We start from the raw sequence: 57164 nt of genomic DNA, 5'->3' as shown, positions 1-57164 counted from the left end.
CGGGCGAGGAAGCCTTCGCAGTCGAGCACCGTGCCGAGCGGCGTGCGCTCGAGGTGCTGGCCGACCGGACCGACGCCCATCGCGGCGATCGCGAACTCGATCTGCCGCGGCGTCTGCGCTTCGACCACCTCGCCGCCGTATTGCAGAAGGCAATTGACGACGGGGATGCCGGCCGGTGTATAGCGCAACGCGTCGCGCTCGACGAGGGTGGCGTGCAGCCTCAGCTGGTTCATCGCGCCACCGCCCCTCGCATGCCGCTCCGGTCATGCCGGAGCGAACCGCCCACAGCAGACCGCACTCAGGCGGCCTGGCCTTCGCTGGTTTGCGCCGATGCCTTGCGGGCTTCTTCGCGCTGCACTTCCTTCATCATCGGCGACGGGCCGGTCTCGGCCTTCTTGGTCTGGACGATCAGGTGGCGCAGCACGGCGTCGTTGAACTTGAACGCGTGTTCGAGCTCAGCCAGCGTGTCCTTGCCGCACTCGATGTTCAGGCAAACGTAGTGAGCCTTGGCCAGCTTCTGGATCATGTAGGCCAGTTGACGACGGCCCCAGTCTTCCACGCGATGCACCTGGCCGTTCTGCGACGTGACCAGCGTCTTGTAACGCTCGATCATGGCCGGCACTTGCTCGCTCTGGTCCGGATGGACGATGAATACGATTTCGTAATGACGCATTGACGCTCCTTTTGGGATAAGCCGCCCGGGCGCCAAGTCCGGTGCAGCAAGGGTTAAATAGCCCGCGAGTATAGCCCGGAACGGCCAGGACGGCAAGCTGCATGGGCTCGCAGCCGGATTGGCGCCGCCCGGCGCACGCCGCAGGCCTCAAATCTGCGCGAAGAACCGCTGCAATCGCACCGGATCGCCCGCCAGGCCGGGATCGGCGCCAAGCGCCACGAGCAGCGCCACCCGCGCCTTGTACGGATTCAGATCGCCGGCCGATACGAAGGCGCCCGCCGCCGGATTCGGCTGCGACGGGGCAATCACATTGCCGGCGCCTGTGCGGGTGCTGCGCACCACCGCGACACCGGCGCGTGCCGCGTCGGCGAGTGCCGCCGCCAGCGTCTCGTGAATCGAACCATTGCCCGCCGCCGCAACCACCAGACCGCGCACTCCGCTTGCCACAAGCGCATCGACGACCACGCGCCCCGGCTCCGTATAGCTGGCGACGATTTCGACCGGGGGCCAGTTCCCCGGCAGCGGCAACGCCTGCTGGGGCAGCCGCAGCGGTGCGCGGGTAAAGCGCACCAACGCGTCCTGCACCAGTCCGATCGGCCCGGTGCCGGGAGACGCGAAGGCATCGACCGCGGAGGTATGCGCCTTGACCGCGTCGCGTCCCGCGTGGATTTCCTGATTGATCACCACCAGCACGCCCTTGCCCGCCGCATCCGCATGCGCCGCCACCCGCACGGCATCGAGCAGGTTCAACGGCCCGTCGGCCGACAGCGAGGTCGCCGGCCGCATCGCAGCGGTCAGCACCACCGGCACGCTGGCCACGCCCACCAGATGCAGCAGCATCGCGGTTTCTTCGAGCGAATCGGTGCCATGCGTGATCACGATGCCGGCCACGTCGTCCTGCGTGGACCAGTGGTGAACCCGCGCCGCCAGCCGCGTCCACAGGCCGAACGACATGTCCTTGCTGTCGACCTGCGCGACCTGCTCGGCCTCGACCCGGGCCACGTCCTTCAGCGCCGGCACCGCTTCGAGCAGCGTCGACACCGGCACCGTGGCCGCCTGATAACGCGCACTGCTGGCGGCGCTGGACGCGGAACCGGCGATGGTGCCGCCGGTGGCAAGGACGATGACGCGAGGCAGAGTCATGGGTACGAGGTATTCATAGGCAGGCGCAGATTGTACCCGCCACGCCACCCCTTTCCCGTACGGTCTTGCCCTGCCTCGCCGGCCTGGGCCGTCAGTTGGCGACCGCCTCGATGATCGGCACGTAGGTACCCGTATCGATGATCCGATTCAGTCGCAAATCGGCGCCGGCCAGCAGCTCCCGATACTCCTCCTCCGTACGCTCGGAGCCACCGCCTTCGTGACAGGCGGCCATGACGACCATGTCTACCAGCTTGCTGGTATGCCAGGCGTTGCCTGCCGGAATCATCGGGTCCATCACGAGCACCTTCGCCCCCGGCGCCATCGCCTTTCTGCAGCAGCGCAGAATTTGCGTGGCACGTTCGTTGTCCCAGTCGTGCAGCACAAACTTCAGCAGATAGAAGTCCGCCCGCGGACACGATTCGAAGAAGTTGCCGGACGCCAGTTCCCAGCGGCTTTCGTCGCCCAGTTCGGCGAGGCGGTGTTTCGCCAGGACGTGCTGCTGGTCGAACAGAATGCCACGCAGGCCCGGATTCTCCTTCAGGACATGCAGCAGCAGGATGCCAAAGCCGCCGCCGATGTCCGCGACCGTCGCGTTTTCCGGGAAATCGTAGCTGCGCGCCAGGATTGAACTTTCCAGCGCCGAATACGAACACATTCCCTCGTCAAAATCCCCCGACGACACATTGGCCTTTGCCCAATATTCGAAATAGGGCATTCCATAGATATGCGCGAAAGCCGAATCGCCACGCACGCTCTCGACAATATTTCCGATCGGGCGCAACATTGGCTCGTCAGTCAGCCAAAGTACTGCCGCCCGCAGCGAGTAAGGAAAATCGGACCGCAGATATTGCGCGGGCGGCGTCAATTCATATTGGCCTTCGCCGTTCTGACGGAAAATACCGCGAGTGGTGAGCAATCGCAGCACGCGGTGCAGTCGATTTGCGTTGGCGCCTACAGCCAATGCGAGCTCGTCCGCCGTTTTCGGGCCATCCACCAGGTGGTCCGCCACGCGCAGGACTGCCGCAGCGCGCAGTGCTCCCTGATAGGCGTAACCCATCGTCTGGTCCAACAAGAACAGCGCGGCTTCTTCGTTCGGGGAGAGCGTTGCAGCGTTGTTGCGCTTGAGCATATCCATTTCGGTCCTGCCTCCTGGTAAAGGAACATCCGGGTCCATGCGATCAACCTCTGATCGGCGCGCGCACCCGATACGCGACGCTGGCTGCCTTCGATCGCGAACGCCTTCGCGGCTGAATATCGCGATCGATTTGACACCATTGAATTCGGCCATGACGTGCTGACATCAGCAAACGATCACGATGAGCCGGCAGAAATAGATGGCCGAGCCGCTCATGCTGGCGGCGCCTTGTATTTCAATAATATGAATTCACCAAAAATCTGGCGGAGAAGAATATCTGCCGATCATTAGAATCGACCGCAATTTTCCTGGCAAGTCGAAATTTTTAAATGCTGATCTCGAATTGACTAGATAAAGAATTGCCGAAGAACTGATCTCAACATCACTAATTGAATCTTCGGAGCAGCCGACTTGAGGCAGCTGGGTCAGGCGACAACGCGACATCGGCCAGCTGCGGCCGACCTGTCCGCGATGAGACGATTGATGCGTGCAGCTTGTGGTCGTCGACGGTCCGATGGCCGGGTGGACGCCGCCGGTCCATGGCGGAACCGTGGGAGGACATCGGCGGCGATGACGGGAGAAGCATTGAACGGTCGCGCCGCGGCGGTTACCCGGGATATCGCAGAGGAAGCGCAACGTGTACCGCGACGGCCTGGCGGACCGTTGCGTCGCTCAAAGTGGACGACGATGCAAATTTCTCTTGCACTTCAATCGATACTGTATAAAATCACAGCACACTGTTCAAACGTACAGTGCTGTATATGGCGGCCACCGATGCTTCGCTCGCTTTTCAGCTTGCACCACCGGCCGGGCCGCCACCGGATACAACAACACGGACAAGCCATGGCGACTCTGACACCCCGGCAGCAGCAGATCTTCGACCTGATCCGCAATACCATCCGGCAGACCGGCATTCCGCCGACCCGCGCCGAGATCGCTGCGGAATTCGGCTTCTCGTCGCCGAATTCGGCCGAAGAACATCTGCGCGCGCTCGCTCGCAAGGGCGTGATCGAGCTGACGCCCGGCGCGTCGCGCGGCATCCGACTCAAGGTTAGCCGCAGCGACTCCGAATTGCCTGACCAGTTCTCGCTGCCGATGGCCGGCGTGATGCAGCTGACGCTGCCGCTGGTCGGCCGTGTCGCTGCCGGCAGCCCGATCCTGGCGGCAGAACATATTGACCGGCAATACCAGGTCGATGCCTCGGTCTTCGACGAGCGCCCCGACTACCTGCTGCGCGTGCGCGGCATGAGCATGCGCGACGCGGGCATCTTCGATGGCGACCTGCTGGCGGTCAAACGCGCGCAGGACGCCGCCAATGGCAAGATCGTGGTGGCCCGCATCGGCGAAGACGTGACCGTCAAACGGCTCAAGCACCGCGGCGACGCGATCGAACTGATCGCCGAGAACCCGGACTTCGCCAACATCATCGTCAAGCCCGGACGCGAGGAGTTCTCGCTCGAAGGCATCGCGGTCGGACTGATCCGCCAGTCCGGCTTCTAGCCCCAACCCAGCATTCCGGCAGGCGCCGCCGCCTTGGCGCCAACCTCAGTCATGCAGCTGCACGAGCCGCAGGGCCCCGTGTTGCCGCAAGACATCCGCTGACGCCTTACCGAAGAGGACCACCATGCTGCAAGCCGACCGCTCCCTGACCCGCTACCCCGTCAAGCCGACGCCGTTCCGCCAGTCCAAAGGTGTCCGCATCTATCAGGGCGCGCAGCGCCGCACGATGGTCGGCAGCATGGCCGCGATCTGCCGAATGCTTGAACTCGATCAGCCGGGCGTGAAGCTGAACGGCTGAACGGCTGAACACGCGGGCAAGCGGCGTTCGTTTGAACGCTGCGACAACATCCACTGCGTTTCGACCTTGCGCGCCCGCCTGCAGGAGACGTCAGAGATGGCTGTCCGATTGCAAGCGACGACTCTGACCCATCGCAACAAACCTTTACAACTCGGACCGTGAATTCGTAGAGGCATGGCCTAGCCTGTTCCCATGCTTTTCGAAGGAGACGGCCATGCCTTCGTCAGACGACACCATCAAGCTGCTTCGTCCCGGTCGCCGCACCATGAACTGGCACGACGTCGCACTGATCGCAGCGGGTTGGATCGCGTTGTGTGTGGGTGTCGGGTGGACGATCACAAAGGCTGCGGCGCGTTTGGTCTGAGGACCACAAGCGCCCTCACCCGCCTGCCTGTTTGATCTCGGCACAAAGCAAAACAGCCGCTCGATGAGCGGCTGTTTGCATGGAATCTTGGGGTGGCTGATGGGACTCGAACCCACGACGACAGGAATCACAATCCTGGACTCTACCAACTGAGCTACAGCCACCGTAGCACCGCCGTCAGTACTGCTCGACGGAAACCAAGATTATACAAACTTCGTTCGGCGATGGCTAGTAGTACGCACAAAAATTTTCAGGTGCGGCCAAGCGGAGTTTCGGAAACCTCACGACCAGCGGGCTTCGAGCCGGATCGCCTCGTGGATCGCGTCAAGCGTTTCCTGCTCCGTCTGATAGGTACCCGGCAATCGTCGGCTCCTGCCGTTCAGCACATCGGTCTGCAGAGCGGCCGCGGCCGCGGCATCGGTACCCCGGTGCCAGCAGTAGCGAGCGGTCCAGGTACCGTTCTGCAACCGCTCGACGACCCAGACGACGCGGAAACCTTCGAACGCGACACCAAACAAGCCCTCATTTTCCATTCCACCCTCCGAGGCCAGATCTTCTTGTCGTTTTTGGGCTCCATCTTGCCATCACCCGGTTGGGGGGTCACCCCTTTGCAGAGGTAAACAAGGATTGTCGGCGGGGACGTTGCTCGGCGGCATCAGGCCGGCGCAGGGGGGCGGAGCGGAATGGAGAAGGGACGGCGGATGGCGGCTGGCTGCGGGGGACGACTGCGGGACGACTGCGGAAGGACTGCGGGAGGACTGCGGGAGAGCTGCAGGAGCGAAGACCCGGGCAAAAAAAAGTCCGCACATGGCGGACTCTTAAACTCTTGCGATCTCAATGCCCTGAAGGCAATTGCAATGTAACTGTCATCGACGCCAAGCACCATTCGGGTAAACGAAAGGACCGGCGGCCGACCGGGCTCCAGACAAAAAAAGCCCGCACAAGGCGGGCTCCAAAATCAGTTGAAGAAAGCCCTGTATTCGAGGGCACGGACAGTTTAAGAAAATCGGAATCGGCTTGGCTATCTAGGGGAATCCCTTTCCTGGTGCCTGCCATCGCCCGCGCTGGCGCGGAAAGTGGCTCCAAGACGGCGGCACGGGCCGTGCGCGACCAAACCGGATTCGAAATTAGAGTCTGCCCTCCAATCGGCGGCTCTTGCACGGCCACGGCGAGGATCACGCATTCCGGCGCAGCCGCCGGTCAGAGCTCACGCCGCCTGCAGCGGCCGCTCCGCATGCAGATGGCTACGCGCCTCCTCGAACAGCGCATCGACACCGTCCCGGGTGCGTATCGCGTTCATTCGACGGGCGTCGGAAAGCACGCGCCGCCACCCCCGTCCGCCCGGCACGCCGCGATACAACCCGAGCATATGCCGCGTCGCCGCGCCCATATAACCGCCCCGCTCCACCAGATCGCCGATATAGCGCTGCATCGCCAGTTCGGCGTCGAGCCGCGAAGGCGACGGCGCGGTATCGCCGTAGTAGCGGCGATCGACCTCCGCCAGCAGGAACGGCTGGTGGTAGGCCTCCCGACCGATCATCACGCCATCGACGTGGCCCAGGTGTTCGTCGATCTCGTCGTAGCGCGTGATGCCGCCATTGATCAGGATTTCGAGCTGCGGGAATTCCCGCTTCAGCTGGTAGGCCACCTCGTAGCGCAGCGGCGGAATCTCGCGGTTTTCCTTCGGGCTCAGCCCCTTGAGGATCGCGTTGCGCGCATGGACGATAAAAGTCTCGCAGCCGGCCTCGGCAATGGTGCCGACAAAATCGCGGACGAAGTCGTAGTGCTCGATGGTGTCGATGCCGATCCGGTGCTTGACGGTAACCGGCACCAACACGGCGTCGCGCATCGCCCGCACGCAGTCCGCCACCAGCTGCGGCTCCGCCATCAGGCAGGCGCCGAACGCCCCGCGCTGGACCCGCTCGGATGGGCAGCCGCAATTCAGATTGATCTCGGCGTAACCCCAACGCTCGCCAAGCCTGGCCGATGCAGCAAGATCGGCCGGCTCGCTGCCGCCCAGTTGCAGGGCCACCGGCTGCTCGGCCGGATCGAAGTCCAGGTGCCGCGCGACATCGCCATGCAGCAGCGCGCCGGTTGTCACCATCTCGGTGTACAGCCAGGTGTGGCGGCTCAGGTGGCGATGAAAGGTCCGGCAATGGCGGTCCGTCCAGTCCATCATGGGCGCCACCGAAATGCGCCGAGGATTGACCTTCTGGGGATCGGCAGGAGCCGGCGCCGCGGTTGCGGCTAGCGATTCGGACATGACTTGGGTCGGCTATCCCGTCCGTCGACGGGAACGAGGAAAACCGGAAAGTTTACCACCCGGCGCGGCATCGCACCGCCCACCGTTTTGCCGGTCGATGGCCAGCTGCGGGCCGGCCGGCCCCGCCCAGGCCCAGGCCCCCTCTGCGCGGCGGCTCAGTCGTTCAGCCGCTGCTCCCGCGGCTGCAGCTCCAGCCCCAACTTGACGAACAGGTCGAAGGCATCGGCCAGCAGGTGCTGCTGGCGCGGCAGCAGGCTCGCGTACGGCATGTCGTAGATCGACTGGTGCGCCCCGCGGTTGCCCTTGAGCCCGCGGTCGCGGGCGATGTCGGACAGCAGCGCCGCGAAGCCGGACAGGTCTTCGGCGTCGATGGCGTTGTTCAGCACGGTGGCCAGCAATTGCGGCGAGGCCGTGGCCCAGCACCCGACCAGTTCGGCGTTGGCCGCACTGTCCGGGAAGTCGGAGGAATTGTCGCTTGCATCCATATCAGCATTGTCGGCGCCAGCTTCGCATTCTTTACCCCTACCGTAGGGGGGCAAGGCGGCGCAGGCGCCGTCACAGTCAGCTTGCGGCGTTGCGCTCCACCCAGGCCGCAAAGGTCGTCAGAAATTTGCCCAGAAAGGCACGCGTCGATTCGTTGCCGATATTGCCCTGTTCATCGAACAGCTTGTCGACGCCGCCGATATAGGCTTCCGGCATCTGGAGCACCGGCACATTGAGGAATACCAGCGACTGGCGCAGATGGTGATTGGCACCAAACCCGCCGATTGCGCCCGGCGAGGCACTGATCACAGCCCCCGGCTTGCGGTCCCAGGCGCTCTGCCCGTACGGGCGCGAACCCACATCGATGGCGTTCTTCAGCGGCGCCGGCACCGAGCGGTTGTACTCCGGCGTGACGAACAGCACCGCATCGGCGCGGCGGATCCGGTCGCGGAACGCGGTCCATGGTGCAGGCGGGTTGTCGTCCTCGTCCTGGTTGTACAGCGACAGCTGACCGATCTCGACGATCTCGAGCTTGAGCTCGGGCGGAGCCAGTTTCGCCAGCGCCAGCGCCAGCTTGCGATTGAAGGAATCCTTGCGGAGACTGCCCACCAGTACTGCGACATCGCGTGGAGTGCTCATCGTGCTTCCTTTTCTGAGAGAGACGGGAAAGGAAAGGCCGCCGAAAGACGGCCGGACCGGCCACCTCTAGCCGGCGCCCAGACCACACTCTAACCCGATGTCGCTTCGGCCGTGCGCGCCTCTGCCCATGGCGCCGAGGCGCGCAGCAGCTTACGCTTGCTGTCCGGCCTGCAATCCAGCCAGCGGATGCTCCTGCGCACGCCACGGGCTGTCGAAGAACGCGAGGACCTTGTTGCGCTCGACCTCGTCGAGCCGGGCCGGCTGCCACTTCGGCGCGTGGTCCTTGTCGATGGCCAGCGCGCGAATGCCTTCGACGCCGTCGCCGTAGCGGAACACGTCGTGCATCATGTCGAGCTCCATGCGCAGCTCGTCCTCCAGCGCCATCGTCCGTGCGCGGCGGATCTGCTCCAGCGTCACGCACAGCATCAGCGGCGAGCGTGTCCGCAAGGCGGCGGCGGTCTGCGCCGACCGCTCGTCGCCCGCATCGCTGACGATGGCGACGATCTCCGGGACCGTGGCGGCGCCGAAGGCCACGTCGATCGCATCGCGCTGGCGCGCCAGCATGCTCGCTGCCGGATCGCACGCGCCACTATGCCGGGCAGTGACCGCATCGATCGCGGCCAGCACGTCGTCGCCGCTGGCGAAGGTACCGGCGCGCAGCGACGCCGCCAGCTCGGCCAGCGCGTTGCTCGGCACGAAGGCATCGGCCAGGCCCGCGTACAGCGCGTCGGCGGCGTGAATCACGTTGCCCGTCAGGCCCAGATACTCGCCCAGGCGTCCGGGCGTGCGCGCCAGGAACCAGCCGCCGCCCACGTCGGGAAACAGGCCGATATTGGTCTCGGGCATTGCCATCTTGGTGCGCTCGGTGACGAGCCGGCGCTGCGCGCCTTGCGAGATGCCCATGCCCCCGCCCATCACCACGCCATCCATCAGCGCGATATACGGCTTCGGATAGCGGTGGATCTTGTGATTGAGCGCGTATTCCTCGACGAAGAACCGGTCCAGCATCGGATCGCCGGCCAGCGCGGCCTGATGGAAGAAACGGATGTCGCCGCCTGCGCAGAAGGCCTTGCCGCCGGCACCGGCGACCACCACGGCCACGACGCCGGGATCGGCGGCCCACTGGTCCAGCGCCTGCGTCAAGGCACGCACCATGTCGAGCGACAGGGCGTTCAGGGCCTGGGGCCGGGTCAGCGTCAGATAGCCGACACCGCCGACGACTTCGGTTGCAACAAACTCGGTCATGTCTCCTGTTCCTGTGGTGACGAAATGCAGGCCGTCACTGTACACCAGCCATGCCGGGCCGAAGTCCGTGCCGCCGGCCGGATGCCGGGGATTCAGGCGAGACGGAAGCGCGCCATCAGGCCGGTCAGCCGCTGCGCCTGGTCCTCCAGCGAAGTCGCCGCAGCGGCGGCCTCCTCGACCAGCGCCGCATTCTGCTGAGTCATGCCATCCATCTGCGTGACCGCCTGATTCACCTGTTCGATGCCCTGCGACTGCTCCATCGAGGCGGCGCTGATGCCGCCGACGATCACGCTGACGCGGCGCACCGCGCCGACGATGTCCTCCATTGCCCGGCCGGCATCGGCAACGATCTCGCTGCCGGCGCGGACGTTGCGCACCGATTCGTCGATCAGACCGCGGATCTCCTTCGACGCGGTCGCGCAACGCTGCGCCAGGTCGCGCACGTCGCCCGCCACCACGGCGAAGCCGCGGCCATGCTCGCCGGCACGTGCGGCCTCGACCGCGGCGTTCAGCGCCAGGATATTGGTCTGGAATGCGATCTTCTCGATCACGTCGATGATGTCGACGATCCTGTTGGCGCTGGCGTCGATCGCCTGCATGGTGTCGACCACGCGCGTCACCGCTTCGCCGCCCCGCTCCGCCAGACCGCTGGCGTCGCCGGCCAGCGCATCGGCTTCGCGCGCATTGTCGGCAGTCTGCCGCACGGTGCCGGTCAACTGTTCCATGCTCGACGCGGTCTGCTCGAGCGAGGCCGCCTGTTCCTCGGTGCGCTGGGACAGATCGGCATTGCCCAGCGCGATCTGCCGGCTCGCCGCGGCGATCGCATCGGCACCGGTCCGCACCTCGCCGACCATGCCGGCGAGACTCGCTTCCATGCGCGCCAGCATGTCGAGCATGCGGCTGGTCTCGTTGCGGCTGGCCTCACCCGCCACGCCGCCACCATTGTCTCCGACACGACGATCTTGCTGCCGCGGCGTATCGAGAGCCCGCGCCGCACTCAGGTCGCCGCGCGCGATCCGCTCGAAACGCGCCATCGCGCAATCGAGCGGACCGACGATCGAGCCGCGCAGCCGCCACGCAAAGACGGTGCTGAACGCCACGCCCAGCACCAACAGCACCAACAGCACCAGCGACCCCATGCGCAACTTCGCATAGCGCTGCTGCGAATCCTGATAGACGGCTTGCGCGGCGGCGGTCTGCAGCTTGTTCAACTCCGCATTGGCGGACGTGAAGGCGATATCGAGCTTTGGAATGGTATCGAGCACCAGCGCCATCACGCGGTCGCGATCGCCTGCCTTCAGCGCGGCGATCATCGGCTCGACCCCTTGCTTGTGCAGCGCCTCGCGACGCGCCGACACCAGCGCCGCAGCACGGTCTTCGTCTTCACCGCGTGGCATTGCCAGATAGGCCTTCCAGGCAGTCTCCGACGCCCGCGCGAATCCGGCCGCGGTCTCGGCACGTGCGAGCGCATCGGCCGGATCGGTGGCGAACGTCGCCTGATCCAGCAGCACGCGCACCAGCAACTGGTTGGCACGCGCCTCGGACAGATGCATCGCCGCGGCCAGCTGATGCTGGTAGATCTGTCGCGTGGCATCGTTGCTGCGCGACATGCCGAGCCATCCGAAGGCGCCGACGATCAGCAGGATCAAATTGGTAACGACAATCAGGCCCCACAATCTGGCCCCAATGGTGGTGTCTCGAAACATTCCAGCTCCCCGTTCTCGTTGTGCAATCGCGGCATGTTTTGCCGCTCCGCTATCAACGGCGCGCTGGCGCGTTCCTTGACGGCACCGGAATGAAAGTCTGTGTATCCGCAGGATCTGCGAATCGATGCGCGCTTATCCGATCAGGACGTCGGCTTTAGAATGGCCCGTGCTTACCAGGGAGCCGGCACCATGACTGTCAAACGCATCGTCGCCAACATCGCGACCCCGAACATCGACAAAGCCCAGGCCTTCTATGGCGACATGCTCGGCATGGATGTCGTGATGGATCACGGCTGGATCCGGACGTTCGCCACTGGGCAAACCGCCACGGCACAGGTCAGCTTTGCGACCGAGGGAGGCTCCGGCACACCGGTGCCTGATCTGTCGATCGAAGTGGACAACCTGGACGAGGTTCATGCCCGGGCCGTGCAGGCAGGTTTCCCGATCGAATACGGCATCGCCGTGGAGCCTTGGGGTGTGCGCCGCTTCTTCGTGCGCGATCCGTTCGGCAGGCTGGTGAACATCCTCTGCCATCTCTGACGACGGGGACCTCTCGCCGCGCTGCGCCGAACCAGACCGGCATCCCAAAACGACAAGGGCCGAGCCCCGTTACCACAGGACTCGGCCCTCGACCTTCCGGTCAGCGTATCGCTTATCGCTTCTCGCGTGTCGCTGGTCGCTTATACGCCTTCGCGGGAGGCGCGCTTGCGCTCGTGTTCCTTCAGGAAGCGCTTGCGCAGGCGGATGCTCTTCGGCGTGATCTCGACCAGTTCGTCGTCGGCGATGAATTCCACCGCGTATTCGAGCGTCATCTGGATCGGCGGCACCAGACGCACCGCTTCGTCAGTACCCGAGGCACGCACGTTGGTCAGCTGCTTGCCCTTGATCGGGTTGACGACCAGGTCGTTGTCGCGGCTATGGATGCCGATGATCATGCCTTCGTACAGCGGGTCGCCCGGCTTGACGAACATGCGGCCGCGATCCTGCAGCTTCCACAGCGCGTAGGCCACGGCCTCGCCGTCGTCCTGCGAGATCAGCACGCCGTTGTGGCGCTCGCCCAGACCGCCTTCGCGCACCGGCGCGTAGTCGTCGAAGATGTGCGAGATCAGGCCGGTACCGCGCGTCAGCGTCAGGAATTCGCCCTGGAAGCCGATCAGGCCGCGCGCCGGAATACGGTATTCGAGGCGGGTGCGGCCCTTGCCGTCCGACGCCATGTCGAGCAGTTCGCCCTTGCGGCGGCCCAGTTCTTCCATCACGGCGCCCTGGTGGCCGTCCTCGACGTCGACCGTCAGCAGCTCGTACGGCTCGTGCTTGACACCGTCGATCTCCTTGAACACCACGCGCGGACGCGACACGGCCAGCTCGTAGCCTTCGCGGCGCATGTTTTCCAGCAGGATGGTCAGGTGCAGTTCGCCGCGGCCCGACACTTCGAACACCGTGTCGTCGCCGGTCTCGGCCACGCGCAGCGCCACGTTGGACTTCAGTTCGCGGTCCAGACGTTCGCGCAGCTGGCGGCTGGTGACGAACTTGCCTTCACGGCCGGCCAGCGGCGAAGTGTTGACGCAGAAGTTCATCGTCAGCGTCGGCTCGTCGACCTTCAGCATCGGCAGCGCGTCCTGCGCTTCCGGCGCGCATACGGTGCAACCGATGCCGAGTTCTTCGATGCCGTTGATCAGCACGATATCGCCGGCCTCGGCCTCGGGCACGATCTCGCGCTCCAGGCCACGGAACTTCAGCACCTGGTTGATGCGGCCCTTGATCGGGTTGCCTTCGGGGCCGAACTTGACCACCACATCCTGCAGCGGACGGGCACGGCCGCGCGAGATGCGGCCGACGCCGATCTTGCCGACGTAGCTCGAGTAATCCAGCGAGATGATCTGCAGCTGCAGCGGACCGTCCGGGTCGTCGTTACGGACCGGCACCTTGTCGAGCACGGTCTCGAACAGCGGCTTCATGTCGCCGTCGCGCACGTCCTCGGTCAGGCCGGCGTAGCCGTTCAGGCCCGAGGCGTAGATCACCGGGAAGTCGAGCTGCTCGTCGGTCGCGCCCAGCTTGTCGAACAGGTCGAAGGTCTGGTTGATGACCCAGTCCGGACGGGCGCCCGGACGGTCGATCTTGTTGATCACGACGATCGGCTTCAGGCCCAGCGCCAGCGCCTTGCGCGTGACGAAGCGGGTCTGCGGCATCGGGCCTTCGACAGCGTCGACCAGCAGCAGCACGCCGTCGACCATCGACAGCACGCGCTCGACCTCGCCACCGAAGTCGGCGTGGCCCGGGGTGTCGACGATATTGATATGGGTGCCGTTGTACTCGACCGCACAGTTCTTCGCCAGGATCGTGATCCCGCGTTCTTTTTCCAGGTCGTTCGAGTCCATCACCCGCTCCGCAACCTGCTGGTTCTCACGGAAGGTGCCTGCCTGGCGCAGGAGTTGGTCCACCAGGGTGGTTTTGCCATGATCGACGTGGGCGATGATGGCGATATTGCGGATTGCGCGGGTCATTGCGGCTCTCGCTTGCAGCTGGGCATCAAAAATTCAACCCGCCATTCTAGCATGTTGCGACGCAAAACTGCGGGCGACCGGTCCGACTGTCTTTCGTGTTGCTGCAAGGGCTTGCAGCGCACTATTTCGGAAACCGCAATGACGAATTGACGTTCTTGCTGTTCGCTCAATCCCTGCATATATTTGCCACGACAAAGATTGCATAGGCAAATGATGAACGGCCCGCTCACCGACGACTCCTACCCCTTCGATCCCGCCTCGTATCGGATCTGCGACAGCGTCGGCTATCTGATGGCGCGCGCCAAGGGCGAGCTGTCGCGCGACGTCGAGCAGGAGGTCGGCGCGCTGGATATCACGCACGCCCAGGCCTCCTGCCTGGTGATGCTGGCCCACGACCGCGCCCGGACGGTGACGGATCTCGGCCGCGAACTGAACACCGATATGGGTTCGGTCACCCGCCTGATCAGCCGCATGGAAAAACGGGGCCTGGTCGAGCGGCGCCGCAGCGACGCCGACCGGCGCATTGTGGATTTGTGCGTCACGCCGGCCGGACGGGCGCTGGTCGACCAATTGCCCGCGATCTTCTGCCGGGTGTTGAACCGGCGCTTCCGCGGCTTCTCCGAGGCCGAAATCGCCCAGTTCCGCGACATGCTGAAACGGGTGATCGCCAACAACACCGGGTAGCGGCGCCCGCGCCGTCCCGGTCATCGATCCCGGTCATCCCGATTCGTCCTTGCGGCCCGTGCTCCCGGCACCGGACCGCGGCATCCGCATTTCGTCGTCCAACATGAACCAACAATTTTCGACTTCCCGCCGCGCTCCGGCGCGGCAACCCGTCCGCCGCCTCGGCGCCTTCGCGCTGAGCGCGCTGGCCGCCGCCGCGCTGGCCGGCTGCGCCGCCTTCGGCAATTCGCACACCACCCAGGTCATGACCGAGCCCGCGCAGATGGCGACCGCGCAGACGCTGCCCGGCGAACACGGCCAATGGCCGTCGCAGGACTGGGTCGACCAGTTCGGCGATCCGCAGCTGCGCGCGCTGGTCGACGAAGCCGTGCAGAACAGCCCCAACCTGCAGGCAGCGCTGGCACGCGTGCAGGCCTCGCGAGCGATGGCCGATGCGACCCGCAGCGCGCTGTATCCGCATATCGACTTCGACGCCTCGCTGACGCGCCAGCGTTTCTCCGAGACCGATCTGTACGAGGGCACGCCCCGTGCCGGCTCGTGGCAGAACCTGTCGCGGATGCAGGTGGGCCTGTCCTACGACCTCGACTTCTGGGGCCGGAACCGCGCAGCGCTGGAAGCCGCGCTGTCGGACGACCGCGCGGCCGAAGCCGAAAGCCAGGCCTCGCGGCTGCTGCTGACTACCGCGGTGGCGCGCAACTACGCCCGCCTGGCCGCGCTGTTCGCGCAGCGCGATGTCGCCGAACGCGCGATCGCGCAGCGTGGCGATCTGACCGAGTTGTCGCGTCAGCGCCTGTCCGCCGGGCTCGATACGCAAGTGGAAACCACGCAGGCACGCGGCACCGTCGCGTCGGCCCGCACCGATCTGCAACGCATCGAAGAAGAGATCGCGCTGGCGCGCAACCAGATCGCCGCGCTGCTCGGCAAGGGGCCGGACCGTGGGCTGGCGATTCAGCGGCCGACGCTGCTGGCACAGGCGACGCCGACACTGCCGGACAATCTGGCGATCGACCTGCTCGGTCGCCGGCCCGACCTGGTGGCGGCGCGCTGGCGCGTCGAGGCGTCGTCGAAGGACATTGACGTCGCCCGCGCGGAGTTCCTGCCCAATATCACGCTGAGCGCGTTCGCTGGCCTGGCCTCGCTCGACCCGTCCAATCTGCTGCTCGGCATCAGCCGCCAGTTCGGCTTCGGCCCCGCGGTCCGCCTGCCGATCTTCGAAGGCGGCCGGCTGCGCGCGAACCTGAAGGGCAAGCACGCGCAATACGACCTGGCGGTGGCCAACTACAAGCAGACGCTGGTCGATGCGCTGCGCGAGACCGCGGATACGGTGACCAGCATCCGCAGCGTCGATCAGCAGATCCAGACGCAGCGCGAGGCGCTGGAGCTGGCCGAGCACGCCTATGCACTGGCGACCACGCGCTACAAGGCCGGCCTCGGCACGCAGCTGACCGTGCTCAATGCCGAGAGCAACGTGCTGCAGCAGCGGCGCCTGGCCACCGATCTGCAGGCGCGCCGTCTGGATCTGCAGATGGCGCTGGTCAAGGCGCTGGGTGGCGGTTATCAGCAATCCGGCCAGCAGCCGGGCCAGCAACCGGGCCAGCAACCCGGCGAGCCGACCGATGGCCAACCGGCACAGGCCGCCAGCCCAGCCGCGGCCACGCCCGCGCCCTCCTCCGCCACTGCAGCGGCGCACGGCTGAGACCTCCGCCGACCCGCAACCCGACCTCGAAGAACAACGACAACGTCCGAATCGTTTTATCGACCGACATCATGAGCGACCAACAACAGAACGCGGCCACCCGCACGCAACCCTCCGACAACAACAACGGCAAGCGCAAGCGCCTGCTGCTCTCGCTGACCGCCGCCGTGGTGGTCGCGGGCCTGGCCTACGGCGGCTACTGGGCCCTGTATGCGCGCCATTTCGAAAGCACCGACGACGCCTACGTGGCCGGCAACGTGGTGCAGGTCACTCCGCTGGTGCCCGGCACCGTGGTGGCCATCGGCGCCGACGACACGCAGCTGGTCACCGCCGGCCAGCCGCTGATCCAGCTGGACCGCGCCGACAGCGAGGTCGCGCTGGCCCAGGCCGAAGCCCAGCTGGCGCAGGCGGTGCGCGAGGTGCGCACGCTGTACGTCAACAACGGTTCGCTGGCGGCCAACGTGGCGCTGCGCCAGGCCGATGTCGCGCGGGCCCGTGAAGATCTGAAGCGCCGCCAGGCCATCGCCGGCTCCGGCGCCGTCTCGTCCGAAGAACTCGCCCATGCGCGCACTACGCTGCAGGCCGCCGAATCGGCGCTGCAGGCCGCGCGCGAACAGCTCGCGTCGAACAAGGCGCTGACCGACCAGACCACCGTCGAGAAGCACCCGAACGTGCAGCGCGCCGCCGCCAACGTGCGTGCCGCGTACCTGAACTACGCGCGCTCGCAGCTGCCGGCGCCGGTGACAGGCTATGTCGCCAAGCGGTCGGTACAGGTCGGCCAGCGCGTGGCCGCCGGCTCCCCCCTGATGGCGGTGGTGCCGCTCGATCAGGTCTGGGTCGACGCCAACTTCAAGGAGGTCCAGATCACGCATATGCGGATCGGCCAGCCCGTCACGCTGCATGCGGACGTCTACGGCTCCGACGTCGAATATCACGGCAAGGTGGCCGGCTTCTCGGCGGGCACGGGCTCGGCCTTCTCGCTGCTGCCGGCGCAGAACGCCACCGGCAACTGGATCAAGGTGGTGCAGCGCCTGCCGGTGCGCATCGCGCTCGATCCACAGCAACTGAAGGACCATCCGCTGCGCATCGGCCTGTCGATGAACGTCACGGTCGACGTGCGCAAGACCGAAGGGGCGGCGATGACGACGACCACCGCCAGCAAGCCGCTGCAGACGGATGTCTATGACAAGGTCGGGCACGATGCCGATGCGCTGATCGCACGCATCATCGCGAACAACAGCGGCCGCCAGGGCGCCGAGCCCGCGGCTCCGGCATCGGCATCGGCGGCACGCGCCTCGACCGCCAAGTCCGCCGCCAACGCGAAAGCCGCCTCGCACGCCTGATCATGGCCGATACCCTGACCGCCCGCGAGGGCGTCGAACCCACGCCCGGATCGGCCTCTGCGGCCCCTGCGGCTCCGGCGCGCCCCGCGCACCAGCAGCCGCTGTCGGGCGGCAAGCTGATCGTCGGCACGATCGCCCTGTCGCTGGCCACGTTCATGAACGTGCTCGACTCGTCGATCGCCAACGTATCGATCCCCGCCATCTCCGGCGACCTCGGCGTGTCGCCGAACCAGGGCACCTGGGTCATCACGTCGTTCGCGGTCGCCAACGCAATCTCGGTGCCGCTGACCGGCTGGCTGACCACGCGCTTCGGCGCGGTGCGGCTGTTCGTCACGTCGATCCTGCTGTTCGTGCTGTCGTCGTGGCTGTGCGGCGTGGCGCCGAACCTGGAGGTGCTGCTGGCCGCGCGGATCCTGCAGGGCGCGGTGGCCGGGCCGATGATTCCGCTGTCGCAATCGCTGCTGCTGTCGAGCTATCCGCCGCACAAGAGCACGATGGCGCTGGCGCTATGGGGCATGACCACGCTGGTCGCGCCGATCATGGGCCCGCTGCTCGGCGGCTGGATCTCGGACAACATGACGTGGCCGTGGATCTTCTACATCAACATCCCGGTCGGCATCCTGGCCGCCTACGCGACCTGGGTCATCTATCGCGACCGCGAGACGCCGAAGCGCGTGCTGCCGATCGATACGATCGGGCTGGCGCTGCTGGTGATCTGGGTCGGGTCGATGCAGCTGATGCTCGACAAGGGCAAGGAGCTCGACTGGTTCCATTCGACCGAGATCGTCACGCTGACGGTGGTCGCGGTGGTCGGCTTCCTGTTCTTCCTGGCATGGGAGCGCTACGAGAAGCATCCGATCGTCGATATCAGCCTGTTCAACGGCCGCAACTTCAGCGCGGGCGTGGTGGCGATCTCGGTCGCCTACGGACTGTTTTTCGGCAACCTGGTGATCCTGCCGCTGTGGCTGCAGACCATCGTCGGCTATACCGCGACCGACGCCGGCATCGTGATGGCGCCGGTAGGCATCTTCGCGATCCTGCTGTCCCCGGTGATCGGCCGCAATCTGCCGAAGATGGATCCGCGCTGGGTGGCCACCGCGGCCTTCATCACCTTCGGCATCGTCAGCCTGATGCGCTCGCGGTTCACGATCGACGTGGACACCACCACGCTGATGATTCCGACGCTGATCCAGGGCGCGGCGATGGCGATGTTCTTCATCCCGCTGACGTCGATCATCCTGTCGGGGCAGCCGCCCGACAAGATTCCGGCGGCCTCGGGCCTGTCGAACTTCGTACGCATTACCTTCGGCGCGATCGGGGCCTCGGTCTCGACCACGGTGTGGGAGAACCGCTCGGCCATGCACCACGCGCATCTGGTCGAGCAGGTCAATCCGTACAACCCGATCTACAACGCCCAGGTCGAGCATCTGATGCAGCAGGGCATGAGCCATCTGCAGGCGGTCGGCGTGATCGAGCGGACCATCTCCCAGCAGGCGTCGATGCTGGGGGCCAACGATATCTTCTGGATCTCGGGGGTGATGTTCTTCGCGCTGATCGTGTTTGTCTGGCTGACCAGGCCGAAGGGTAGCGGGGGTGGGTCGGCGGATGCGATGGGGGCGCATTGAGGGCGTTGGGATCGCATTGACGGCGGCGTGGCTCGCCGGAATAGCGACCGCCGTTTGCCCTCTCCCCGCCCGTCTCCCGCATGCGGGAGACGGGCGAAAGACAGCGCTGCGCTTGTCCTGCCCATCCCCGCTGTGTTCTCCTCCCCTGCTACGTTCTCCCTCTCCCGCTTGCGGGAGAGGGTTGGGGCGAGGGAAATCCCCGTCGGTCGTCAGTCGGCAGGAGTCAGCCGCACCAACCGCTCCGGCCGCAGCGCGCCTTCGCGCCATCGGGCCACGCCGAGCAGCCGCGGCGGCTCGCCGCCATAGACGCGCGCCAGCGCGTCTTCCCGCGATCCCATGCTGTGGAATGCCTGCGCGGGCAAATCCCGCCCGGCGATGCGCTGTCCCTGCAGGAAGCGCTGCGTCGCGGAAGCATCGAGCGTTACCGGCACGCAGCGCTGCAGCAGCGCATCCACCGGTGCCAGCAAGGCCGGACGCGCGCCGTCGTCATGCTCGGCGAGCTGCTCCAGCGTGACCGCGCCGTCCAGCGTCAGATCGCCGACCGCAGTGCGTCGCAGCGCGGTCAGATGCGCGCCGCAGCCCAGCGCCTCGCCGATGTCCTCGGCCAGCGTCCGGATATAGGTCCCCTTGCTGCACGTCACGCGCATCGCGAACAGCGGCGCGTCGGGCAGTTCGCAGCTCAGCAGGCCAATCTCGTGGATCGTTACGCTGCGCGCCGCGCGCTCGACGGTCTGCCCCGCGCGCGCGTATTCGTACAGCGGCCGGCCATCCTTCTTCAGCGCCGAATGCATCGGCGGCACCTGCTCGATCGCGCCGACGAAACGCGCCAGCGCCTCGCTCAACGCCGCGGCATCGCAGCGCACCGGACGCTCGGCGATTACCTCGCCTTCCGCATCGCCGGTCGACGTGCGCTGCCCCAGCCGTACCGTCGCCTCGTAGGTCTTGTCGGCGTCGAGCAGGTCCTGTGAGAACTTGGTCGCCTCGCCGAAGCACAGCGGCAGCAGCCCGGTCGCCAGCGGATCCAGCGTGCCGGTATGGCCCGCCTTGTTGGCGCGCAGCAGCCGCTTGGCGCGGATCAGCGCATCGTTCGACGACAGCCCGAGCGGCTTGTCGAGCAGCAGCACGCCATGCACGTCGCGGCGCGGCAGCCGGGGCGGACGTGGAGCGTTGGATTCGGTCATGGGGAATGAAACGAGGGGAGCGTCGGCAGCGGTGGCGGCAGTAGTTGCCATGTCGGCATGCCACCCGGCCGCGTGGCTCGGGGAAGGCGACGGCGCAGGAAGCGCCGGCGCCGCTGACTTACTCGTCCTTGGCGCGCGTGGCGTTGGCCTGGTCGATCAACTTGGACATCTCGATCGCATGTTCGACCGAGGTATCGTGCACGAAGCGCAGCGTCGGCACGGTATGAATATGCAGCCGCTTGAACAGCAGCGAATGCAGGTAGCCGGCCTTCTCGTTGAGGATCGCCTCGGCGTCGGCCGGTTCGGCGCCCAGCACCGTGAAGTGAACCTTGGCATGCGCGTAGTCGGGCGTCAGCGCGACCGACTGCAGCGTCACCAGGCCGAGCCGCGGGTCGCGCAGTTCGCGCTGGATCATCTCGGCCAGATCCTTCTGGATCTGATCGGACAGGCGCAGGTTACGGGAGGAGATATTGCCTTTTTTGGCCATGCGATACGACTTTGCCAGCGGGGTCGCCAGCGAAGGCGATGGTTCCGACGGCGTGGATGGGCCGGCGGCGGCGGACCGGTGAAGGTCCGCCGCCGCGGCGCGCCGCCTTACAGCGTGCGCGCGACCTCGGTGATTTCATACACTTCGAGCTGGTCGCCTTCCTGAACGTCGTTGAAGTTCTTGATCGACAGACCGCACTCGAAGCCCTGCTTGACTTCCTTGACATCGTCCTTGAAGCGCTTGAGCGAATCGAGTTCGCCCGAGAACACCACGACGTTGTTGCGCAGCACGCGCACGAAGGCGCCACGCTTGACCAAACCGTCGGTGACCATACAGCCGGCCACCGCGCCGATCTTCGGCACGCGGAACACCTGGCGCACCTCGACCTGGCCGATCGTCACTTCGCGCTTCTCCGGCGCCAGCATGCCCGACATGGCCGCCTTGATCTCGTCTACCGCATCGTAAATGATGTTGTAGTAGCGGATGTCGATGCCGTTGTTCTCGGCCAGCTTGCGCGCACCGGCGTCGGCACGCACGTTGAAGCCGATGATGACCGCCTTCGATGCCGTGGCCAGGTTGACGTCGGACTCGGTGATGCCGCCCACCGCGCCGTGCACGATCTGCACGCGCACTTCGTCGGTCGACAGCTTCTGCAGCGACTGCACCAGCGCTTCCTGCGAACCCTGCACGTCGGCCTTGACGATCAACGGCAGCGTCTGCACTTCGCCTTCAGCCATCTGCTCCAGCATGGTCTCGAGCTTGGCCGCCTGCTGCTTGGCCAGCTTGACGTCGCGGAACTTGCCCTGACGGAACAGCGCGATTTCGCGCGCCTTGCGCTCGTCGGGCAGCACCAGCACTTCCTCGCCGGCAGCCGGCACTTCGGACAGGCCCTGGATCTCGACCGGAATCGACGGACCTGCTTCCTTGGTCGGCTTGCCGTTCTCGTCCAGCATCGCACGGACGCGGCCGTAGGCGCTGCCCGCCAGCACGACATCGCCCCGCTTGAGCGTGCCGCTGCTGACCAGCACCGTCGCCACCGGGCCCTTGCCCTTGTCCAGCTGCGCTTCGACGACCAGGCCCTTGGCCGGCGCGTCGACCGGTGCCTTCAGCTCCAGGATTTCGGCCTGCAGCGACACCTGTTCCAGCAGCTCTTCGACGCCTGCGCCGGTCTTGGCCGACACCGGCACGAACGGCGAATCGCCGCCGTACTCTTCCGGCAGGACCTGCTCGGCCACCAGTTCCTGCTTGACGCGGTCCGGATTGGCCTCGGGCTTGTCCATCTTGTTGATCGCCACCACGATCGGCACACCGGCCGCCTTGGCGTGGGCGATCGCCTCCTTGGTCTGCGGCATCACGCCGTCATCGGCGGCCACCACCAGGATCACGATATCGGTCGCCTTGGCACCGCGCGCACGCATCGCCGTGAAGGCCTCGTGGCCCGGCGTATCGAGGAAGGTGATCACGCCGCGATCGGTTTCCACATGGTAGGCACCGATATGCTGCGTAATGCCGCCCGCTTCGCCCGCCGCGACCTTGGTGCGGCGGATGTAGTCCAGCAGCGAGGTCTTGCCGTGGTCGACGTGACCCATCACGGTGACCACCGGCGGACGCGGCAGCTGCTCGGCGTCCGACTGCTCCTCGCCGCCTTCGATCAGCAGCGCTTCCGGATCGTCCAGCTTGGCCGCCAGCGCCTTGTGGCCCATTTCCTCGACCACGATCATCGCGGTCTCCTGGTCCAGCACCTGGTTGATGGTCACCATCTGGCCGAGCTTCATCATCTGCTTGATGACCTCGGAAGCCTTGACGGCCATCTTGTGAGCCAGGTCCGCGACCGAGATGGTCTCGGGCACATGGACCTCGCGCACCACCGGCTCCATCGGGGCCTGGAAGCCGCTGCGGTCGTCCTGCTGATGCTTGCCGCCACGGCCGCGCGGGCCACCGCGCCAGCCGCCGACACCGCCCGACGAATCGCCGCGGGTCTTCAGGCCACCGCCCTTCTTGCGCGCACCCTCGTCCTGCCAGGTCGACGAGCCCTTGACCACCTTGCCGGTCTTCTTGTCGACCGTCGTGGTAGCCACCGCGGGCTTCTTCTCGTCCTTCTTGGCCTCGACCGTGCCGGCCGGCTTGACCGGCTTGTGCAGCGTGCCGCTCTGCTCGGCCTTCTTTTCCTCGGCCTTGCGCTCGGACGGTGCCTTCAGCACGCGCGCCGGCGCATTGAGCATCTGCTGGATCGCGCGGGCCTCGGCCTCGGCGGCCTCGCGGCGCTTGCGGGCCGCGTCCTGCTCGGCGCGCACCTTGTCGGCGGCGGCCTTGGCATCGTCGGCGGCCTTCTGCGCGGCAGCACGCTCGGCCGCCAGACGCGTCTTGTCGTCTTCGGCCTTCTTGCGATCCGAATCCTCGTTGGCCTCGCTCGCGGCACGCGTCGCCGCGGCCTCTTCCTCGGCCTTCCGGGCGGCCAGCTCGGCCTGGCGGCGCTCTTCCGCCTCCAGCGCTTCCTGGCGTGCGCGGCGCTCGGCTTCCTCGCGTTCGGCCGCTTCCTGGCGGGCCTTCAGCTCGGCTTCCTGGCGCGCCAGCAATTCGGCCTGGCGGCGCTCCTCTTCGGCGCGGCGTGCCAGCTCGGCCTGGTCGACCACCGGCTCGGACACTTCCTGGCCGTCGGCCGCGCCATCGGCGGGCGTCTCGTCGCGCTTGATGAGCACGCGCTTCTTGCGGACCTCGACCTGCACCGTGCGCGTCTTCCCGGTTGCATCCGCCTGGCGGATCTCCGAGGTTTCGCGCTTGGTCAGCGTGATCTTCTTGCGCGAGCCGTCGTCTGCCTGACCGTGCGAACGCTTCAGGTAGTCCAGCAACCTGGCCTTGTCGGTCTCGGTGATCACGTCCTCAGGCTTGGACTTGCCCACCCCAGCTGCCTGCAATTGTTCCAGCAGGGCAGCTGCGCTGCGACTCAGTTCTGCGGCCAGTTGGGCAACTGTTGTGCTTGCCATTCAAACCCTTTCAATGCTCGGTTTCTACGTCGGGACAGTCTTGTGCGGAAAGCGCGCTCTATGCGAACGTGTCCCTCAGTTGAACCAGTGTTCCCGTGCTTTCATGATCAGCGCTTTGGCTTCTTCTTCGCTGACCCCGGTCATCTCGACCAGTTCGTCGACCGCCAGTTCGGCAAGGTCGTCACGCGTGTGGATATCGCCCTCGGCGAGCTTGCCGATCAGCTCCGGCGTCAGGCCGTCGAGCGAGCGCAGATCCTGCGACACCGCCTCGACCTTCTCTTCGCGAGCCAGCTCCATCGTCAGCAGCGCATCGCGGGCGCGATTGCGCAGCTCGTTGACGGTGTCCTCGTCGAAGGCCTCGATTTCCATCATCTCGCTGATCGGCACGTAGGCGACTTCCTCGAGCGAGGAGAAGCCTTCCTCGATCAGGATGTCGGCCACTTCCTGATCCACGTCCAGCTTGGACATGAACAGGCGCCGCACCACTTCGCTTTCCTCGGCCTGCTTCTGTGCCGATTCTTCCTGCGTCATGATGTTGATCTGCCAGCCGGTCAGCTCGGACGCCAGGCGCACGTTCTGTCCGCTGCGGCCGATCGCGACGGCGAGGTTTTCCTCGTCGACCACGACGTCCATGCTGTGCTTCTCTTCATCGACGACGATCGACTGCACCTGAGCCGGCGCCAGCGCGCCGATCACGAACTGCGCCGGATCTTCCGACCACAGCACGATGTCGACCGCTTCACCGCCGATCTCGTTGCGCACCGCGGTGACGCGGGTACCGCGCACGCCGACGCAGGTGCCGATCGGATCGATGCGCTTGTCGTGCGCCACCACCGCGATCTTGGCGCGCACGCCCGGGTCGCGGGCGGCCGCCTTGATCTCCAGCAGGCCTTGTTCCATCTCCGGCACTTCGTTCTCGAAGAGCTTGATCAGGAACTGCGGCGAGGTGCGCGACAGCTCGATCTGCGGGCCACGCGCGGTGCGGTCCACATTCAGGATATACGCTCGGACGCGGTCGCCGGTACGCAGATTTTCCTTCGGAATGATCTGGTCGCGTGCCAGCAACGCCTCGACGCGGCCGGACTCCACGATCAGGCCCTTCTTGTCGGCGCGCTTGACCGTGCCGGTCATGATCTTCTCGCCGCGTTCCAGGTAATCGTTCAGGATCTGCTCGCGCTCGGCGTCGCGGATCTTCTGCAGGATCACCTGCTTGGCGGCCTGCGCGCCGATGCGGCCGAATTCGACCGATTCGATCTGCTCCTCGACGAAATCGCCGAGTTCCATATTGGGGTCCTGCTCGCGGGCTTCAAACAGCAGGATCTGCTTGTCCGGCTCCTGCAGGCCCTGCTCGTCGGGCACCACCAGCCAGCGGCGGAAAGTCTCGTGCTCGCCGGATTCCCGATCGATGTGCACACGGATATCGACGTCTTCCTCGAAACGCTTCTTGGTGGCCGAAGCGAGAGCCGCTTCGAGCGCACCGAATACCACATCCTTGTCGACGTTCTTCTCGCGCGCAAGCGCATCGACGAGCAACAGAACTTCGCGGCTCATTGCTTGTTCCCTTTTCTCTGATTTCCTTTGAAGTCGATAACCGGCACCAGGCGCGCCTTGTCGACATCGGATACGGTAAATTCCAGCAGCGCCGGGCCATCCTTGCCCTCGAATTCCAGGCCGATCTTCTCGGCGCCGGGCTCGCCCGTGGGCGGCTGCAGGATGCCGACGAAGTTCTTGCGGCCGTCGATCGGCAGGCGCAGCGTCACGCGCGCCTCCTCGCCGGCAAAGCGAACATAGTCGGCCAGTTTTTTCAGCGGACGGTCCAGTCCCGGAGAGGAGACCTCGAGCCGTTCGTAATCGACGTTCTCGACGGTCAGCACGTGGGTCAGCTGGCGGCTGACCTTCTCGCAATCCTCGATGGCAATGCCGGTGTCAGGCTGATCGATATAGACGCGCAGCAACCCGCCTGGGGCGCGTTCAAGTTCGACCAGCTCATACCCCATGCCGGTCAGTGTGGTTTCGATCAAATCTGCCAGATGCACTGTCGTTCCGAAAAATGGCCATCAAACTACCGGGCAAGGCCGCGGCGAATGGCCGGCTGCCTGCCGTCATCTCCGGCGGAGCCCCACATCGCGATTTTCCGCGTGTTCGGACGATCGGACGAACCAAAAAAAAATGGGCGGAACGCCCATCATTCGCCCATCCCCTTGGAGGATGACTTTTTGAATAGACTCGCATTATACGCGCTAGGGCCACAAAAGGCAAAGCAGAGCGAAGGGGGCACGCTTTGTGCCAGCCTTCGCCCCGTCCGGCCTCGCGGCCCGGCGCGCGCTTGCCTCAGCGGCTGCCGCCGCGAGGGCGCCCGCGCCGGGGCGCGGGGGGCTTGCCAGCCTTTGGAATCACATTGCCGTTGGGCTCGCCGCCGCGTCGCTGCGGACGCCCCTGGCCCTGGCCGCCCTGCCCCTGCGCGCCGCGGGCACCCCCGCGCGCACCGCCAGCGCGGCCACCGCCGGCCGGGCCGCGCATGCCGGGCTGCGGCGGCAAGCTGACGCCGGCCGCAAACCTGCCGGTGTGCGAGGTCAGCAACGTCGGCGAGGTGATATAGCCCATCGACGTCTGCATCGGGTCCGGCTGGCCGCGATTGGCGCCGCCTCGGCCGCCTTCCTTGTTGAAGCGCGGCAGGCCGTCCATGCCGGTCGGCATCGGCTTGCCCTCGATCGCGGCCTGCTCGCGCTGCTTGCGGCCACCGACCTTGGTCGCGCCCTTGGGGGCGCCGGCCTGCTTGGCCGGGGCCTTCAGCCCGACCGCCGCCATCAGCGCACGCACCTCCTCGGGCTCGAGCTCCTGCCAGCGGCCTCGCTTGAGGCCGCGCGGCAGCAGGAACTGGCCATACCGGGTACGGATCAGCCGCGACACGGTCAGACCGACCGCCTCGAACATGCGGCGCACTTCACGGTTGCGGCCCTCGGTCAGTGCCACGTGATACCAGTGGTTGACCCCTTCGCCGCCGCCGTCGACGATGCGCAGGAAGTTGGCCTGACCATCGTCGAGCTGGATGCCATGCAGCAGGCGCTGGCGATCCGCCTCGGCCAGCTCGCCCAGCGTGCGCACCGCGTATTCGCGCTCGACGCCGTAGCGCGGATGCATGAAGCGGTTGGCGATATCGCCGGACGTGGTGAAGATCAGCAGGCCCTCGGTATTGAAGTCCAGCCGGCCCACGGCGACCCATTTGGCGGTCTTCAGGCGCGGCAGGCTGTCGAACACGGTCGGACGGCCTTCCGGATCCGACTGGCTGACGATCTCCCCCGCCGGCTTGTGATACAGCAGCACGCGCGGCGGCTTGCTGGTCACGCGGCGATGGATCAGCTTGCCGTTGACCCTGACCTGGTCGGTCGGCAGGATGCGCTGCCCGATATGCGCAGGCAGGCCATTGACGGACACCCGGCCCTGCAGAATCAACTCTTCCATTTCGCGCCGCGAACCGAGGCCGCCTTCGGCCAGCACCTTGTGCAGCTTCGGCGCATCGTCCTCGGCGGACAGTTCGCGCACCGGCTTGGCCTTGCGCGACGTGCCAGCGGCACCGCCGTCGGCGTCGTACTGGCCCGAGATCACAAAGCGGAACAGATCCTCGGCCGCGGCGCTCTTGTCGCCCTTCGCGGCCGGCCTGGCGCTGCCCTTGTCGGCCGTCGGCGCGGCGGACTTGCCGGCGCCCTTGGCGGGACGTGCGGCGTTCTTGCCGCCCTTGCGCTTGCCCGCCGGACGCGGTTGACCGTTGTTGCCGGCTTCGCCTTCGGGCCGTGCACCCTCGGCCCGGGCGCCGCCGTTCTGGCCGCCGTTCTGCCCGCCGTTCTGGCCGGCGTTCGCGCCCGCATTCTGACCGGCATTGCCGCGGCCGCGGCGTTTGCCGGCATTCTCGCGCGGCGCCTCGCCCTCGGCCGGCTTGGCGCGCCGCCCGCGTCCGCCTCGCGATCCTGGCGCGGGCGCCGCCGTGGCGCCGCTGGCGCCGCCTTCGGGCTGCGCCGCCGCGCCGGCATCGCCGGCGACGGCTTCGCTGGCGTCGCGGTCCTGCGCGGACTGGCGGCGCGAGGCCACCAGATTGCGCAGGCCGCGGCGCAGGCCCTTGCGGCGCGGCGCGGCGCCTTCGGCTGGCGTCTCCGCGTCGCGCACGTCTTGATCGATAGAGTCGGACAAAGTATTCACACTCGCTTGTTGCATCTGGTGTTAGTTCGAAACGCGCGCGCCTTGCTCGTCGGCATCGCGTGGATCCAGTTGGGGCGCATCGGCGTCGGCCTGGTCGGCGGACTCGTCGGCAGCGTCGGCGTGGTCAGCATCGGTGGCATCGCCAGCGGCCGCCGCTGCGGGCATATCCGCGGCTTCGGCGGCTTCGGCAGGTTCAGCAGCTTCCGCAGGTTCAGCGGCCTCGGCAGGTTCAGCGGATCCGGCGGCTTCGGCGGAATCGTGGGTCTGCACCGGCGCGTCGCCGGAGGCCGCGTCGGCGGTCACGCCGACCGCATTCGTTTCGTCGACAGCACCCGCATCCGCGGGCGCCACGCCGGCCCCGGGCGCCACGCCGGCCGCATCGACCGCAGGAGCAGCGACCGCAGCAGCACCGACGCCGTCGGCATGCGCGACACCTTCCGGTGCCGCCGCGAAGGCTTCCTCATCGACGCCGGCCGCGGTGGCGACCTCTTCGAAGTCGATCGCCCCCTGCTTCAGCAGCGCTTCCTGAACCTGCGCCTGTGGATCTTCCAGCGGCGGCAGTTCGTCCAGCGTACGCAGGCCGAGGTCGTCGAGGAAGGTCTTGGTGGTCGCATACAGCGCCGGCTTGCCGGGCACGTCGCGATGGCCGATCACCTCGATCCAGCCGCGATCCTCCAGCTTCTTGATCACTTCGGTGCTGACCGTGACCCCGCGGATTTCCTCGATATCGCCGCGCGTGACGGGCTGGCGATAGGCAATGATGGCCAGCGTCTCCATCACCGCACGCGAGTATTTCGGCGGTTTTTCCGGATTGAGCCGGTCCAGATATTCGCGCATCGCCGGACGGCTCTGAAAGCGCCAGCCGCTCGCCAGCGCCACCAGCTCGACCCCGCGCGGCTCCCAGTCCTTGCGCAACTCTTCCAGCAGAACGCGGATCGTGTCGGCGCCGACGTCGTCGGCGAACAAGCGGCGCAAATCGGCGACGCGCAGCGGCTCCTGCGCGCAGATCAGCGCCGTCTCGAGGACGATTTTCGCCTCTTGGGTATTCATGTTGTGGTGTGCGGCCTGTCTTTGCATCTGCGTCCGTGACACCCGGACGCGCTGGAGATTGGTCGATTCAGCAGCGCGCGTTCCGCTTCAGGGACGCCTGCCGCCATTCATCGCGCAGCGGACCGGGATGCTTGCCGCATCGGGTCCGCGCGCCTTCTCATCGGTGCATCGATTGCCGGTCCGGTCCGGCAGAAGATCGTCCGCCCGTCTCCCGATTTCGGTCGGCGGAAGGACCAGCGCGCCGCGCCGTCTCCCCTGTTGCGGCCGACACGCCCGGACAGCCGCGACTGTCCGGATTGCGAGACAACTTGGTCATGGCCTGGCGTGCAGCCTGTCGGGCCCCTCGCTGCCACGCCGCTGGCCGGTATTCTTGGCCGATGTCGACACCGGATGTTCTAGCCGGACAGTGCGGGGAGGGAGATGGGTATGGAAACCCATGAGTGCCTTGACAGACGCCTGGAACAAGCGCGACCGGGCGACCACGACACCTGCGCGAAAGCGGCCCGGTCGCCGTGGCTTCCCGCGATTGTATGGCATTCCCGCGCCGGCCTGCAACCGCGGGGTGGGACGAGGGGCGGCAGGCGCCCCTCAAAGGGTCAGGCAGAAGCCGTGCGCGGCCAGCGTTTCGGGCAGCATCGCGGCCCGCGCGAGACCGGCCGCGCCGAACAGGGCCACCGCCGCGCCAATGCCGCGGCGAACCCACGGGCGCCGCGCCAGCACGCGCAGGCCGGCCGACAGGCTCGACAGCATCAGCAGATTGGGCAGCGTGCCGAGACCGAAGGCCAGCATCACCAGCGCGCCGGACGGCGCGCTGCCGGCCAGCAGCGCCAGCGCGAGCGCGGCGTAGACCATGCCGCAGGGAACCAATCCCCACGCGAGTCCGGCCGCATAGCGGCGCAGCAGCCGTCGGTCTGCGCCCGTGTCCTGCCGCACGAGAACCCTGCCGCCCCAGCGCGCCCACGTCGCCGCCAGCCGCCGGGCTGCCGCCTCGACGCCCCGCAGCTTTCCCGCGAGCCGCGCGCCGCCGAGCGTCCATAGGCCGGCGAGCAGCAGGCTCGCACTGCCTGCTGCAAACAGCGCGCGCTGCAGCGGCAGATACTGCGCCTTCCACGCGGCCGTCCCCACCGCGCCAAGCAAGGCACCGAGCATGGCATAGGCACTCAGGCGGCCGGCATGCAGGACCAGCAGTTCACGGACCCACGCAGCGCGTCTGCGGTACAGCGGCACCGGCGCGGCCTGCCGCGCATCGCTGCCCTCGAGCACCAGCGCGATGCCGCCGCACATCGCCGCACAGTGGACACCGCCCAACAGTGCCAGCAGAAACACGCTGATCAGTACGCCGATCGCCATCTCAGGCTCCCCTGGTCAGAGGGTGCACGGTAGAATGCCCGCACGCTTTGCGCCCATCGCGATGTCGATGGCAACCCCCTTCCCTTCGCGCGGATTCCAATTGCTGAACGCCATTCCCCTGAACGACCAATCGACCCGCTGTTCCACCTGCTCGCTGGGACAGCTGTGCCTGCCGATCGGCATGTCGGCGCAGGACGTCGAAAAGATGGACGCGCTGGTGCAGGAACGCGTGCGCGTGCGCAAGGGCGAACCGCTCTATCGCCTTGGCGATCCGCTCGACGCGGTCTATGCGATCCGTTTCGGTACGCTGAAGACGCACGTGACGATGGAGGACGGCCGCGCGCAGATCACCGGCTTTCACCTGCCCGGCGAAGTGGTCGGCTTCGATGGCCTGACCGAGATGCGGCATGCATCGGACGCGACCGCGCTGGAAGACACCGAGGTCTGCGTGGTCCGCTACGACGAGATACAGACGCTGTCGGCCTCGCTGCCTTCGCTGCAGCACCAGTTCATGCGGCTGATGAGCAAGGAAATCACGCAGGATCAGATGATGCTGATCACGCTGGGCTCGATGCGCGCCGAAGAGCGGCTGGCGGGCTTTCTGATCAGCCTGTCCGAGCGCCTGGCGGCACGCGGCTATTCGGCGTCCGAGTTCGTGCTGCGGATGAGCCGCGAGGAAATCGGCAGCTATCTGGGCCTGAAGCTCGAGACCGTCAGCCGCCTGTTCTCGCGCTTCGCCGAAGCGGGCCTGATCCAGATCCGCCAGCGCCATGTGAAGCTGGTCGACATGGACGGCATCCGCCAGCTGCTGGGCAGGACGGCCTGCTGATGCCGGCACGGCGGTGGCGTCGTCCATCGCCCTACTCCAGTTCGTCGGCCGCCGACATCGGGGCCGAACTCGGCGCCAGGATCGAGGCCGGCAGCATGCACAGCGTCAGCGCGCTGGACAGCGCGCACACCGCCCACGCGACCGCGAAGCCGATCGTATAGACCGCACCGTGCGACAGTTCCAGCGGCTGCCCCAGGATCCGCAACTCGCGCGGATCGATCAGCGAGAACACCAGCACGAACGCTACCGCCGCGCCGACGAAAGCGGGCCACAGCACCCACATCAGCCAGCGCGCCTTCATGGCCGTGCCGCCGCTTGCGGATTGGCGCCGGCGTGCGTGGCCCGCGCGGCCGGCACCACCGCCGTTGCCTTCGCGGCCTGCCGGATTACCAGCCCCTGACGCACCACGCCATCGACGATGGGCCGATCCGCGTGCTGCATCGCGACCCAGATCGTCGCCGCGCAGCCCATCATCGCCATCGCGGGGCCACTGATCAGCAGCCACGGCCACGGTTCCTTCCACCACGGTTTGCATTGGGACATGTCGATGCCTCGTTGTCGATGCCTGGTTACGGTTGATCGGGAACGATAAAGCGGGTGGACTGCCGCACCTGCACCGGCTCGCTGCCGACGGCACCATGGACGACGATATCGACCACATGGGTGCCCGACGCGGCCTGCTCCAGCGGCACGCGCAGCCGCAGCGGCAGCAGCCGGTTCGAGGTTGGCGCGAGATGGCTGGCGCCGTCTTCGTACTCGACGGACAGCCCCGGCAAGTCCGGGCTCTGCGCGGCGATGGCGACGTCCATCTCGCGCTCTGTCGTGTTGATCAACTGCAGCCGGTAGACGTTTTCGATCCAGCGCCCGTCGACCTCGCGCGCCAGCGCCTGCCGATCGCGCAGGATGTCCACCTTCAGCGGCGTGCGCACCGCCATCGACCAGACGAAGCCGCCGGCCAGCGCCAGCCACAGCACCGCATACAGCACGATGCGCGGGCGAATCATCCGGCGGCGCGCAGTGGCGGCCGACAGCGCACGACGCATCGCGTTCTCGGAGGTGTAGCGGATCAGCCCGCGCGGATAGCGCATCTTGTCCATGACCTGATTGCAGGCATCGATGCACGCCCCGCAGCCGATGCATTCGTACTGCAGGCCGTCGCGGATATCGATGCCGGTCGGGCAGACCTGCACGCAGATGCTGCAGTCCACGCAATCGCCGATGCCCATCGCCCTCGGATCGGCCTTGCGCGAACGGGAGCCGCGCGGCTCGCCGCGCTGCGCGTCGTAGGTCACCACATAGGTGTCCTTGTCGATCATCACGCTCTGGAACCGCGCATAGGGGCACATGTACTTGCAGACCTGCTCGCGCATGAAGCCGGCGTTGCCCCAGGTGGCGAACGCATAGAAGCCGATCCAGAACGTTTCCCACGGCCCGGTGGACAGGTTCAGCACCGTGCTGCCCAGCGCATCGATCGGCGAGAAGTAGCCGACGAAGGTGAAGCCGGTCCACAGCGCGAGCGCGATCCACAGCAGGTGCTTGGTGGCCTTGATGCGCAGCTTGCGCGGGCTCCAGCGCTCGCCGTCGAGGCGAATGCGCGCGATGCGATCGCCCTCCACCTTGCGCTCGATCCACAGGAAGATCTCGGTGTAGACCGTTTGCGGGCAGGCATAGCCGCAGAACAGCCGCCCCGCGATCGCGGTGAACAGGAACAGCGACAGCGCCGAGATCACCAGCAGCACGGCCAGATAGATCACGTCCTGCGGCCACAGCACCAGGCCGAACAGATAGAACTTGCGCGCGCCGAGGTCGAACAGCACCGCCTGGCGGCCGTTCCACTGCAGCCACGGCGTGCCGTAGAACACCAGTTGCGTCGCCAGCAGCATCGCAATGCGCCAGCGGGCGAACGCGCCCGTCACCGCGCGCGGATAGATCTTGCGGCGGACCTCGTACAGCGAGGCCTCGGTCGGATCGATGCCGGGCGCGTTCATGACCGTCCTCGCAGATGGCGGGTCGCGAACCGATTGCGGGAAGCGGTGTCCATCACTGCCCCGCCGCCGGCATCGCGGTGCTGTCGGCAGACAGTCCCCAGACGTAGGCGGTCAGCATGCGAATCCGCTCGGGCGTCAGGATGTCCTCGTGCGCCGGCATCCGGTTGTCGTGGCCCTGCAGGATCGCCTTGACGATCTGAGCCTCGCTGCTGCCATGCAGCCATACCTTGTCGGTCAGATTCGGCGCGCCGAGTGCCTGATTGCCCTTCCCCGTGCCGCCGTGACAGGCGACGCAAGTCGACTTGAAGACGGGCTCGCCGCGCGCCGCGCGAATCGGGTTGAAGGCGAGGCCCGACAGCGAACGCACGTATTGCGCGACATCGCCTGCCCCCTTCTCGTCGATGACAGCGGCGAACGACGGCATCACGCCATGCCGGCCCTTGGCGATGCTCTGCATGATGACGGCCGGATCGCCGCCGTGGAGCCAGTCGCGATCGGTCAGATCGGGAAAGCCGCGGCTGCCGCGCGCGTCCGAGCCATGGCACTGCGCGCAGTAGTTCAGGAACAGCCGCTGGCCGATCTCGCGCGCCTCGGGATCGGCCGCCACCTGTTCGATCTTCAGATCCATGTACTTGCCGTACACCGCCTGCTGGCCGCGCAGCGCGGCCCGCCGCTGCTCTGCCAGCTCGCCCCGGCTGGTGAAGCCGAGCATGCCGCGATACGCGCCCAGGCCGGGATACAGCAGCAGGTAGCCGAGCGCGAACACGCAGCTCAGCAGGAACATCCACATCCACCAGCGCGGCAGCGGGTTGTTCAGCTCGCGCAGATCGTCGTCCCACACGTGGCCGGTGTCGTGCGCCTGGGCGCCGGCATCGACGGCCGGAGCCACGTCGGATGCGGCCGCGCCCTTGGCGACGCGCGTCTGCGAGAACAGCAGCCAGACGCACCAGACGATGCCGCCCAGCGCGATCGCACCGATGTAATAGCCCCAGAAATCCGAAATAAAGTCGCTCATGACGTCAATGTCCCTGCTCGATGGCGTGTGCCCGCGCGGCGTCGCGCGGCACCGCCCTGCTGTCGCCAGTGCCCTCTCTGCCAGCCTCTTCTCCGACCTCGCGGACCTCGCCGCCTGCCTCGTCGGGCAATGCGAACGGCAGCCAGGCGGCTTCCCGATTGGCATGGCGGCGCCCGCCGGACCACGCCCAGCAGACGATGCCGATAAAGACGACGAGGAAGATCAGCGTGGAAAACGCGGTCAAGGTCGCCATGGTCATTGCCCCGCGGTCGGCGCCAGCGTGCGGCGATTGGTGCCAAGGCCCTGCAGATAGGCCACCAGCGCATCCTCCTCGGTCTTGCCCTTCAACGCGTCCGGCGCCGCCTCGATGTCGGCCTCGCTGTAGGGCACGCCGAGCGCGCGCAGCGTCCGCATGCGCTGGCGGATGTCGTCGGTCGGCAGCGCGGTCTTCGCCAGCCACGGATACGAAGGCATCACCGACTCCGGCACGACGTCGCGCGGATTGCGCAGGTGGATGCGTTGCCAGTCGTCCGAGTAGCGGCCGCCCACGCGGGCCAGGTCAGGACCGGTACGCTTGGAGCCCCACAGGAACGGATGGTCGTAGACCGACTCGCCGGCGGTCGAATAAGGCCCGTAGCGCTCGACCTCGGCCTGCAGCGTGCGCACCTGCTGCGAGTGGCAGCCGACGCAGCCCTCGCGGATATAGATGTCGCGGCCCATCAGCCGCAGCGGCGAGTAGGGGACGATGCCCGGATCGGGCTGCGTGGTCGAATGCTGGAAGAACAGCGGCAGGATCTGCACGAAGCCGGCGATGCTGACGACCACGATGGTGCAGACGATCAGCCAGCCGATGTTCTTCTCCAGCGTCTCGTGCGAAAAGAAGCGTCGTTGTTGGGACATGATGGAATCCGGATGGCATTCAGGCGGCGGGGGCGGTCGCGGCGCTCGCGGCGGCGGCCGCGACGGTAGTGCCCGCCGGAATCACCGCATCGAAGGCGCGGCGGCCTGCAATCGTGCGCGCCACGTTCCACGCCATCACCAGCATGCCGGCGAGGAAGCACAGGCCGCCCAGCAGACGGATCAGGTAGAACGGGGTCTTGGCCTTGACCGCTTCGACGAAGGCATAGGTCAGCGTGCCGTCGGGCTGCGTGGCGCGCCACATCAGTCCTTCCATCACGCCGGCGATCCACATCGAGGCGATATAGAGCACCACGCCGATGGTCGCGATCCAGAAGTGCCATTCGATCGCGCGCACGCTATACATCCTCTGCTGTCCAAACAGGCGCGGCACCAGGTAGTACAGCGAGCCGATCGTGATCATCGCGACCCAGCCCAGCGCGCCCGAATGCACGTGGCCGATGGTCCAGTCGGTGTAGTGCGACAGCGCGTTGACGGTCTTGATCGACATCATCGAGCCCTCGAAGGTCGCCATGCCGTAGAAGGACAGCGCCACCACCAGGAACTTCAGGATCGGATCGGTACGCAGCTTGTGCCAGGCGCCCGACATCGTCATGATCCCGTTGATCATGCCGCCCCACGACGGCGCCAGCAGGATCAGCGAGAACACCATGCCCAGCGACTGCGCCCAGTCGGGCAACGCGGTGTATTGCAGATGGTGGGGACCGGCCCACATGTAGGTGAAGTTCAGCGCCCAGAAATGGACGATCGACAGCCGGTACGAATAGATCGGCCGCTCGGCCTGCTTCGGAATGAAGTAGTACATCATGCCGAGGAAGCTGGTGGTCAGGAAGAAGCCGACCGCGTTATGGCCGTACCACCACTGCACCATCGCATCCTGCACGCCGGCGTACGCGGAATACGACTTCCACAACGACGCCGGCAGCTCGATGTTGTTGACGATATGCAGGATCGCGATCGTCAGAATGTAGGCGCCGAAGAACCAGTTGGCGACGTAGATATGGCGGGTCTTGCGCCGGATGATGGTGCCGAAGAACACGATCGCATAGGCGATCCATACCGCCGCGATCAGCAGGTCGATCGGCCATTCCAGCTCGGCGTATTCCTTCGACGTGGTGATGCCCAGCGGCAGCGTGATGGCCGCGGCCACGATCACGATCTGCCAGCCCCAGAAGGTGAAGGCCGCCAGCGGCGCGGCAAACAGGCGCGCCTGGCAGGTCCGCTGCACCACGTAGTACGAGGTGGCAAACAGCGCGCTGCCGCCGAAGGCGAAGATCACCGCATTGGTATGCAGCGGACGCAGGCGGCCGAACGACAGCCACGGCGTATCGAAATTGAGCTCAGGCCATATCAGCTGCGCGGCTAGCAGCACCCCGACTGCCATGCCGACGATCCCCCAGACCACCGTCATGATGGCGAATTGCCTCACGACGTGATAGTTGAAGGTGTCGGCATGCGCGGGCGTGGCCGTGCCGGTCAGGCCGGCGGCGGTGACATCCATTCAGACCCCCAAGATTGACGTGATAAACCGATCGATGACGTCAATGTAGAAGGGGTCGGGCGATGCGCCCTTGATCCGGATCAAGGGCGATGCAGATGCACGGCGCCCGCGGAAACTCAGTGGCGCGTTTCGCCACGAAGCGGCGGCGGCACGGCGCGTGCGTTGGCGTTGGCGTTGGCGTTGGCGTCGGGACGGTCGTTGTCGAGCAGGATCGCCTGTGCGGGCCGCTCGAGATCGTCGTATTGCCCGGCCCGCAGCGCCCACCACAATGCGCCGGCGATCAGCGCGGCCAGCGCGAGGCTCATCGGCACCAGCAGGAACAATGTCTCCATCACAGCGTTTCCATCGCTAGCGCCCCTTCGGCAGGCGCAGCAAGCGCCAGGCATTGGCGACCACCAGCAGCGACGACAGCGACATGCCGAGCCCCGCCATCCACGCCGTGAGGTGGCCGCTCGCGGCCAGCGGAATCGCGACCAGGTTGTAGGCAAAGGCCCAGCCGAGGTTCTGCCGGATCACCGCGCGTGCACGGCGGGCGATGGCCAGCGCGGCGGCGATCTCGGCGATGCCGTCGTGCGTCAGCACCGCATCGGCGCCGACCTGCGCCAGCGGCGCGCCGCTCGCCAGAGCGAGCGACACCTGCGCCTGTGCCAGCACCGGCGCATCGTTGATGCCATCGCCGACCGCCAGCACGACCGCCCCGTCGCGCTGCAGCGCGGCGACGTAGTCGCGCTTGCCCTCGGGACTGACGCGCCCCTGCGCGTCGTCGATGTCGAAATGCCGCGCCCACCAGCGGACCGTCGGCTGGCTGTCGCCCGATATCAGATGGCAACGCAGGCCGAGCGTGCGCAGACGCGCCAGCAGATCGGCGGCCTGCGCACGCTCGGTATCGGACAGCACGAACACGGCCAGCGGACCCCGCTCGTCGCCCAACCACACCGGCGAGGCGCCATCGTGCAAATGGCCACGCAAGAGTTCGAGCGCGGCGGCGGCGTCGACGGCGCGCTCGGCCGGCGCCAGCGTGTCGACGAAGTCGCGCCGGCCCACCCGGATCGGCCGGCCGTCCAGCATCGCTTCCACGCCCTGCCCCGGACGATTGCGCAAGCCGCTCAGTCGTTGCGCGACATCCATGCCGGCGATGCCCTCGCCGCCCGCGGCGGACGGCTGCGCTGCGCGGTCGGCTGCGGCCACCAGCGCCCGCGCCACCGGATGCTCGCCGCTGCGGCACAGCGCGCCGGCCAGCGTCAGGCAATCGGCCTGCGCCAGATCGCCGAGCGCGATCACGTTGGCAACGGCAAATCGCCCTTCGGTCAGCGTGCCGGTCTTGTCGAGCACGACATCGGTGACCCCGGCCAGCGTCTCGAGCGCATGGCCGCGCGTCAGCAGCATGCCGCGCCGCGACAGCGCCGCCCCGGCGGCCGCCAGCGCCGCAGGCGTCGCCAGCGACAGCGCGCAAGGGCAGCTGACCACCAGCACCGCGACGGTGACCATCAGCGCGCCCTCCGGCGCGACCAACCACCAGAGCAGGCCCACGGCTGCGGCAATGACCAGCAGCGCCGCCACGAACCACGCGGCCACGCGGTCGGCGACCACCGCAAGCCGCGGCTTGTCGGCCAGCGCGCGTTCCAGCAGTGCGACGATTTCCGCCAGACGCGTGCCGGCCCCGACCTGGCGCACTTCGATGACCAGCGGACTACTGGCGTTGTAGCAGCCGGCCAGCACCGGCTGCCCGGGTCCGCGCGGCACCGGCCGGCTCTCGCCGCTCAGCATCGATTCGTCGAGATCGCTGCGGCCTTCCAGGATCTCGCCATCGGCCGGCACGATCTCGCCGGCGCGCACGCGCACACGGTCGCCCGGCATCAGGCGCGCGACAGGCACGCGGCGGGGCGTGCCGTCGGGCAACAGCCGTTCGCAGGTGGCCGGCAACTGGCGCGCCAGCGTCTCGGCACCGCTGCGCGAGGCCTGCCGCACGCGCAATTCGAGATAGCGCGCCAGCAGCAGCAAGGCGACGAACATGGTGACCGAGTCGTAGTAGACCTCGCCGGTGCCGCGCACGGTGGCAAGCAGACTGGCGCCGAAGGCCGCGGCCAGCCCCAGCGCGACCGGCACGTCCATGCCGACATGGCCCCGGCGCAGGCTGCGCCACGCGCCCGCAAAGATCGGTGCCGCGCTGTAGACGATCACCGGCAGCGTCAGCGCGAGGCTCGCCCATTGCAGCAGCCGCAGATGCGCGGTGGCGATCGAACCTTCGTGCATGTAGACCGGCCACGCGTACATCATCACCTGCATCATGCCGAGCATGGCTACCGCCAGCCGCATCAGCAGGCCGCGCCGCGCCACGCTGTCCTGCCGGTCCGCGGCGGAAAATTCGAACGGCCACGCGGTGTAGCCGATATCGGCAAGCGCGCCCAGCAGGCCGGCGACGGTCAACGCGTTGCCGCGCCAGCGCACCAGCACGCGGCGCGTGGCCAGATTGGCGACCGCGGATTCGACCCCCGGCAGCTGCGCCAGCTTCTGCTCGATCAGCCAGGTACAGGCGGCGCAGCGGATGTTCTCGGGGGCCAGCGTGATTTCGAAGCGCTCCTCGGATCGTTCCTCGGGCCCTTGCGCCCTCGCGCCGTCCAGCCGGCGCACGAAGCGCGCGCGCAGTTCCTCGGTGTCGTAGGCCTGCCAGACCGGCTCGAGCCGCGCGCGTGCCGCGTCGTCGAGCGGCCGGCCGAAGCGGAATTCGCCGGCATAGAGATGGGCAAAGCCCGCCCGATCCAGCGCCTGCGCCAGCGCCAGGCAGCCGGCGCAGCAGAAGCGGCGCTCCACGCCGCCGACCGCCGCGCGCAGCGTCTCCGTGGCCGACGCCGGCAGAGCGCAATGGAAGCAGACGGCAGCCTCCGCTACGGTGGCGGTGGCGGTGGCGGTGGTGTGCCGCGCGGGCGCGCAAGGGTCGGCGGGAGAGGAAGGGGCGAAGGCGATCGGCATCGTATTCCTGGATGTCCGATCGATTCTAGGGACCGCGCCGGCGCGGCGAATTGATCCCGGTCAAGACGCACGCAATCGGTACGCCCTGCACCGCCATGCGGCGCGCCGCCGTCCAGGCGGCTCGGGACGCTCAGGCCAGCTCGGTGGCGCCGGTGCGCCGCGGCGCTTCCAGATATTCGCGCGATTGCATCTCGATGATGCGCGAGACCGTGCGATGGAATTCGTTGGCCATCTGGCCTTCGACATAGAGTTCGTCGGGCGGCACCTCGGCCGACATCAGCAGCTTGACCTTGTGGTCGTAGAACACGTCGACCAGCCAGGTGAAGCGGCGCGCTTCCGACGACATCCGCGGCGTCATCTTCGGCACGTCCGACAGGATCACGGTGTGGAAGCGCTCGGCGAGCTCCAGATAGTCGTTCTGCGAACGGGGGCCGCCGCACAGCGTGGCGAAGTCGAACCAGACCACGCCGTTGGCCTTGCGCAGCGCATGCAGTTCGCGCTTCTCGATATGCAGGATCGGCGATTCGTCGGCGATGCCGGCCAGCGCGGCAAAGGCATCCCGCAGCGCCGCGCTGGCCTTGGCGTCCAGCGGCGTGTAGTAGGCCTGCACCTGCTCCAGCGTGCGCTTGCGGTAATCGATGCCGGCATCGACGTTCAGCACGTCGAGCTTGCGCTCGAGCAGCGCGATCGCGGGCAGGATGCGGTCGCGATGCAGCCCGTCCGGATACAGCAGATCCGGGCGGTAGTTCGACGTCATCACGAACTGCACGCCGTTCTCGAACATCTGCTCGAGCAGGCGATGCAGGATCATCGCGTCGGCGACATCGCTGACATGGAATTCATCGAAACAGATCAGCCGGTACTTGCGGGCGATCCGTTTGGCCAGCTCGTCCAGCGGATCGGGCCGGCCGCGCAGTTCCTCGAGCTGGCGATGCACCTCGCGCATGAACTCGTGGAAATGCAGACGGGTCTTCCTGACCACCGGCACGCAGTGGTAGAAGCTGTCCATCAGAAAGGACTTGCCGCGCCCGACCCCGCCCCACAGATAGACGCCCCTGGGCACCTCCGGCCGGATCAGCAGCTTCTTCAGCGCATTGTTGCGCCGCTGCTTGTAGGCGACCCATTCGTCGTAGCACTGCTGCAGCCGCGCCACCGCGCGCAACTGCGCCTCGTCGGACCGATAGCCGCGCTGCTGCAGTTCGTGGTGGTAGTACTCGGTGACGTTCATCGGGGGAAGGAAAGTGTGCGGCAGCGCCTGGTCCAGGCGAGCGGGATGGCACCGCGATACTCCCCTCTCCCGCTTGCGGGAGAGGGGCCGGGGGAGAGAGAAAGCAGCGGCCGATCGACCGGCAGCGCTCTTGCAAGCGCACCTGCCCTCTCCCCAACCCTCTCCCGCAAGCGGGAGAGGGAGCACGGCTGCGCGTCGCAAGCCGTGCCTGCGCCTTACATATTGAGCTGACGCTTGTCCACCGCGAGCGCGGCTTCGCGCATCACCTCGGACATCGACGGGTGCGGATGGCACACGCGGCCGATATCCTCGCTGGCGGCCTTGAACTCCATCGCCACCACGGCTTCGGCGATCAGGTCCGAAGCATTGGCCGCGACCACGTGCACGCCCAGGATCTCGTCGGTCTTCGCATCGGCCAGCATCTTGACGAAGCCGTCCGAGGCGCCCATGCCCAGCGCGCGGCCGTTGGCCACGAACGGGAACTGGCCCGACTTGTACTCGCGGCCCTCGGCCTTGAGCTGCTGCTCGGTCTTGCCGACCCAGGCGATTTCCGGGTAGGTGTAGATCACCCACGGAATGCAGTTGTAGTCGATGTGCGGCTTCTGGCCGGCGATGCGCTCGGCCACGGCCACGCCTTCGTCCTCGGCCTTGTGCGCCAGCATCGGGCCGCGCACCACGTCGCCGATCGCCCACAGGCCCGGCACCGAGGTCGCGCAGTGGTCGTCGACCGGAATGAAGCCGCGCTCGTCGGTACCCAGACCGACGGCGTCCAGACCCAGGTTGTCGGTGTTCGGCACGCGGCCGACCGACACGATCAGGCGATCGACTTCCAGCGTCTGCGCGTTGCCGTCCTTGTCGGTATAGCTGACGGTGACGTTGTTGTCGCCGGTCTTCACCTCATTGACCTTGACGCCCAGGCTGAACTTCAGGCCCTGCTTGGTCAGCAGCTTCTGCGCTTCCTTGGCGACGCCTTCGTCGGCGGCGCCCAGGAACGACGGCAGCGCCTCCAGCACCGTCACGTCGGCACCGAGACGGCGCCACACCGAGCCCAGCTCCAGGCCGATCACGCCGGCGCCGATCACGCCCAGCCTCTTCGGCACTTCGGCGAACTTCAGCGCGCCTTCGTTATCGTTGACCAGCTTGTTGTCGACCGGAATGCCGGGCAGATGGCGGGCCTTGGAACCGGTGGCGATGATCACCTGCTTCGCGGTGATGGTCTCGGTGCCGGCCTTGCCGGCGATCTCGACCTGGAAGCCGTCGGCATTCTTGCCGACGAACTTGCCGAAGCCCTTGAACAGCGTGACCTTGTTCTTGCGGAACAGGAACTCGATGCCCTTGGTCATCTTGCCGACGATATCGTCCTTGCGCTTGAGCATCTTGGCGATATCGACCTTGACGTCGCCCACGGTGATGCCATGGTCGGCCAGGTGGTGCTGCACGTTCTCGACTTCTTCGGACGAGGCCAGCATCGCCTTCGACGGGATGCAGCCGACGTTCAGGCAGGTGCCGCCGAGGCGGGCTTCGCCCTTCGGATCGTCATACGGATTGCCTTCGCAGCAGGCGACGTTCAGGCCAAGCTGGCCCGCGCGGATCGCGGCGATATAGCCGCCGGGGCCCGCGCCGATCACCAGCACGTCGAATTGTTTGCTCATGGGAATTCCTCGTTGCGTCGGCGCGCCCTGCCCGACTCAGGTCGGGGCCGGCGCGCGGCATGGTATTGCGTTCGGTTGGCCGCCGGGCCTGCGCCCGGGCGGCGCGCGGTCCCCGATCGGGAGACCGCGGCGGATGCTGCGATTACAGGTCCAGCAGCAGGCGGGCCGGATCTTCCAGCGCTTCCTTCATCGCCACCAGGCCCAGCACGGCTTCGCGGCCGTCGATGATGCGGTGGTCGTAGGACATCGCCAGGTAGTTCATCGGACGGATCACGATCTGACCGTCTTCGACCACGGCGCGGTCCTTGGTCGCGTGCACGCCGAGGATCGCCGACTGCGGCGGGTTGATGATCGGGGTCGACAGCATCGAGCCGAACACACCGCCGTTCGAGATCGAGAAGGTACCGCCCGACAGCTCGTCCAGCGACAGCTTGCCGTCACGGGCCTTGGCGCCGAACTCGGCGATCTTCTTCTCGATGTCGGCCAGGCTCATCTGGTCGGCGTTGCGCAGAATCGGCACCACCAGGCCACGCGGCGAACCGACCGCGATGCCGATGTCGAAGTAGCCGTGGTAGACGATGTCGTTGCCGTCGACCGAGGCGTTGATGATCGGGTACTTCTTCAGCGCATGCACGGCCGCCTTGACGAAGAACGACATGAAGCCCAGCTTGACGCCGTGTTCCTTCTCGAAGCGGTCCTTGTACTTGTTGCGCAGGTCCATCACCGGCTTCATGTTCACTTCGTTGAAGGTGGTGAGGATGGCGTTGGTCTGTTGCGATTGCAGCAGGCGCTCGGCGATACGGGCGCGCAGGCGGCTCATCGGCACGCGCTCTTCCGGACGATCGCCCAGTGTGGCGAAGTCGACCGGGGCGGACACTTGCTGCAGGGCCGGCTTGGCGGCCGGAGCCGGCGCGGCCTTGGCCGCGGGTGCCGAACCGGCGGCGAGCACGTCGCCCTTGGTGATGCGGCCATCCTTGCCGGTGCCGGCAACCTGGCCGGCCGACAGACCCTGCTCGGCCATCAGCTTCGCGGCCGCCGGCATCGCCACGGCGCCGGCGGCGGCGGGAGCGGCGGCAGCCGGTGCGGCGGCCGGGGCGGGCGCGGCGGCAGCGGGAGCGGCGGCGCCAGCGGTGGCTTCGGTATCGATCTTGGCGATGACTTCATCGGCCGTCACGGTGTCGCCGTCGTTCTTGACGATCTGCGACAGCACGCCTGCGGAGGGTGCCGGCACTTCGAGCACGACCTTGTCGGTCTCGATTTCGATCAGGATTTCGTCCTGGGCGACGGCTTCACCGGGCTTCTTCTTCCAGTTCAGCAGGGTCGCCTCGGCGACGGATTCGGACAGTTGCGGGACCTTGACGTCAACAATGGCCATGGTGTGAGTTTCCTCGGTAAATGCGTGTATGCAGCGGTATTCGGGACGAACCGGCGCAGTCGTGACTAAGGGAGGCGACTGGCGCGGTCCGATGCGGTTCGATGCGATGCGATCGGGGATTGCGCGGGCGCACGTGCAAGCACGGCGGCGAGCGCAGCGCGGCAGGGCCCGCCAACCGGCGCGCCCTGCCCGCACTGGCGCTTACTTGCTCAGCACGAAGCCCTTGAGCTTGGAGAACGCCGCATCGAGCAGCGCCTTCTGTTGCTCGTTGTGCTTGGCGTAGTAGCCCACGGCCGGCGAAGCCGACGCCGGACGGCCGGCATAGCCCAGCTTCTGCCCTTCCGTCATGTTCTCCATGATGTAGTGCTGGACGAAGAACCAGGCGCCCTGGTTCTGCGGCTCGTCCTGGCACCACACGATCTCGGTGGCGTTCGGATACTTCTTCAGTTCGGCGGCCACCGCCTTGTGCGGGAACGGATAGAGCTGCTCGAGGCGGATGATGGCGACATCGCTGGCGCCCCGCTCCTTGCGCGTCGCGACCAGGTCGTAATAGACCTTGCCCGAGCACATGATCACGCGCTTGACCTTGCTGGCGTTCAGCTCCTCGTGTTCGCCGATCACGGTCTCGAAATGGCCCTTGGCCAGATCCGACAGCGGCGACACCGCGTCCTTGTTACGCAGCAGCGACTTCGGCGTCATGATGACCAGCGGCTTGCGGAACAGCCGGATCATCTGACGGCGCAGCAGGTGGAAGATCTGCGCCGGCGTGGTCGGCTGGCAGACCTGCATATTGTGGTCCGCGCACAGCTGCAGGAAACGCTCGATGCGCGCCGAGCTGTGTTCCGGACCCTGGCCTTCGTAGCCGTGCGGCAGCATCAGCGTCAGGCCCGAGGCGCGGCCCCACTTGACTTCGCCCGACGAGATGAACTGGTCGATCACGACCTGCGCGCCATTGACGAAGTCGCCGAACTGGGCTTCCCAGATCACCAGCGCGTTCGGCTCGGCGGTCGAGTAGCCGTATTCGAAGCCCAGCACCGCTTCCTCGGACAGCACCGAGTCGATCACGGTGAACGGGGCCTGGCCTTCGGAGACGTTCTGCAGCGGCACGTACGTACCGGCATCCCAGCGTTCGCGGTTCTGGTCATGCAGCACCGCGTGGCGGTGCGTGAAGGTGCCGCGGCCGGCGTCCTGGCCGGTGATGCGGACCGGATAGCCCGATGCCACCAGCGAGGCGAAGGCCAGGTGCTCGCCCATGCCCCAATCCAGCGGCTGATCGCCGCGGCCCATGTTGGCGCGGTCCTTGATCACCTTCTCGACCAGCGGATGCAGCTTGAACTGTTCGGGGATCGTGGTGATCCGCTCGGCCAGGCGCTTCAGTTCGGTCACCGGCACGGCGGTGTCGGCGGCGTCGGTCCACTTGCGGTTCAGGAACGGCATCCAGTCGACCGCGAACTTGTTCTTGAAGTTCGACAGCACCGGATCGACCGTGTGCTTGCCCGCGTCCATCGCGGCGCGGTAGGCCTTGACCAGCTCGTCGCCGAACTCGGCCGGCACCACGTTCTGCGTGGCCAGCTTGTCGGCGTAGACCTTGCGGGTGCCCGGATGCTGCGAGATCTTCTTGTACATCAGCGGCTGCGTGACCGCCGGGGTGTCCTGCTCGTTGTGACCTAGCTTGCGGAAGCAGATGATGTCGACCACGACATCCTTCTTGAACTCCATGCGGTAGTCCACCGCCAGCTGCATCGCGAACACGACCGCTTCGGGATCGTCGCCGTTGACGTGCAGCACCGGCGCTTCGATCATCTTGACCACGTCGGTACAGTACAGCGTCGAACGCGCGTCGCGCGGGTCCGAGGTGGTGAAGCCGATCTGGTTGTTGATCACGATGTGCATCGTGCCGCCGGTACCGTAGCCGCGGGTCTGGGCCAGGTTCAGCGTTTCCATCACGACGCCCTGGCCGGCGAAGGCCGCGTCGCCGTGCACCTGCACCGGCAGCACTTCGCGATGGCCGGCTTCGCCGCGGCGCTCCTGGCGCGCCTTGGCCGAGCCCTCGACCACCGGGTTGACGATTTCCAGGTGCGACGGGTTGAACGCGAGCGACAGGTGGACCGGGCCGCCTTCCGTCGACACATCGCTGGAGAAGCCCTTGTGGTACTTGACGTCGCCTGCCGGCAGATCGTCGACGTGCTTGCCTTCGAATTCGGCGAACAGGTCCGCGGGCATCTTGCCCAGGGTGTTGACCAGCACGTTCAGGCGGCCGCGGTGGGCCATGCCGATGACGATTTCCTGCACGCCCTGCTTGCCGGCGCGCTGGATCAGCTCGTCCATCGCGGCGATGAAGCTCTCGCCGCCTTCGAGCGAGAAGCGCTTCTGACCGACGTACTTGGTATGCAGGAAGCGCTCCAGGCCTTCGGCGGCAGTCAGGCGCTCGAGGATGTGCTTCTTCTTCTCGGCCGTGAACACCGGACGGGCGCGCGTCGATTCGAGGCGCTCCTGCCACCAGCGCTTCTGCGCCTGGTCGCTGATGTACATGAATTCGGCGCCAATGCTGCTGCAATACGTCTCGCGCAGGTTCTGCAGCAGTTCGCGCAGACTCATCGTCTCCTTGCCGAAATACGTGTTGCTGGCATTGAAGACGATGTCGAGGTCGGCCTCGGAGAAGCCGTAGAAGGCGGGATCCAGATCCGGCAGGGGCGGACGCTCCTGGCGCTTGAGCGGATCGAGGTCGGCCCAGTGCGAACCGATATTGCGGTAGGCGGCGATCAGTTGGGTCGCGGCGACGCGCTTGCGGCCCATGTCGGCATCGGCCGAGGCGACGATGGTGCGGATCGGGCCCTGCTTGGCGCGCTCGGCAAACGAGGCGACGATCGGGGCGTGGGGAATATCTCGGGAGGCGGTGCCGTTCGCGGCCGGCACGTTCTGCATCGCGTCGAAGTACGCGCGCCAGTTGTCGGGGACCGAGGCGGGATTCTGGAGGTAGGCTTCGTACAGCTCTTCCACGTACGGCGCGTTGCCGCCGAAGAGGTACGAATTGCTCTGATACTGCTGCATCATGGGGCGCTCACTATTCTTCGGGTATGCCGAAGTTAAGCGGGTTTATCAACCTTCCGCGACACGGCTTGACCGGTTAGCGGATTGCAAACAACTCTTGAAGGCCCCTAAGCAAACGGCACCACTGGGGTGCCGGCGCGCAGAAGCCCGGAAGGGCAAGTTGTGCGGGGAAGGACCTTAAGTCTTCACTGCGCGTAAGAATAGCACGTTTGCGCAAACGTCCATCGCTCTTTTCCTGTAGTGCAACACCGATCCAACGGTTTCCCGCGGTATTGCACGCCTTGCCGGTTTTCCCCGCCCATAACCCCGTGCACTTTGGGGAATGGCTGTTGCGAAATGCCGTCGATTTCTTTCAGACGGCTTTCATTCCGTCGTCTTTAACCAGCCGATATTCCCTCGCACGGCGCGATCCGGTCGACCGCGTCGGTAATCACCGCGTCGACGCCCCATTCCAGCAGCGCCGCGGCACGGTCCGGATCGTTGACGGTATAGCAGGCGACCCGATATCCGGCCTGGTGCGCAGCTTCAATCACATTTCGATCCAGCTCTCGATGGTTGGCGTCCAGCGCAACGCAGCCCAGCCGTGCCAGCCGGTCCAGCCAGTCGGCCGGCAGCGTGTCGAGCAGCAGCGCGCGCGGCAGGTCGGGCGCGACCCGGCGCGCGGCCTCGAGCGCCGCCTCCGAGAACGACGACAGCAGCGGCGGCACGGCGGCGCCGGCCCACAGCGCCAGCGCGTCGAGCGCCACCGCGGCGCCGGTGCGGGCCTCGGTGCCGGGCACCGGCTTGATCTCGATATTGACGTGCAGGCCGTTGGCGCGCGTGTAGGCCGCGATCGCCGCCAGCGTCGGAATCGGTTCGCCGGCGTACGTCGGGCTGTGCCAGCTGCCGGCGTCGAGCTGCGCCAGTTCGCCCAGCGTCAGCGCATCGGCGCGGCCGCGGCCGCTGGTGGTGCGCTCCAGCGTGGCGTCGTGCAGCAGCACCGGCTTGCCGTCGGCCGACAGCTTGACGTCGAATTCGAACATCCGATAGCCGAACGATGCGCCGTGGCGGAAGGCCGCCAGCGTGTTCTCCGGCGCCAGCTTGCCGGCGCCGCGATGGGCGATCGTGCGCGGATAGGGCCAGGGCGGCAGCGTGGCCTCGGCGGTCCTTGCATCGGCGGACTGGCGGTCGGCTGCCATCTCAGGCCTCGATCCGCTTGCCGCTGGCGTGGTCGAAGAAGTGCAGATGGTCGCTCGATGCCGTCACCGGCAGCTTCTCGCCGGCCCGCACGGGCATATGGCTGTCCAGCCGGACCACCACCTGCTGGCCGCCGAGCGTGCCGTAGGCGAACGAGTCCGCCCCCAGCGCCTCGACCACGCGCACGTCGATCTGGGCGATGGCTTCCTGAGCGGCGCAGGGTTCCAGATGTTCGGGCCGCAAACCCAGCAGCGCCCGCTGCGGCAGATGCAGGCCCATCGGCAGATGGCCGAGCGTCGCGTCGGACGGCTGGCCGTCCGGGCCCAGCACGCGCATCGGCGCGTCTGATGGCACACCGGAAGGCGCCGTGCCCTGCCCCGCTTCGTTGCGCACTACCGGAATCAGGTTCATCGGCGGCGAGCCGATAAAGCCGGCGACGAAGATGCTGGCCGGCCGCGCATAGACCTCGAGCGGCGTGCCGATCTGCTCCACGCGCCCGCCGTTGAGCACCATCATCCGGTCGGCCAGCGTCATCGCCTCGACCTGATCGTGCGTGACATACAGGCTGGTGGTGCGCAGGCGCCGATGCAGCTCCTTCAGTTCCAGCCGCATCTGCACGCGCAGCTTGGCGTCGAGGTTCGACAGCGGCTCATCGAACAGGAACACCGCCGGCTCGCGCACGATCGCGCGCCCCATCGCCACCCGCTGGCGCTGGCCGCCCGACAGCTGGCGCGGCTTGCGCTCGAGCAGCGGCGCCAGTTCGAGGATGCCGGCCGCATGGCGCACGCGCTGTTCGATCTCGGCCTTGGGCATCCCGCGGATCTTGAGACCGTACGCCATGTTGTCGTAGACGGTCATGTGCGGATAGAGCGCGTAGTTCTGGAACACCATCGCGATATCGCGCTCGGCCGGCTCCAGCTGATTGACCACGCGGCCGCCGATATGGACTTCGCCGCCGGTGATGGTCTCCAGCCCCGCGACCATCCGCAGCAGCGTCGACTTGCCGCAGCCCGACGGCCCGACGATCACGACGAACTCGCCATCGTCGACTTCCATGTCGATGCCATGCACGGCGGCGACATTGCCGGCGTAGGTCTTCTGAACGTTTCGGAGCGACAGTTTTGCCATGTGTTTCTGTTGTTCGATATCGATCGATTCGGCCGATTGGCTGCGTTGTCTTGCTCTCCTCTCCCGCATTGCGGGAGAGGAGTTGGGGAGAGGGGTTGGAGAGAGGGGGAGAAAACCGTCGTTACTTCTCGGTCTCCACCAATCCCTTCACAAACCACTTCTGCATCAGGATCACCACCACCGCCGGCGGGATCATCGCCAGCATCACGGTCGCCATCACCAGGTTCCAGTCGGTGGCGGCATCGCCCGAGCGCGAGATCATCTGCGTGACGCCGACCACTACCGGGATCATCGACTTCTGCGTGGTGATCAGCAGCGGCCACAGGTACTGGTTCCAGCCGTAGATGAACTGGATCACGAACAGCGCCGCGATGCTGGTCTTGGACAGCGGCAGCAGCACGTCGAGGAAGAAGCGCATCGGCCCCGCCCCGTCGATGCGCGCGGCCTCGGCCAGTTCGTCCGGCACCGTCAGGAAGAACTGGCGGAACAGGAAGGTCGCGGTGGCCGAGGCGATCAGCGGCACCGTCAGGCCGACATAGCTGTCGAGCATGCCCAGGTCCGACACCACCTCGTAGGTCGGCAGGATGCGCACCTCCACCGGCAGCATCAGCGTGATGAAGATCATCCAGAAGAAGGTCTTGCGCAGCGGGAACTTGAAGTACACCACCGCGAAGGCCGAGATGATCGAGATCGCGATCTTGCCCAGCGAGATGCCCAGCGCCATGATCATGCTGTTCATCAGCATGGTGGACACTGGGGCCGCCGCCACGCCGACGCCCTCGAACAGCACGGTGCGGTAGTTCTCCAGCAGATGCGGGCCCGGCATCAGCGTCATCGGCGCGTCCAGCACCTCCTCGGCGGTCAGCGTCGAGGCGACGAAGGTCACATAGACCGGGAAGGCCACGATCAGGATGCCGACGATCAGCACCACGTGGGTCAGGAAATCGAGGAAGGGACGCCGCTCTACCATGTGGGATACCTGTCTGCCGTCTGCGTTGCGGTCCTCATAGCGGTCTTCATTGCGGTCTTCGTTGCGGTCTTCGATGCAGTATTCATCGGTTGCCGCTCAATACTGGACGCGCCGCTCGACGTAGCGGAACTGCACCACCGTCAGCGCGATCACGATCGCCATCAGAATCACCGACTGCGCCGCCGAGCCGCCGATGTCCATGCCGCGGAAGCCGTCGTGATAGACCTTGTAGACCAGCGTGTTGGTCGAATTGAACGGCCCGCCATGGGTGACCGCGTCGATGATGGCGAAGGTGTCGAAGAACGCGTACACCACGTTGATCACCATCAGGAAAAAGGTGGTCGGCGACAGCAGCGGGAACACGATCGACCAGAAGCGGCGCCACGGCCCGGCGCCGTCGATCGCGGCGGCCTCGATCAGCGAGCGCGGAATGCTCTGCAGCCCGGCCAGGAAGAACAGGAAGTTGTAGCTGACCTGCTTCCACGCCGCGGCGATGATCACCAGCAGCATGGCCTGGTCGCCGTTGAGCAGGAAGTTCCAGTCCACTCCCCCCTTGCGCAGCATGTACGAGACGATGCCCAGCGTCGGGTTGAACAGGAACATCCACAGCACGCCCGCGACCGCCGGCGCCACCGCGTACGGCCAGATCAGCAGGGTCTTGTAGGCGACCGCGCCGCGCAGCGCGCGATCGGCGAAATACGCCAGCAGCAGCGCGAACGACATGCCCAGCAGCGCCACGCCAAACGCGAAGATCGCGGTCACGCGGAACGACTCGAGGTAGTTCGGGTCGTTCCACAGCGTCATAAAGTTGGCCGCGCCGACGTATTCGAGGCTGATGCCGAACGCATCCTGCTGCAGCACCGACTGGTACAGCGCCTGGCCCGCAGGCCAGAAGAAGAAGATCAGCGTGATGGCGATCTGCGGCAAGACCAGCAGATACGGCAGCCAGGGCGAACGGAAGACGACGCGTTTTTCCATGCGTGGCGAATGCAAAGGAGCGCCGTCGCGGCGCCCCGGAGGAATCGGACCTGCCGCCGCACGAGGACGGCGGCAGGTGCGCGACAGAATCGCAGGCGGCCGACCGGCGCGCGAACCGCGGCGCCGATCGCTGGTTGCCGCTTACTCCTTGGCGGTGCGCTGGAAGCGCTCGAGCAGCTCGTTGCCGCGCTTGACCGCGGTATCGAGCGCTTCCTTGGGCTCCTTCTTGCCGGCCCAGACCGCCTCGAGTTCCTCGTCGACCACGGTGCGCACCTGGACCATGTTGCCCAGCCGCACGCCACGCGACTTGTCGGTGGTCTTGACGACCATCTGCTGCACCGACACGTCGGCGCCCGGATTCTTCTCGTAGAAGCCGGACTTTTTGGTCAGCTCATAGGCCGCCGTCGTGACCGGCAGATAGCCGGTGGCCTGATGCCAGTCGGCCTGCACCTCGGGGCGCGACAGGAAGCTGAAGAACTTCGCCACGCCCTTGTATTCCTCGGGCTTGCGGCCGGCCATCACCCACAGCGAGGCGCCGCCGATGATGGTGTTCTGCGGAGCGCCCTCGACATCCGGGTAGTACGGCAGTTGCGACACGCCAAAGGCGAACTTGGCGTTCTTGCGCACGTTGGCAAGCGTCGCCGACGAGCCGGTGAACATCGCGCACTCGCCATTGAAGAACTTCGCGCCCGACTCCGCCTTGCGGCCGCCGTAGCTGAAGTAGCCCTTCTTGACCATGTCCTGCAGATTGCCGATGTGCTTGACGTGCAGCGGGCTGTTGAACACCAGACGCGTATCGGTGCCGCCGAAGCCGTTGTTCTTGGTGGCGTACAGCGTGTTGTGCCAGGCCGAGAAGCTCTCGAGGTGGACCCAGCCCTGCCAGTCGGTGGTGTAGGCGCAGTTGCCGCCCGAGGCCTTGATCTTGGCCGAGTACTGCATCACCTCGGGCCAGGTCCTGGGCGGTTTCTCGGGATCGAGGCCGGCCTTCTTGAAGGCGTCCTTGTTGTAGTAGAAGACCGTGGTCGAGCTGTTGAACGGGAACGACAGCATCTCGCCTTTGGCGGACGTGTAGTAGCCCGCCACCGCCGGGATATAGACCTTCTGGTCGAACTTCTCGCCGGCTTCCTTCATCACGGTCGAGACCGGCTTGATCGCGCCCTTGGCGCTCATCATGGTGGCGGTGCCGACCTCGAACACCTGCAGGATCGCCGGGGCGCTGCCGGCGCGGAAGGCGGCAATGCCCGCCGCCAGGGTCTCGTCGTAGTTGCCCTTGTTGACCGGCACGACCTTGTACTCGGTCTGGCTGGCATTGAACTTGTTGGCGACCTCATTGACCTTGTCGTTCAGCGCGCCCTGCATCGCATGCCACCATTGGACTTCGACGGCGGCGTGCGCGGCGCCGGTGGCGCTCAGCGCGGCCACGGCGGCGGCCGCGGCGGCCAGCTTGACGGTGATACTGCGGCGGATGGTCATCGACGGCTCTCCTCTTTATTGCGTCACCCAGTCGGAAACCGGCTGAATGTATGCATTTTTTGTGACAAGCGGATGTTACTCCGCTCACGCGCGCCGAGAAACCGAGCGTTTCTACCAATGTCCAGGCCGGCTCGCGGTCGATTCGGGCCGGTGGCAAGCAAGATGACAGCGCCGTGACTTAGCTTAGGCCACCGTGACCGCGAGGTACAATGCGCCGCCATGTCGACCCCGCAAACCCCCCCCGCCCTCCCCGCCCTGCCGGTCTTCCCCGCCTCGCTGCCCGCCGCGGCGCTGCGCCGCGTGCGCGGCGTGCTGACCGATATCGACGGCACGCTGACCACCGCGGGCCGCCTGCCGGCGCAGACCTATCTGGCGATCGAGCGCCTGCGGCACGCCGGCCTGCAGGTGATCCCCGTCACCGGCCGCTGCATCGCCTGGGCCGAGATCCTGACGCGGCTGTGGCCGGTCGACGCGATCATCGGCGAGAACGGCGCCTTCTACTCGCATCTGCGCGACGGGCGCCTGGTCACGCGCTTTATCGACGACGCGCCAACGCGCGCGCACAACCTGCGGCGCATCCACGAGCTGGGCGAAAGGATCCTGCGGGAAGTGCCCGGCTGCGCGCTGGCGTCCGACCAGCACTGGCACGCCGCCGACCTGGCCATCGATCACGCCGAGGACGTCGCGCCGCTGCCGCCCGCGGCGGTGGACCGTATCGTCGCGCTGATGCACGAGGCCGGCATGACGGCCACCGTCAGCTCGATCCATGTCAACGGCTGGTTCGGCCAGCACGACAAGCTCAGTACCAGCCGCCTGTGCGCGGCCGAACTGCTCGGCGCCGATCTGGACGCGCAGCGCGACGAATGGGTGTTCATCGGCGACTCGGCCAACGATGCGTCGATGTTCGCCCACTTCCCGCTGTCGGTCGGCGTGGCCAATGTGCGCGAGATCCTGCCGCTGCTGCCGGTGCCGCCGGCCTATGTGACCGAGGCCCCTGGCGGCGAAGGCTTTGCCGAGATGGTGGACGCGCTGCTGGCAGCGCGGGACGCCGGCTAGAGGCCCGGCCCCGGCATCAGCTCATCAGCTCATCAGCTCATCAGCTCATGATGCCGATGTGCCACGGCACGAACTCGTTGTCGCCCAGCCCCAGCAATTCACTCTTCGAACGCTGCCCCGAGGCGGTGCGCAGCATCAGCTGGAAGATCTCCTCGCCGACCTGCTCGATGGTCTTCTCGCCGTCGAGGATGGTGCCGCAGTTCAGGTCCATGTCTTCTTCCAGCCGGCGGTACATCGGCGAATTGGTGGCCAGCTTGACGCTGGGCACCGGCTTGGCGCCGAACATCGAGCCCCGCCCGGTGGTGAACGCGATCAGGTTGGCGCCGCCGGCGATCTGCCCGGTCGCCGATACCGGGTCGTAGCCGGGCGTATCCATGAAGACCAGGCCGTGCTCGGTCACCGGCTCGGCATAGCGGTAGACCGCCATCAGCGGACCGGTGCCGCCCTTCATCGACGAGCCCAGCGACTTTTCGAAGATGTTCGCCAGCCCGCCCATCTGGTTGCCCGGGCTGACCTGCCCGTTGATCTGCACGTCCCGCCCGACCGAATACTCGTCCTTCCACCAGCGGATCCGCTCGACCAGCTTCTCGCCGACCGCGCGGCTGACGGCCCGCCGCGTCAGCGTGTGCTCGACGCCATAGATCTCCGGCGTCTCCGACAGGATCGCGGTGCCGCCGTGGCGCACCAGCAGGTCCACCGCCGCGCCCAGCGCCGGATTGGCGGTGATCGACGAGAAGCCGTCCGAGCCGCCGCACTGCAGGCCCACCGTCAGGTGGCTGGCCGGTACCGGCCGGCGCTCGACGCGGTTGGCCTCGGGCAGCAGCGCCAGCACGGCCGCGATGCCGGCCTCGATGGTCTTGCGAGTGCCGCCGCTGTCCTGCATCACGAAGGTCCGCAGCAAGGGGCCGTCCTGCAGCGACTGCGTCTCGAGCAGGCCCTTGAGCTGGTTGCGCTCGCAGCCCAGCCCGACGATCAGCGCGCCGCCGAGATTGGCATGGCGCGCGTAGCCGGCCATGGTCCGCCGCAGCAGGTCCATCGGTTCGCCGGTCATCTCCATGCCGCAGCCGAGCGAATGGCTGAAGGCGACCACGCCATCGACATTGGGATAGTCGGCCAGCCGCTCGGGCGTGAACCACTGCGCGATCTTGCGCACCACGGTGGCCGAACAATTGACCGTCGACAGGATGCCGACATAGTTGCGCGTGGCGACGCGCCCATCGGGCCGCACGATGCCGTCGAACATGGCCTGACGCGAAGCGGGCACGCGCTCGACCGGCACATAGTCGCGGCCGTAGGCGTAGTCGCGCTCGTACTCCTGGAAGCTCACGTTGTGCGAATGCACGTAGCTGCCGGGCGCGATGTCGGTCGCCGCGAAGCCGATGCAGACGTTGTACTTGACGATCGGCTCGCCGGCGCGGATCGCCCGCGCGGCGATCTTGTGACCGGCCGGCACCTGGCTGCGCGTGGTCCAGGTCTGGCCCGGCACCTGCGCACCGATGCCGACATCCATGCGCGCGACCAGGACATTGTCGGCGGGATGCAGGCGGATGCAGGGGCCCAGCAGGGTCTTGTCTTGGCGAATCGTGTGGCCAGCTTCCATACGGCGCTTGTTTCCGTGTTTTGTGGACGAGAACGAGATCGGGATCGGGATCGGATGGGGGGACGGCAAGCGGCCTTATTCCGGCCGGATATTCGACGCCTTCACCACCGCCGCCCATCTGGGCACTTCGCCGGTCATGAACTTGCCGAACTGCTCGGGATTGGTGCCCAGGATATTCAGCCCCTGCTCGACGAATTTGGCGCGCAGCGCCGGCTCCTTCAGCGCCCTGGCCACCTCGTCGCTGATTCGCGCGGCGATCGGGCGCGGCGTGCTGGCGGGCAGGAACAGGCCATACCAGGTCAGCACCTCGAAGTCCTTCAGACCGGCCTCGGCGACCGTCGGCACCTGCGGCAGGCTCGGCGCGCGCGCCAGGCTCGACACCGCGATCGCCTTCAGCTTGCCGGACTGGATGAACGGCGCGGCCACCGGTACGTTGGCGAACATCACCGGCACGTTGCCGGCGATCACGTCGGTCAGCGCGGCGGACTCGCCCTTGTACGGCACGTGCGTCAGCTTGATGCCGCTCATCGTGTTGAACAGCTCGCCGGCGATATGCTGCGGGCCGCCGGGGCCGGACGACGCGTAGCTGGTCAGCTTGCCGGCGCGCACCAGATCGGCGACCTCCTTCACCGTGGTGGCGGGCACCGACGGATTGACCACCATCACCAGCGGCATCGACACCACCTGCGTGACCGGCATGAAGTCCTTCAGCGGATCGAACGGCAGCTTCGCGTACATGCTCGGCGCGATCACCATGGTCGACTGCGAGGCCAGCATCATCGAATAGCCGTCGGCCGGCGACTGCGCGACGTTCGACGCCGCGATGGTGCCGGTCGCGCCGGGCCGGTTCTCGACCACGATCGATTGCCCCATCTGCTTGGACAGCTGCGCGCCGAGCTGGCGCGCGACGATGTCGGCGCCGCCGCCGGGAGCAAAGCCGACGACCACGCGAATCGGCTTGCTGGGAAAGGCCTCGGTGGCGGCCGCCGCCGGCATGGCCGTGATCGCGGTCATCGCGAGTCCGGCCGCGCCGGCGCACAAGGCGAGGCGAAGGCCGGCAAACCGACGGCATGGCTGGGTGGCAAACATCATGGCTGTCTCCTGGGGTGTCGTTGTTGGTGTTGGGGATGCTTGTTGCGATGGTCCTGCTGGCTTGCGATTCGATCAGGCCGCGAGCCGGTCGGCGCCCGGCATCGCGAAGCCCAGCGCATCGAGCGCCTGCGCCAGCATCGCGCGCTGCGCCTCCTGCAGTTCGGTCAGCGGCGGCCGCACCGTGCGCCAGCCGCCGTCGGCGCTCTGCACCGCGATCGCCTCCTTCATCGCGGCGATCATCGGGAACTGCTGGAACGCCGCACGCGTGCGGTTCAGCGCGGCCTGCCGCGCATCGGCGTCCGGCGCCTGCCAGTTGGCATACAGGTCGACAATCGGCGCGGGATTGACATTGCCGGTGGCGGTGATGCAGCCCGCCCCACCCGCGCGCATGGTCTCCAGCAGGATGGCCTCGGTACCGGCGAACACATCGAAGCCGCGCGCGCCGAAGCGCTCGATCATCGCGCGCGTGTTGGCGAGGTCGCCCGAGCTGTCCTTGATGCCGGCCACGATGCCCGGATAGGCGGTCAACAGCCGATCGATCAGGTCCAGGCCAAGCGGCACCTGGCTGACCGCGGGGATGTGATACAGGTAGACGCGCAGCCGCCTATCGCCTTCCGCCC

The 57164-nt window shown here is 66.8% G+C and carries 50 protein-coding genes and 1 tRNA gene (1 of these 51 running past the window's edge); 10 read left to right on the top strand and 41 right to left on the bottom strand.

What is annotated here, in order from left to right:
• The 4 genes from priB to HTY53_RS20800 form a co-directional block, all read right to left on the bottom strand.
• Positions 1–233: the 5' portion of a primosomal replication protein N gene (gene priB / locus HTY53_RS20815; RefSeq protein WP_174108463.1), read on the bottom strand. Its footprint begins 67 nt before the window's first position; only the first 233 of its 300 coding nucleotides appear in the window; the start codon lies at positions 231–233; its stop codon lies beyond the left edge, outside the window.
• 65 nt (positions 234–298) lie between these two features.
• Positions 299–673: a 30S ribosomal protein S6 gene (gene rpsF, locus HTY53_RS20810; protein ID WP_174108462.1), complete on the bottom strand. Its 375-nt coding sequence runs from the start codon at positions 671–673 to the stop codon at positions 299–301.
• A gap of 147 nt (positions 674–820) precedes the next feature.
• Complete coding sequence (locus HTY53_RS20805; RefSeq protein WP_174108461.1) at positions 821–1816, bottom strand: asparaginase; 996 nt, start codon at positions 1814–1816, stop codon at positions 821–823.
• A gap of 91 nt (positions 1817–1907) precedes the next feature.
• Positions 1908–3104 carry a methyltransferase gene (locus HTY53_RS20800; protein ID WP_217435696.1) on the bottom strand — a complete coding sequence of 399 codons (1197 nt, stop codon included), beginning with the start codon at positions 3102–3104 and terminating at the stop codon, positions 1908–1910.
• 690 nt (positions 3105–3794) lie between these two features.
• Between HTY53_RS20800 and lexA the strand changes: the two genes are divergently transcribed.
• The 3 genes from lexA (at position 3795) to HTY53_RS20785 (ending at position 5113) form a co-directional block, all read left to right on the top strand.
• The gene (gene lexA, locus HTY53_RS20795) at positions 3795–4451 is read left to right on the top strand and encodes a transcriptional repressor LexA (RefSeq protein WP_174108460.1); all 657 of its coding nucleotides are present in this window, start codon (positions 3795–3797) and stop codon (positions 4449–4451) included.
• A 124-nt stretch (positions 4452–4575) separates the two neighbouring features.
• The gene (locus HTY53_RS20790; protein WP_174108459.1) at positions 4576–4749 is read left to right on the top strand and encodes a hypothetical protein; all 174 of its coding nucleotides are present in this window, start codon (positions 4576–4578) and stop codon (positions 4747–4749) included.
• Positions 4750–4963: 214 nt separating this feature from the next.
• Positions 4964–5113: a hypothetical protein gene (locus tag HTY53_RS20785; RefSeq protein ID WP_156526608.1), complete on the top strand. Its 150-nt coding sequence runs from the start codon at positions 4964–4966 to the stop codon at positions 5111–5113.
• A gap of 88 nt (positions 5114–5201) precedes the next feature.
• On the opposite strand, the gene HTY53_RS20780 is transcribed toward HTY53_RS20785, so the two are convergent.
• From HTY53_RS20780 to HTY53_RS20750, 7 genes are all read right to left on the bottom strand, one after another.
• Positions 5202–5277 (bottom strand) — tRNA-His (locus HTY53_RS20780).
• A 117-nt stretch (positions 5278–5394) separates the two neighbouring features.
• On the bottom strand, positions 5395–5646 hold the full coding sequence (locus HTY53_RS20775) for a hypothetical protein (protein WP_174108458.1): 252 nt from the start codon (positions 5644–5646) through the stop codon (positions 5395–5397).
• 674 nt (positions 5647–6320) lie between these two features.
• Positions 6321–7376 carry a tRNA dihydrouridine(20/20a) synthase DusA gene (dusA, locus tag HTY53_RS20770; protein WP_174108457.1) on the bottom strand — a complete coding sequence of 352 codons (1056 nt, stop codon included), beginning with the start codon at positions 7374–7376 and terminating at the stop codon, positions 6321–6323.
• A 155-nt stretch (positions 7377–7531) separates the two neighbouring features.
• Complete coding sequence (locus tag HTY53_RS20765) at positions 7532–7861, bottom strand: hypothetical protein (RefSeq protein WP_174108456.1); 330 nt, start codon at positions 7859–7861, stop codon at positions 7532–7534.
• Between the two features lie 76 nt (positions 7862–7937).
• Positions 7938–8498: an NADPH-dependent FMN reductase gene (locus HTY53_RS20760; RefSeq protein WP_174108455.1), complete on the bottom strand. Its 561-nt coding sequence runs from the start codon at positions 8496–8498 to the stop codon at positions 7938–7940.
• Between the two features lie 150 nt (positions 8499–8648).
• Positions 8649–9743, bottom strand: coding sequence for an enoyl-CoA hydratase/isomerase family protein (locus tag HTY53_RS20755; RefSeq protein WP_174108454.1), 1095 nt, complete (start codon positions 9741–9743; stop codon positions 8649–8651).
• A 92-nt stretch (positions 9744–9835) separates the two neighbouring features.
• Positions 9836–11449, bottom strand: coding sequence for a methyl-accepting chemotaxis protein (locus HTY53_RS20750; protein ID WP_174108453.1), 1614 nt, complete (start codon positions 11447–11449; stop codon positions 9836–9838).
• Between the two features lie 159 nt (positions 11450–11608).
• Here HTY53_RS20750 and HTY53_RS20745 point away from each other — a divergent pair, with 159 nt between their 5' ends.
• Entirely contained in the window at positions 11609–11989 is a 381-nt protein-coding gene (locus HTY53_RS20745) for a VOC family protein (protein WP_274383316.1), read from the top strand.
• A 140-nt stretch (positions 11990–12129) separates the two neighbouring features.
• Here HTY53_RS20745 and typA read toward each other — a convergent pair whose 3' ends face one another.
• On the bottom strand, positions 12130–13950 hold the full coding sequence (typA, locus tag HTY53_RS20740; protein ID WP_174108451.1) for a translational GTPase TypA: 1821 nt from the start codon (positions 13948–13950) through the stop codon (positions 12130–12132).
• A 210-nt stretch (positions 13951–14160) separates the two neighbouring features.
• On the opposite strand from typA, the gene HTY53_RS20735 reads away from it, so the two are divergent.
• From HTY53_RS20735 to HTY53_RS20720, 4 genes are all read left to right on the top strand, one after another.
• Positions 14161–14634, top strand: a complete 474-nt coding sequence (locus tag HTY53_RS20735) for a MarR family winged helix-turn-helix transcriptional regulator (protein ID WP_174108450.1) — start codon at positions 14161–14163, stop codon at positions 14632–14634.
• A 103-nt stretch (positions 14635–14737) separates the two neighbouring features.
• Positions 14738–16330, top strand: coding sequence for an AdeC/AdeK/OprM family multidrug efflux complex outer membrane factor (locus HTY53_RS20730; RefSeq protein WP_174108449.1), 1593 nt, complete (start codon positions 14738–14740; stop codon positions 16328–16330).
• Between the two features lie 71 nt (positions 16331–16401).
• Positions 16402–17673, top strand: coding sequence for an HlyD family secretion protein (locus HTY53_RS20725; RefSeq protein ID WP_174108448.1), 1272 nt, complete (start codon positions 16402–16404; stop codon positions 17671–17673).
• A 2-nt stretch (positions 17674–17675) separates the two neighbouring features.
• A complete protein-coding gene (locus tag HTY53_RS20720) occupies positions 17676–19298 on the top strand; it encodes a DHA2 family efflux MFS transporter permease subunit (RefSeq protein WP_254600048.1) in 1623 nt (540 codons plus the stop codon).
• A gap of 209 nt (positions 19299–19507) precedes the next feature.
• On the opposite strand, the gene truB is transcribed toward HTY53_RS20720, so the two are convergent.
• The 8 genes from truB to HTY53_RS20680 form a co-directional block, all read right to left on the bottom strand.
• Positions 19508–20479: a tRNA pseudouridine(55) synthase TruB gene (gene truB / locus HTY53_RS20715; RefSeq protein ID WP_174108447.1), complete on the bottom strand. Its 972-nt coding sequence runs from the start codon at positions 20477–20479 to the stop codon at positions 19508–19510.
• A 118-nt stretch (positions 20480–20597) separates the two neighbouring features.
• Positions 20598–20966, bottom strand: a complete 369-nt coding sequence (gene rbfA / locus HTY53_RS20710; protein ID WP_149319110.1) for a 30S ribosome-binding factor RbfA — start codon at positions 20964–20966, stop codon at positions 20598–20600.
• 107 nt (positions 20967–21073) lie between these two features.
• Entirely contained in the window at positions 21074–23950 is a 2877-nt protein-coding gene (infB, locus tag HTY53_RS20705) for a translation initiation factor IF-2 (RefSeq protein ID WP_174108446.1), read from the bottom strand.
• Positions 23951–24025: 75 nt separating this feature from the next.
• Positions 24026–25501, bottom strand: a complete 1476-nt coding sequence (gene nusA, locus HTY53_RS20700; protein WP_174108445.1) for a transcription termination factor NusA — start codon at positions 25499–25501, stop codon at positions 24026–24028.
• Entirely contained in the window at positions 25498–25986 is a 489-nt protein-coding gene (gene rimP / locus HTY53_RS20695) for a ribosome maturation factor RimP (RefSeq protein WP_053822015.1), read from the bottom strand. The genes nusA and rimP overlap by 4 nt, the downstream gene beginning before the upstream one ends.
• A gap of 295 nt (positions 25987–26281) precedes the next feature.
• A complete protein-coding gene (gene rluB, locus HTY53_RS20690; protein WP_174108444.1) occupies positions 26282–28159 on the bottom strand; it encodes a 23S rRNA pseudouridine(2605) synthase RluB in 1878 nt (625 codons plus the stop codon).
• 6 nt (positions 28160–28165) lie between these two features.
• A complete protein-coding gene (gene scpB, locus HTY53_RS20685) occupies positions 28166–29194 on the bottom strand; it encodes an SMC-Scp complex subunit ScpB (RefSeq protein ID WP_174108443.1) in 1029 nt (342 codons plus the stop codon).
• 588 nt (positions 29195–29782) lie between these two features.
• Complete coding sequence (locus HTY53_RS20680; protein WP_174108442.1) at positions 29783–30544, bottom strand: sulfite exporter TauE/SafE family protein; 762 nt, start codon at positions 30542–30544, stop codon at positions 29783–29785.
• A 67-nt stretch (positions 30545–30611) separates the two neighbouring features.
• On the opposite strand from HTY53_RS20680, the gene fnr reads away from it, so the two are divergent.
• Complete coding sequence (gene fnr, locus HTY53_RS20675) at positions 30612–31373, top strand: fumarate/nitrate reduction transcriptional regulator Fnr (RefSeq protein ID WP_438820980.1); 762 nt, start codon at positions 30612–30614, stop codon at positions 31371–31373.
• A 31-nt stretch (positions 31374–31404) separates the two neighbouring features.
• On the opposite strand, the gene HTY53_RS20670 is transcribed toward fnr, so the two are convergent.
• The 18 genes from HTY53_RS20670 to ugpB all read right to left on the bottom strand — a co-directional run bounded on the left by HTY53_RS20670 (position 31405) and on the right by ugpB (position 52796).
• On the bottom strand, positions 31405–31674 hold the full coding sequence (locus HTY53_RS20670; RefSeq protein ID WP_174108441.1) for a hypothetical protein: 270 nt from the start codon (positions 31672–31674) through the stop codon (positions 31405–31407).
• Positions 31671–31916 carry a FixH family protein gene (locus HTY53_RS20665; protein WP_174108440.1) on the bottom strand — a complete coding sequence of 82 codons (246 nt, stop codon included), beginning with the start codon at positions 31914–31916 and terminating at the stop codon, positions 31671–31673. Before HTY53_RS20665 ends, HTY53_RS20670 begins: the two co-directional genes overlap by 4 nt.
• A gap of 26 nt (positions 31917–31942) precedes the next feature.
• Positions 31943–33361: a cytochrome c oxidase accessory protein CcoG gene (gene ccoG, locus HTY53_RS20660; RefSeq protein WP_174108439.1), complete on the bottom strand. Its 1419-nt coding sequence runs from the start codon at positions 33359–33361 to the stop codon at positions 31943–31945.
• Positions 33362–33413: 52 nt separating this feature from the next.
• Positions 33414–34376, bottom strand: a complete 963-nt coding sequence (gene ccoP / locus HTY53_RS20655; RefSeq protein ID WP_174108438.1) for a cytochrome-c oxidase, cbb3-type subunit III — start codon at positions 34374–34376, stop codon at positions 33414–33416.
• Positions 34377–34380: 4 nt separating this feature from the next.
• Complete coding sequence (locus HTY53_RS25150) at positions 34381–34629, bottom strand: cbb3-type cytochrome oxidase subunit 3 (RefSeq protein WP_438820979.1); 249 nt, start codon at positions 34627–34629, stop codon at positions 34381–34383.
• Between the two features lie 2 nt (positions 34630–34631).
• Entirely contained in the window at positions 34632–35276 is a 645-nt protein-coding gene (ccoO, locus tag HTY53_RS20645) for a cytochrome-c oxidase, cbb3-type subunit II (protein ID WP_174108437.1), read from the bottom strand.
• 19 nt (positions 35277–35295) lie between these two features.
• Complete coding sequence (ccoN, locus tag HTY53_RS20640; protein ID WP_174108436.1) at positions 35296–36795, bottom strand: cytochrome-c oxidase, cbb3-type subunit I; 1500 nt, start codon at positions 36793–36795, stop codon at positions 35296–35298.
• Positions 36796–36911: 116 nt separating this feature from the next.
• Positions 36912–37127: a cbb3-type cytochrome oxidase assembly protein CcoS gene (ccoS, locus tag HTY53_RS20635; protein ID WP_174108435.1), complete on the bottom strand. Its 216-nt coding sequence runs from the start codon at positions 37125–37127 to the stop codon at positions 36912–36914.
• A 16-nt stretch (positions 37128–37143) separates the two neighbouring features.
• Positions 37144–39765, bottom strand: coding sequence for a heavy metal translocating P-type ATPase (locus HTY53_RS20630; RefSeq protein ID WP_174108434.1), 2622 nt, complete (start codon positions 39763–39765; stop codon positions 37144–37146).
• Positions 39766–39895: 130 nt separating this feature from the next.
• A complete protein-coding gene (gene zapE, locus HTY53_RS20625; RefSeq protein WP_174108433.1) occupies positions 39896–40993 on the bottom strand; it encodes a cell division protein ZapE in 1098 nt (365 codons plus the stop codon).
• A 215-nt stretch (positions 40994–41208) separates the two neighbouring features.
• Positions 41209–42645: a dihydrolipoyl dehydrogenase gene (gene lpdA, locus HTY53_RS20620; protein WP_174108432.1), complete on the bottom strand. Its 1437-nt coding sequence runs from the start codon at positions 42643–42645 to the stop codon at positions 41209–41211.
• 142 nt (positions 42646–42787) lie between these two features.
• Positions 42788–44020, bottom strand: a complete 1233-nt coding sequence (odhB, locus tag HTY53_RS20615; RefSeq protein ID WP_174108431.1) for a 2-oxoglutarate dehydrogenase complex dihydrolipoyllysine-residue succinyltransferase — start codon at positions 44018–44020, stop codon at positions 42788–42790.
• A 201-nt stretch (positions 44021–44221) separates the two neighbouring features.
• Positions 44222–47074: a 2-oxoglutarate dehydrogenase E1 component gene (locus HTY53_RS20610; protein ID WP_174108430.1), complete on the bottom strand. Its 2853-nt coding sequence runs from the start codon at positions 47072–47074 to the stop codon at positions 44222–44224.
• A gap of 374 nt (positions 47075–47448) precedes the next feature.
• The gene (gene ugpQ, locus HTY53_RS20605; protein WP_174108429.1) at positions 47449–48249 is read right to left on the bottom strand and encodes a glycerophosphodiester phosphodiesterase; all 801 of its coding nucleotides are present in this window, start codon (positions 48247–48249) and stop codon (positions 47449–47451) included.
• Position 48250: 1 nt separating this feature from the next.
• On the bottom strand, positions 48251–49375 hold the full coding sequence (locus HTY53_RS20600; RefSeq protein ID WP_174108428.1) for a sn-glycerol-3-phosphate import ATP-binding protein UgpC: 1125 nt from the start codon (positions 49373–49375) through the stop codon (positions 48251–48253).
• A 121-nt stretch (positions 49376–49496) separates the two neighbouring features.
• Entirely contained in the window at positions 49497–50345 is an 849-nt protein-coding gene (gene ugpE / locus HTY53_RS20595; RefSeq protein WP_174108427.1) for a sn-glycerol-3-phosphate ABC transporter permease UgpE, read from the bottom strand.
• A gap of 96 nt (positions 50346–50441) precedes the next feature.
• Positions 50442–51323 carry a sn-glycerol-3-phosphate ABC transporter permease UgpA gene (gene ugpA / locus HTY53_RS20590; protein ID WP_174108426.1) on the bottom strand — a complete coding sequence of 294 codons (882 nt, stop codon included), beginning with the start codon at positions 51321–51323 and terminating at the stop codon, positions 50442–50444.
• 141 nt (positions 51324–51464) lie between these two features.
• Positions 51465–52796, bottom strand: a complete 1332-nt coding sequence (gene ugpB / locus HTY53_RS20585) for a sn-glycerol-3-phosphate ABC transporter substrate-binding protein UgpB (RefSeq protein WP_174108425.1) — start codon at positions 52794–52796, stop codon at positions 51465–51467.
• Between the two features lie 219 nt (positions 52797–53015).
• Here ugpB and HTY53_RS20580 point away from each other — a divergent pair, with 219 nt between their 5' ends.
• Entirely contained in the window at positions 53016–53852 is an 837-nt protein-coding gene (locus HTY53_RS20580; protein WP_174108424.1) for an HAD-IIB family hydrolase, read from the top strand.
• A gap of 40 nt (positions 53853–53892) precedes the next feature.
• Here HTY53_RS20580 and HTY53_RS20575 read toward each other — a convergent pair whose 3' ends face one another.
• The 3 genes from HTY53_RS20575 to HTY53_RS20565 form a co-directional block, all read right to left on the bottom strand.
• A complete protein-coding gene (locus HTY53_RS20575; RefSeq protein WP_174108423.1) occupies positions 53893–55452 on the bottom strand; it encodes a UxaA family hydrolase in 1560 nt (519 codons plus the stop codon).
• Between the two features lie 75 nt (positions 55453–55527).
• On the bottom strand, positions 55528–56544 hold the full coding sequence (locus HTY53_RS20570; protein WP_174108422.1) for a tripartite tricarboxylate transporter substrate binding protein: 1017 nt from the start codon (positions 56542–56544) through the stop codon (positions 55528–55530).
• A 72-nt stretch (positions 56545–56616) separates the two neighbouring features.
• On the bottom strand, positions 56617–57164 hold a 548-nt coding region (locus HTY53_RS20565; RefSeq protein ID WP_174108421.1), incomplete at its 5' end, for a dihydrodipicolinate synthase family protein.

Source organism: Cupriavidus gilardii, assembly GCF_013314895.1.
Lineage (GTDB): Bacteria > Pseudomonadota > Gammaproteobacteria > Burkholderiales > Burkholderiaceae > Cupriavidus > Cupriavidus gilardii_C.
The sequence above is the reverse complement of the archived record's forward strand: the minus strand, read 5'-3'. Positions and strand labels throughout refer to the sequence as shown.

Bases quoted from the DNA above. Each gene is read 5' to 3' on its own strand.
- ccoG (WP_174108439.1), bottom strand. From the start codon at position 33,361: ATGAACGCGCCCGGCATCGATCCGACCGAGGCCTCGCTGTACGAGGTC.
- ugpA (WP_174108426.1), bottom strand. From the start codon at position 51,323: ATGGAAAAACGCGTCGTCTTCCGTTCGCCCTGGCTGCCGTATCTGCTG.
- HTY53_RS20600 (WP_174108428.1), bottom strand. From the start codon at position 49,375: ATGGCAAAACTGTCGCTCCGAAACGTTCAGAAGACCTACGCCGGCAAT.
- scpB (WP_174108443.1), bottom strand. From the start codon at position 29,194: ATGAATACCCAAGAGGCGAAAATCGTCCTCGAGACGGCGCTGATCTGC.
- rluB (WP_174108444.1), bottom strand. From the start codon at position 28,159: ATGCAACAAGCGAGTGTGAATACTTTGTCCGACTCTATCGATCAAGAC.
- odhB (WP_174108431.1), bottom strand. From the start codon at position 44,020: ATGGCCATTGTTGACGTCAAGGTCCCGCAACTGTCCGAATCCGTCGCC.
- HTY53_RS20665 (WP_174108440.1), bottom strand. From the start codon at position 31,916: ATGTCCCAATGCAAACCGTGGTGGAAGGAACCGTGGCCGTGGCTGCTG.
- dusA (WP_174108457.1), bottom strand. From the start codon at position 7,376: ATGTCCGAATCGCTAGCCGCAACCGCGGCGCCGGCTCCTGCCGATCCC.
- HTY53_RS20760 (WP_174108455.1), bottom strand. From the start codon at position 8,498: ATGAGCACTCCACGCGATGTCGCAGTACTGGTGGGCAGTCTCCGCAAG.
- infB (WP_174108446.1), bottom strand. From the start codon at position 23,950: ATGGCAAGCACAACAGTTGCCCAACTGGCCGCAGAACTGAGTCGCAGC.
- ccoS (WP_174108435.1), bottom strand. From the start codon at position 37,127: ATGGAGACATTGTTCCTGCTGGTGCCGATGAGCCTCGCGCTGGCCGCG.
- nusA (WP_174108445.1), bottom strand. From the start codon at position 25,501: ATGAGCCGCGAAGTTCTGTTGCTCGTCGATGCGCTTGCGCGCGAGAAG.
- typA (WP_174108451.1), bottom strand. From the start codon at position 13,950: ATGACCCGCGCAATCCGCAATATCGCCATCATCGCCCACGTCGATCAT.
- HTY53_RS20745 (WP_274383316.1), top strand. From the start codon at position 11,609: ATGGCCCGTGCTTACCAGGGAGCCGGCACCATGACTGTCAAACGCATC.
- HTY53_RS20610 (WP_174108430.1), bottom strand. From the start codon at position 47,074: ATGATGCAGCAGTATCAGAGCAATTCGTACCTCTTCGGCGGCAACGCG.
- rbfA (WP_149319110.1), bottom strand. From the start codon at position 20,966: ATGGCCAAAAAAGGCAATATCTCCTCCCGTAACCTGCGCCTGTCCGAT.
- HTY53_RS20580 (WP_174108424.1), top strand. From the start codon at position 53,016: ATGTCGACCCCGCAAACCCCCCCCGCCCTCCCCGCCCTGCCGGTCTTC.
- zapE (WP_174108433.1), bottom strand. From the start codon at position 40,993: ATGAACGTCACCGAGTACTACCACCACGAACTGCAGCAGCGCGGCTAT.
- ccoO (WP_174108437.1), bottom strand. From the start codon at position 35,276: ATGTCCCAACAACGACGCTTCTTTTCGCACGAGACGCTGGAGAAGAAC.
- truB (WP_174108447.1), bottom strand. From the start codon at position 20,479: ATGACCGAATCCAACGCTCCACGTCCGCCCCGGCTGCCGCGCCGCGAC.
- HTY53_RS20735 (WP_174108450.1), top strand. From the start codon at position 14,161: ATGATGAACGGCCCGCTCACCGACGACTCCTACCCCTTCGATCCCGCC.
- HTY53_RS20725 (WP_174108448.1), top strand. From the start codon at position 16,402: ATGAGCGACCAACAACAGAACGCGGCCACCCGCACGCAACCCTCCGAC.
- lexA (WP_174108460.1), top strand. From the start codon at position 3,795: ATGGCGACTCTGACACCCCGGCAGCAGCAGATCTTCGACCTGATCCGC.
- HTY53_RS20575 (WP_174108423.1), bottom strand. From the start codon at position 55,452: ATGGAAGCTGGCCACACGATTCGCCAAGACAAGACCCTGCTGGGCCCC.
- HTY53_RS20720 (WP_254600048.1), top strand. From the start codon at position 17,676: ATGGCCGATACCCTGACCGCCCGCGAGGGCGTCGAACCCACGCCCGGA.
- ugpE (WP_174108427.1), bottom strand. From the start codon at position 50,345: ATGGTAGAGCGGCGTCCCTTCCTCGATTTCCTGACCCACGTGGTGCTG.
- HTY53_RS25150 (WP_438820979.1), bottom strand. From the start codon at position 34,629: ATGGCGACCTTGACCGCGTTTTCCACGCTGATCTTCCTCGTCGTCTTT.
- HTY53_RS20805 (WP_174108461.1), bottom strand. From the start codon at position 1,816: ATGACTCTGCCTCGCGTCATCGTCCTTGCCACCGGCGGCACCATCGCC.
- ugpQ (WP_174108429.1), bottom strand. From the start codon at position 48,249: ATGGCAGCCGACCGCCAGTCCGCCGATGCAAGGACCGCCGAGGCCACG.
- lpdA (WP_174108432.1), bottom strand. From the start codon at position 42,645: ATGAGCAAACAATTCGACGTGCTGGTGATCGGCGCGGGCCCCGGCGGC.
- HTY53_RS20755 (WP_174108454.1), bottom strand. From the start codon at position 9,743: ATGACCGAGTTTGTTGCAACCGAAGTCGTCGGCGGTGTCGGCTATCTG.
- ccoP (WP_174108438.1), bottom strand. From the start codon at position 34,376: ATGAGCGACTTTATTTCGGATTTCTGGGGCTATTACATCGGTGCGATC.
- HTY53_RS20785 (WP_156526608.1), top strand. From the start codon at position 4,964: ATGCCTTCGTCAGACGACACCATCAAGCTGCTTCGTCCCGGTCGCCGC.
- HTY53_RS20765 (WP_174108456.1), bottom strand. From the start codon at position 7,861: ATGGATGCAAGCGACAATTCCTCCGACTTCCCGGACAGTGCGGCCAAC.
- HTY53_RS20775 (WP_174108458.1), bottom strand. From the start codon at position 5,646: ATGGAAAATGAGGGCTTGTTTGGTGTCGCGTTCGAAGGTTTCCGCGTC.
- HTY53_RS20680 (WP_174108442.1), bottom strand. From the start codon at position 30,544: ATGGCGATCGGCGTACTGATCAGCGTGTTTCTGCTGGCACTGTTGGGC.
- HTY53_RS20670 (WP_174108441.1), bottom strand. From the start codon at position 31,674: ATGAAGGCGCGCTGGCTGATGTGGGTGCTGTGGCCCGCTTTCGTCGGC.
- ugpB (WP_174108425.1), bottom strand. From the start codon at position 52,796: ATGACCATCCGCCGCAGTATCACCGTCAAGCTGGCCGCCGCGGCCGCC.
- HTY53_RS20570 (WP_174108422.1), bottom strand. From the start codon at position 56,544: ATGATGTTTGCCACCCAGCCATGCCGTCGGTTTGCCGGCCTTCGCCTC.
- HTY53_RS20800 (WP_217435696.1), bottom strand. From the start codon at position 3,104: ATGGCCGAATTCAATGGTGTCAAATCGATCGCGATATTCAGCCGCGAA.
- HTY53_RS20730 (WP_174108449.1), top strand. From the start codon at position 14,738: ATGAACCAACAATTTTCGACTTCCCGCCGCGCTCCGGCGCGGCAACCC.
- HTY53_RS20790 (WP_174108459.1), top strand. From the start codon at position 4,576: ATGCTGCAAGCCGACCGCTCCCTGACCCGCTACCCCGTCAAGCCGACG.
- HTY53_RS20750 (WP_174108453.1), bottom strand. From the start codon at position 11,449: ATGTTTCGAGACACCACCATTGGGGCCAGATTGTGGGGCCTGATTGTC.
- ccoN (WP_174108436.1), bottom strand. From the start codon at position 36,795: ATGGATGTCACCGCCGCCGGCCTGACCGGCACGGCCACGCCCGCGCAT.
- HTY53_RS20630 (WP_174108434.1), bottom strand. From the start codon at position 39,765: ATGCCGATCGCCTTCGCCCCTTCCTCTCCCGCCGACCCTTGCGCGCCC.
- fnr (WP_438820980.1), top strand. From the start codon at position 30,612: ATGGCAACCCCCTTCCCTTCGCGCGGATTCCAATTGCTGAACGCCATT.
- rpsF (WP_174108462.1), bottom strand. From the start codon at position 673: ATGCGTCATTACGAAATCGTATTCATCGTCCATCCGGACCAGAGCGAG.